At 74.6% G+C, this 53504-nt stretch carries 61 protein-coding genes (1 of these 61 only partly in view); 35 read left to right on the plus strand and 26 right to left on the minus strand.

Going from position 1 to position 53504, the window contains the following annotated elements; genetic code table 11:
• Window positions 1-675, plus strand: a 675-nt coding sequence (locus tag ASF82_RS01180) for a hypothetical protein (protein WP_369814240.1), incomplete at its 5' end; no start/stop codon positions are given.
• A gap of 97 nt (window positions 676-772) precedes the next feature.
• Here ASF82_RS01180 and ASF82_RS01185 read toward each other — a convergent pair.
• Window positions 773-2098 carry a glycosyltransferase gene (locus ASF82_RS01185; protein ID WP_056052325.1) on the minus strand — a complete coding sequence of 442 codons (1326 nt, stop codon included), beginning with the start codon at window positions 2096-2098 and terminating at the stop codon, window positions 773-775.
• Window positions 2095-4365 carry a glycosyltransferase gene (locus ASF82_RS01190; RefSeq protein ID WP_056052330.1) on the minus strand — a complete coding sequence of 757 codons (2271 nt, stop codon included), beginning with the start codon at window positions 4363-4365 and terminating at the stop codon, window positions 2095-2097. Before ASF82_RS01190 ends, ASF82_RS01185 begins: the two co-directional genes overlap by 4 nt.
• A 159-nt stretch (window positions 4366-4524) precedes the next feature.
• On the opposite strand from ASF82_RS01190, the gene ASF82_RS01195 reads away from it, so the two are divergent.
• Window positions 4525-5466 carry a serine hydrolase gene (locus ASF82_RS01195; RefSeq protein ID WP_082514191.1) on the plus strand — a complete coding sequence of 314 codons (942 nt, stop codon included), beginning with the start codon at window positions 4525-4527 and terminating at the stop codon, window positions 5464-5466.
• On the opposite strand, the gene ASF82_RS01200 is transcribed toward ASF82_RS01195, so the two are convergent.
• Together ASF82_RS01200 and ASF82_RS01205 are read right to left on the minus strand one after the other, a co-directional pair.
• Window positions 5463-6293 (minus strand): hypothetical protein, encoded by an 831-nt coding sequence (locus tag ASF82_RS01200; protein ID WP_056052333.1) that lies wholly within the window; start codon window positions 6291-6293, stop codon window positions 5463-5465. The two genes, ASF82_RS01195 and ASF82_RS01200, sit on opposite strands and share 4 nt — an antisense overlap.
• 4 nt (window positions 6294-6297) lie before the next feature.
• A complete protein-coding gene (locus tag ASF82_RS01205) occupies window positions 6298-6840 on the minus strand; it encodes a sigma-70 family RNA polymerase sigma factor (protein ID WP_235491124.1) in 543 nt (180 codons plus the stop codon).
• Window positions 6841-7087: 247 nt separating this feature from the next.
• Here ASF82_RS01205 and ASF82_RS01210 point away from each other — a divergent pair, with 247 nt between their 5' ends.
• The 7 genes from ASF82_RS01210 to ASF82_RS01240 all read left to right on the plus strand — a co-directional run bounded on the left by ASF82_RS01210 (window position 7088) and on the right by ASF82_RS01240 (window position 12959).
• Window positions 7088-7810 carry a CHRD domain-containing protein gene (locus ASF82_RS01210; protein ID WP_056052338.1) on the plus strand — a complete coding sequence of 241 codons (723 nt, stop codon included), beginning with the start codon at window positions 7088-7090 and terminating at the stop codon, window positions 7808-7810.
• A gap of 5 nt (window positions 7811-7815) precedes the next feature.
• Window positions 7816-8484 (plus strand): class F sortase, encoded by a 669-nt coding sequence (locus ASF82_RS01215; protein ID WP_082514193.1) that lies wholly within the window; start codon window positions 7816-7818, stop codon window positions 8482-8484.
• A gap of 160 nt (window positions 8485-8644) precedes the next feature.
• Window positions 8645-9928, plus strand: coding sequence for a polysaccharide pyruvyl transferase family protein (locus ASF82_RS01220; protein ID WP_056052341.1), 1284 nt, complete (start codon window positions 8645-8647; stop codon window positions 9926-9928).
• Window positions 9929-10128: 200 nt separating this feature from the next.
• Window positions 10129-10893, plus strand: coding sequence for an SDR family NAD(P)-dependent oxidoreductase (locus ASF82_RS01225; RefSeq protein WP_056052344.1), 765 nt, complete (start codon window positions 10129-10131; stop codon window positions 10891-10893).
• A 135-nt stretch (window positions 10894-11028) separates the two neighbouring features.
• The gene (locus tag ASF82_RS01230; RefSeq protein ID WP_235491125.1) at window positions 11029-11619 is read left to right on the plus strand and encodes a sigma-70 family RNA polymerase sigma factor; all 591 of its coding nucleotides are present in this window, start codon (window positions 11029-11031) and stop codon (window positions 11617-11619) included.
• A 226-nt stretch (window positions 11620-11845) separates the two neighbouring features.
• Window positions 11846-12415, plus strand: coding sequence for a recombinase family protein (locus ASF82_RS01235; RefSeq protein ID WP_056052347.1), 570 nt, complete (start codon window positions 11846-11848; stop codon window positions 12413-12415).
• A gap of 79 nt (window positions 12416-12494) precedes the next feature.
• On the plus strand, window positions 12495-12959 hold the full coding sequence (locus tag ASF82_RS01240; protein WP_056052350.1) for a hypothetical protein: 465 nt from the start codon (window positions 12495-12497) through the stop codon (window positions 12957-12959).
• Between the two features lie 275 nt (window positions 12960-13234).
• Here the strand turns inward: ASF82_RS01240 and ASF82_RS01245 are convergent, their stop codons facing one another.
• Window positions 13235-14107, minus strand: a complete 873-nt coding sequence (locus tag ASF82_RS01245; RefSeq protein ID WP_162240244.1) for a helix-turn-helix transcriptional regulator — start codon at window positions 14105-14107, stop codon at window positions 13235-13237.
• An 87-nt stretch (window positions 14108-14194) separates the two neighbouring features.
• Here ASF82_RS01245 and ASF82_RS01250 point away from each other — a divergent pair, with 87 nt between their 5' ends.
• Together ASF82_RS01250 and ASF82_RS01255 are read left to right on the plus strand one after the other, a co-directional pair.
• The gene (locus tag ASF82_RS01250) at window positions 14195-15001 is read left to right on the plus strand and encodes an MBL fold metallo-hydrolase (protein WP_056052358.1); all 807 of its coding nucleotides are present in this window, start codon (window positions 14195-14197) and stop codon (window positions 14999-15001) included.
• On the plus strand, window positions 14992-15399 hold the full coding sequence (locus ASF82_RS01255; RefSeq protein WP_056052360.1) for a nuclear transport factor 2 family protein: 408 nt from the start codon (window positions 14992-14994) through the stop codon (window positions 15397-15399). The genes ASF82_RS01250 and ASF82_RS01255 overlap by 10 nt, the downstream gene beginning before the upstream one ends.
• 110 nt (window positions 15400-15509) lie before the next feature.
• Here ASF82_RS01255 and ASF82_RS01260 read toward each other — a convergent pair whose 3' ends face one another.
• Complete coding sequence (locus ASF82_RS01260) at window positions 15510-16121, minus strand: hypothetical protein (RefSeq protein WP_056052363.1); 612 nt, start codon at window positions 16119-16121, stop codon at window positions 15510-15512.
• A gap of 308 nt (window positions 16122-16429) precedes the next feature.
• Between ASF82_RS01260 and ASF82_RS01265 the strand changes: the two genes are divergently transcribed.
• A complete protein-coding gene (locus ASF82_RS01265) occupies window positions 16430-17926 on the plus strand; it encodes an ABC transporter permease (RefSeq protein WP_056052366.1) in 1497 nt (498 codons plus the stop codon).
• Window positions 17927-18012: 86 nt separating this feature from the next.
• Window positions 18013-18693: an ABC transporter ATP-binding protein gene (locus ASF82_RS01270; RefSeq protein ID WP_056055539.1), complete on the plus strand. Its 681-nt coding sequence runs from the start codon at window positions 18013-18015 to the stop codon at window positions 18691-18693.
• 141 nt (window positions 18694-18834) lie between these two features.
• Here the strand turns inward: ASF82_RS01270 and ASF82_RS01275 are convergent, their stop codons facing one another.
• Window positions 18835-19992, minus strand: coding sequence for a cytochrome P450 (locus ASF82_RS01275; RefSeq protein WP_235491126.1), 1158 nt, complete (start codon window positions 19990-19992; stop codon window positions 18835-18837).
• Window positions 19993-20173: 181 nt separating this feature from the next.
• Window positions 20174-20950: a type I methionyl aminopeptidase gene (gene map / locus ASF82_RS01280; protein ID WP_056052368.1), complete on the minus strand. Its 777-nt coding sequence runs from the start codon at window positions 20948-20950 to the stop codon at window positions 20174-20176.
• Between the two features lie 111 nt (window positions 20951-21061).
• Between map and ASF82_RS01285 the strand changes: the two genes are divergently transcribed.
• On the plus strand, window positions 21062-21373 hold the full coding sequence (locus ASF82_RS01285) for a helix-turn-helix domain-containing protein (protein ID WP_056052370.1): 312 nt from the start codon (window positions 21062-21064) through the stop codon (window positions 21371-21373).
• An 85-nt stretch (window positions 21374-21458) separates the two neighbouring features.
• Here ASF82_RS01285 and ASF82_RS01290 read toward each other — a convergent pair whose 3' ends face one another.
• Window positions 21459-22004, minus strand: a complete 546-nt coding sequence (locus ASF82_RS01290; RefSeq protein WP_056052374.1) for a cysteine hydrolase family protein — start codon at window positions 22002-22004, stop codon at window positions 21459-21461.
• Between the two features lie 129 nt (window positions 22005-22133).
• Here ASF82_RS01290 and ASF82_RS01295 point away from each other — a divergent pair, with 129 nt between their 5' ends.
• Entirely contained in the window at window positions 22134-22757 is a 624-nt protein-coding gene (locus ASF82_RS01295) for a DUF6226 family protein (RefSeq protein ID WP_056052377.1), read from the plus strand.
• Window positions 22758-22793: 36 nt separating this feature from the next.
• Here ASF82_RS01295 and ASF82_RS01300 read toward each other — a convergent pair whose 3' ends face one another.
• Genes ASF82_RS01300 through ASF82_RS01310 form a run of 3 tightly spaced genes read right to left on the minus strand, consistent with a single transcriptional unit; the run spans window position 22794 to window position 24498 of the window.
• Window positions 22794-23186: a hypothetical protein gene (locus ASF82_RS01300; protein WP_056052380.1), complete on the minus strand. Its 393-nt coding sequence runs from the start codon at window positions 23184-23186 to the stop codon at window positions 22794-22796.
• Window positions 23183-23836 carry an Asp23/Gls24 family envelope stress response protein gene (locus ASF82_RS01305; protein WP_162240245.1) on the minus strand — a complete coding sequence of 218 codons (654 nt, stop codon included), beginning with the start codon at window positions 23834-23836 and terminating at the stop codon, window positions 23183-23185. Before ASF82_RS01305 ends, ASF82_RS01300 begins: the two co-directional genes overlap by 4 nt.
• Complete coding sequence (locus ASF82_RS01310) at window positions 23833-24498, minus strand: RNA polymerase sigma factor (protein WP_235491127.1); 666 nt, start codon at window positions 24496-24498, stop codon at window positions 23833-23835. Before ASF82_RS01310 ends, ASF82_RS01305 begins: the two co-directional genes overlap by 4 nt.
• Window positions 24499-24798: 300 nt before the next feature.
• Between ASF82_RS01310 and ASF82_RS01315 the strand changes: the two genes are divergently transcribed.
• From ASF82_RS01315 to ASF82_RS01350, 8 genes are all read left to right on the plus strand, one after another.
• Window positions 24799-25800 (plus strand): helix-turn-helix transcriptional regulator, encoded by a 1002-nt coding sequence (locus tag ASF82_RS01315; protein ID WP_056052386.1) that lies wholly within the window; start codon window positions 24799-24801, stop codon window positions 25798-25800.
• A gap of 173 nt (window positions 25801-25973) precedes the next feature.
• Window positions 25974-26411, plus strand: a complete 438-nt coding sequence (locus tag ASF82_RS01320; protein WP_056052389.1) for an Asp23/Gls24 family envelope stress response protein — start codon at window positions 25974-25976, stop codon at window positions 26409-26411.
• Window positions 26408-26596: a DUF2273 domain-containing protein gene (locus ASF82_RS01325; protein ID WP_056052392.1), complete on the plus strand. Its 189-nt coding sequence runs from the start codon at window positions 26408-26410 to the stop codon at window positions 26594-26596. The genes ASF82_RS01320 and ASF82_RS01325 overlap by 4 nt, the downstream gene beginning before the upstream one ends.
• The gene (locus ASF82_RS01330) at window positions 26593-26946 is read left to right on the plus strand and encodes a hypothetical protein (RefSeq protein ID WP_056052395.1); all 354 of its coding nucleotides are present in this window, start codon (window positions 26593-26595) and stop codon (window positions 26944-26946) included. Before ASF82_RS01325 ends, ASF82_RS01330 begins: the two co-directional genes overlap by 4 nt.
• Entirely contained in the window at window positions 26943-27524 is a 582-nt protein-coding gene (locus tag ASF82_RS01335) for a DUF6286 domain-containing protein (protein WP_056052398.1), read from the plus strand. The genes ASF82_RS01330 and ASF82_RS01335 overlap by 4 nt, the downstream gene beginning before the upstream one ends.
• The gene (locus tag ASF82_RS01340) at window positions 27521-28126 is read left to right on the plus strand and encodes a hypothetical protein (RefSeq protein ID WP_056052402.1); all 606 of its coding nucleotides are present in this window, start codon (window positions 27521-27523) and stop codon (window positions 28124-28126) included. The genes ASF82_RS01335 and ASF82_RS01340 overlap by 4 nt, the downstream gene beginning before the upstream one ends.
• A 147-nt stretch (window positions 28127-28273) precedes the next feature.
• Entirely contained in the window at window positions 28274-29176 is a 903-nt protein-coding gene (locus ASF82_RS01345; protein WP_056052405.1) for an Asp23/Gls24 family envelope stress response protein, read from the plus strand.
• A 71-nt stretch (window positions 29177-29247) separates the two neighbouring features.
• Window positions 29248-29661: a hypothetical protein gene (locus ASF82_RS01350; protein WP_056052408.1), complete on the plus strand. Its 414-nt coding sequence runs from the start codon at window positions 29248-29250 to the stop codon at window positions 29659-29661.
• Window positions 29662-29755: 94 nt separating this feature from the next.
• On the opposite strand, the gene ASF82_RS01355 is transcribed toward ASF82_RS01350, so the two are convergent.
• From ASF82_RS01355 to ASF82_RS01365, 3 genes are all read right to left on the minus strand, one after another.
• The gene (locus ASF82_RS01355) at window positions 29756-30328 is read right to left on the minus strand and encodes a hypothetical protein (RefSeq protein ID WP_056052411.1); all 573 of its coding nucleotides are present in this window, start codon (window positions 30326-30328) and stop codon (window positions 29756-29758) included.
• 174 nt (window positions 30329-30502) lie between these two features.
• A complete protein-coding gene (locus tag ASF82_RS01360) occupies window positions 30503-31447 on the minus strand; it encodes a hypothetical protein (protein ID WP_056052414.1) in 945 nt (314 codons plus the stop codon).
• Window positions 31448-31486: 39 nt separating this feature from the next.
• Window positions 31487-32125: a TetR/AcrR family transcriptional regulator gene (locus ASF82_RS01365; RefSeq protein WP_056052417.1), complete on the minus strand. Its 639-nt coding sequence runs from the start codon at window positions 32123-32125 to the stop codon at window positions 31487-31489.
• Window positions 32126-32262: 137 nt separating this feature from the next.
• Here ASF82_RS01365 and ASF82_RS01370 point away from each other — a divergent pair, with 137 nt between their 5' ends.
• The 3 genes from ASF82_RS01370 (at window position 32263) to ASF82_RS01380 (ending at window position 33903) form a co-directional block, all read left to right on the plus strand.
• Window positions 32263-32712: a hypothetical protein gene (locus ASF82_RS01370; RefSeq protein WP_056052420.1), complete on the plus strand. Its 450-nt coding sequence runs from the start codon at window positions 32263-32265 to the stop codon at window positions 32710-32712.
• Window positions 32709-33008, plus strand: a complete 300-nt coding sequence (locus ASF82_RS01375) for a transcriptional regulator (RefSeq protein WP_056052422.1) — start codon at window positions 32709-32711, stop codon at window positions 33006-33008. The genes ASF82_RS01370 and ASF82_RS01375 overlap by 4 nt, the downstream gene beginning before the upstream one ends.
• Before the next feature lie 100 nt (window positions 33009-33108).
• Entirely contained in the window at window positions 33109-33903 is a 795-nt protein-coding gene (locus tag ASF82_RS01380) for an SDR family NAD(P)-dependent oxidoreductase (RefSeq protein ID WP_056052424.1), read from the plus strand.
• A 101-nt stretch (window positions 33904-34004) separates the two neighbouring features.
• On the opposite strand, the gene aztA is transcribed toward ASF82_RS01380, so the two are convergent.
• Window positions 34005-34700 (minus strand): zinc ABC transporter ATP-binding protein AztA, encoded by a 696-nt coding sequence (gene aztA / locus ASF82_RS01385; protein WP_235491128.1) that lies wholly within the window; start codon window positions 34698-34700, stop codon window positions 34005-34007.
• A gap of 42 nt (window positions 34701-34742) precedes the next feature.
• Between aztA and aztB the strand changes: the two genes are divergently transcribed.
• Genes aztB through aztD form a run of 4 tightly spaced genes read left to right on the plus strand, consistent with a single transcriptional unit; the run spans window position 34743 to window position 39199 of the window.
• Window positions 34743-35642, plus strand: a complete 900-nt coding sequence (aztB, locus tag ASF82_RS01390; protein ID WP_156369881.1) for a zinc ABC transporter permease AztB — start codon at window positions 34743-34745, stop codon at window positions 35640-35642.
• Entirely contained in the window at window positions 35639-36970 is a 1332-nt protein-coding gene (locus tag ASF82_RS01395; protein ID WP_056052430.1) for a hypothetical protein, read from the plus strand. Before aztB ends, ASF82_RS01395 begins: the two co-directional genes overlap by 4 nt.
• A complete protein-coding gene (aztC, locus tag ASF82_RS01400) occupies window positions 36967-37905 on the plus strand; it encodes a zinc ABC transporter substrate-binding protein AztC (RefSeq protein WP_056052434.1) in 939 nt (312 codons plus the stop codon). Before ASF82_RS01395 ends, aztC begins: the two co-directional genes overlap by 4 nt.
• Before the next feature lie 28 nt (window positions 37906-37933).
• Window positions 37934-39199 carry a zinc metallochaperone AztD gene (aztD, locus tag ASF82_RS01405; RefSeq protein ID WP_056052437.1) on the plus strand — a complete coding sequence of 422 codons (1266 nt, stop codon included), beginning with the start codon at window positions 37934-37936 and terminating at the stop codon, window positions 39197-39199.
• A 96-nt stretch (window positions 39200-39295) separates the two neighbouring features.
• Here the strand turns inward: aztD and ASF82_RS01410 are convergent, their stop codons facing one another.
• From ASF82_RS01410 to ASF82_RS01425, 4 genes are read right to left on the minus strand one after another with little or no spacing between them, the layout of a single operon-like run.
• Window positions 39296-40111, minus strand: a complete 816-nt coding sequence (locus ASF82_RS01410) for an ABC transporter ATP-binding protein (RefSeq protein WP_056052440.1) — start codon at window positions 40109-40111, stop codon at window positions 39296-39298.
• Window positions 40108-41226: an iron chelate uptake ABC transporter family permease subunit gene (locus tag ASF82_RS01415; RefSeq protein WP_235491129.1), complete on the minus strand. Its 1119-nt coding sequence runs from the start codon at window positions 41224-41226 to the stop codon at window positions 40108-40110. The genes ASF82_RS01410 and ASF82_RS01415 overlap by 4 nt, the downstream gene beginning before the upstream one ends.
• The gene (locus tag ASF82_RS01420; RefSeq protein WP_200931959.1) at window positions 41223-42266 is read right to left on the minus strand and encodes an iron ABC transporter permease; all 1044 of its coding nucleotides are present in this window, start codon (window positions 42264-42266) and stop codon (window positions 41223-41225) included. The genes ASF82_RS01415 and ASF82_RS01420 overlap by 4 nt, the downstream gene beginning before the upstream one ends.
• Window positions 42266-43294, minus strand: coding sequence for an iron-siderophore ABC transporter substrate-binding protein (locus tag ASF82_RS01425; RefSeq protein ID WP_056052442.1), 1029 nt, complete (start codon window positions 43292-43294; stop codon window positions 42266-42268). The genes ASF82_RS01420 and ASF82_RS01425 overlap by 1 nt, the downstream gene beginning before the upstream one ends.
• Window positions 43295-43516: 222 nt before the next feature.
• Here ASF82_RS01425 and ASF82_RS01430 point away from each other — a divergent pair, with 222 nt between their 5' ends.
• From ASF82_RS01430 to ASF82_RS01440, 4 genes are all read left to right on the plus strand, one after another.
• On the plus strand, window positions 43517-44581 hold the full coding sequence (locus tag ASF82_RS01430; protein WP_056052445.1) for a spore photoproduct lyase family protein: 1065 nt from the start codon (window positions 43517-43519) through the stop codon (window positions 44579-44581).
• A 22-nt stretch (window positions 44582-44603) separates the two neighbouring features.
• On the plus strand, window positions 44604-44774 hold the full coding sequence (locus ASF82_RS15425) for a hypothetical protein (RefSeq protein WP_156369882.1): 171 nt from the start codon (window positions 44604-44606) through the stop codon (window positions 44772-44774).
• Window positions 44775-44845: 71 nt separating this feature from the next.
• Window positions 44846-46162: a Na+/H+ antiporter NhaA gene (gene nhaA / locus ASF82_RS01435; protein ID WP_056052447.1), complete on the plus strand. Its 1317-nt coding sequence runs from the start codon at window positions 44846-44848 to the stop codon at window positions 46160-46162.
• Window positions 46163-46171: 9 nt separating this feature from the next.
• Complete coding sequence (locus ASF82_RS01440; RefSeq protein ID WP_056052449.1) at window positions 46172-46792, plus strand: maltose acetyltransferase domain-containing protein; 621 nt, start codon at window positions 46172-46174, stop codon at window positions 46790-46792.
• A 49-nt stretch (window positions 46793-46841) separates the two neighbouring features.
• On the opposite strand, the gene ASF82_RS01445 is transcribed toward ASF82_RS01440, so the two are convergent.
• Complete coding sequence (locus ASF82_RS01445; protein WP_056052452.1) at window positions 46842-47273, minus strand: BLUF domain-containing protein; 432 nt, start codon at window positions 47271-47273, stop codon at window positions 46842-46844.
• Window positions 47274-47521: 248 nt separating this feature from the next.
• On the opposite strand from ASF82_RS01445, the gene ASF82_RS01450 reads away from it, so the two are divergent.
• The gene (locus ASF82_RS01450; RefSeq protein ID WP_056052455.1) at window positions 47522-48127 is read left to right on the plus strand and encodes a class I SAM-dependent methyltransferase; all 606 of its coding nucleotides are present in this window, start codon (window positions 47522-47524) and stop codon (window positions 48125-48127) included.
• A 4-nt stretch (window positions 48128-48131) separates the two neighbouring features.
• Here ASF82_RS01450 and ASF82_RS01455 read toward each other — a convergent pair whose 3' ends face one another.
• From ASF82_RS01455 to ASF82_RS01475, 5 genes are all read right to left on the minus strand, one after another.
• The gene (locus ASF82_RS01455; RefSeq protein ID WP_235491130.1) at window positions 48132-49151 is read right to left on the minus strand and encodes a hypothetical protein; all 1020 of its coding nucleotides are present in this window, start codon (window positions 49149-49151) and stop codon (window positions 48132-48134) included.
• Between the two features lie 41 nt (window positions 49152-49192).
• Window positions 49193-50119 carry an NAD-dependent epimerase/dehydratase family protein gene (locus ASF82_RS01460; RefSeq protein WP_056052458.1) on the minus strand — a complete coding sequence of 309 codons (927 nt, stop codon included), beginning with the start codon at window positions 50117-50119 and terminating at the stop codon, window positions 49193-49195.
• A complete protein-coding gene (locus ASF82_RS01465; protein ID WP_056052461.1) occupies window positions 50116-50763 on the minus strand; it encodes a MerR family transcriptional regulator in 648 nt (215 codons plus the stop codon). Before ASF82_RS01465 ends, ASF82_RS01460 begins: the two co-directional genes overlap by 4 nt.
• Window positions 50764-50877: 114 nt before the next feature.
• A complete protein-coding gene (locus ASF82_RS01470; RefSeq protein ID WP_056052464.1) occupies window positions 50878-52707 on the minus strand; it encodes an amidase family protein in 1830 nt (609 codons plus the stop codon).
• A 95-nt stretch (window positions 52708-52802) separates the two neighbouring features.
• Window positions 52803-53504 carry the 3' portion of a cohesin domain-containing protein gene (locus tag ASF82_RS01475; protein ID WP_056052467.1) on the minus strand. 51 nt of this gene lie beyond the right edge of the window, so the window shows 702 of its 753 coding nt (coding positions 52-753); its start codon lies off the right edge, out of view; its stop codon occupies window positions 52803-52805.

Raw genomic sequence — 53504 nt, forward strand, 5'->3', positions numbered from 1 at the left:
AAGCTCGCGCCCATGGTGACCGTCGTGATCCCGTGGCGTCCGCAGCCCAGTCGTGTGCCGGCCTTCGAGACCGTCGTCGCCTGGTGGCGGCGTGCCCTGCCCGACGCCGAGATCGTCCCCGTCGACACCGACGACGAGCTCTTCAACCTCGCGCGCTGCCGCAACGTCGGCGTCTCCCGCGTGGCCGCCGACGAGGTCGCCGTCATCGCCGACGCCGACACCCTGCCCCAGCTCGAGCCCCTGCTCGCCGCGGTCGCCGCGGCCCGCACCTCCGGCCGCGTGCACCTGCCCTACACGGCGTACCACTGGCTCGGGGCGACGGGCAGCGCCCAGTTCGCCGCCGGCACCCCGCTCGAGGAGTGCGACCACGAGCTCGTCCGCGGCGCCTGCTCCGGCGTCTACGTGACGACCCCCGCCACCTGGCGCAGCCACGGCGGGCAGGACGAGCGCTTCCGCGGCTGGGGCTTCGAGGACGCCGCCTGGTACCTCGCGCACGAGACCCTGCTCGGCGAGGCCCCCGTGCGCCACGAGGGCACCGTCTTCGCGCTGCACCATCAGGCGGAGTCGCGCGAGGGCCCCCAGTACGACGCCAACGCCGCGCTGATGCAGGCCTACCGCGAGGCCGCCGTCGACGAGGCCACGATGCGCGCCTTCCTGCAGGTCCCCGCCGTCTGAGCCGCGCCCGGCGCCCACCCCGCAGCGCACCGCGTCCAGCGCCCATCCCGCCGCGCTCAGCCCGCAGCACTCAGCCCGCGGCGCCCAGCCCCAGGGCTCAGCGCAGACGGCCCGCCGCCGCGGCGTCCACCGCCGCGAGGGCACGGAGCCGGCCCGGCTCCCGCCGCAGCGACCCCGAGAGCGCGACCAGCGCCTCCCGGGGGCCCTCCGGCAGGTCGAGCACGTGCGCGACCGCGCTCGCGAGCTCGTCGACCGACGCCGTGTTGGGCGGCAGCACGACGCCCACGCCGGTGCGCTCGAGCGCCGCGGCGCCCGCGAACTGGTCGGTCGAGAACGGCAGCACCACGAGGGGCACCCCGTGCGTCATCGACTCCGTGACGCTGTTGTTGCCCCCGTGCGTCACGCCCGCGGCAGCCCGCGAGAGCAGCCGCACCTGGGGCAGGAACCCCCGCACCAGCCACGACGCGGGCAGCTCGCCGAGGTCGGCGGGCACCGCGGAGCCCGTCGCGATCGCGGCCCGCACCCCGAGCCCGTCGAGCGCCGCGGCGACGCGGGCGAGCACGTCCGACCGCACCGACAGGAAGCTGCCGAAGCTCACGTAGACGAACGGCTCGTCGCTCGAGGCCAGCCACTCCTCCACCTCGGGGTCGAGCGGCTCCTCACGCACCGCGGAGCCCAGGTGGGCGTGCGGCGGCAGCAGCGGCGTGCGCTCGGGGTCGGCGAGCTCCGCCGGGTAGTTGTAGAGCAGCAGGTCGCCGTGCTCCGAGAACGCCGACGCCGAGGGGGCCGCGGCGGGGTCGAGCTCGGCCAGGGCGGTGTTCCACTCCCGGGTGAAGGAGGCGCTCACCCGGTCGCAGAGGGAGCGCAGGTCGGCCAGCGCGGCCGGGTCGAGCCCCGCCTCCCAGCCCGCGGGCCACTCCGGCGGCAGGCCGTAGACCTCGTCGCCGAAGGGCAGCGCTGAGGGGTGCCCGAGCACCACGTCGGTGTGCGGCACGTGCCCGGCGACGAGCGCCAGCCGGGCGCTGAAGGCCAGGTGGTCGACCATGACGGCGTCGGGCTGCACCTCCGCGACGACCGCCTGCACCGCGCGGGCGGTCTCGACGGGCTGCCACATGAGGTCGGTGAGCCGCTCGCGCGCCTGGTAGGCGAGGGTCTCGACGCCGCCGCGACGGGTCGCGTCGAAGAAGCCGCGCAGCGAGTCGTCCTCGCCCGCAGGCTGCTCCTCGGCGCGGATCACACCGGGGTTCGAGCCGCGCGCCAGCTGCAGGTGCGCCCGCTCGAACCCGAACGACGCCACGATCCCTGCCGTCGCCTCGCCGGTCGCGACGACGACGCGCTCGCCGCGGTCGCGCCAGGCCGTCGCGAGCGTCGCCAGCGGCAGCAGGTGCGACGCGTAGTCGGGCGAGATCACCAGGAGCGTCATCGGAGCCACGCCGTGTCGAGGGCCGCGACCTCGTCGAGGTGCACGCCGCCGTAGACCGACGCCAGGGCCGACGCCATCGCCTGGATCGTGAAGCTGTGCTCCACGGTGGCTCGCGACCGCGCCGCCCTCTGGTCGTCGGGCTCGCCCGCCGCCAGCCCGACCGCGCGGGCCATCGCGGCGGAGAGCGCGTCGACGTCCCAGGTGCTGGTCAGCACGCCGGTGACGTCGCGCTCGACGTAGGTCGACGGGCCGCCGCCGTCGGGGGCGACGACGAACAGGCCCGAGCCCATCGCCTCGAGCAGGGCGATGCCGAACTCCTCCTTGAGGCTGCCGCAGACGTAGACGCCGCGCGGGGCGGCGAGGCCGGGCACGCCGAAGCGGGCGGCGGCGACCCAGCGGGCGACGGTGTCGTTGGGGTGGTGCCCCGGCAGCAGCAGGCCGGAGGCGCGGTGCGTCTCCCGAGGGAGGGTCGCGTGGATGAGCTCGAGCTGCTCCCGCTCGTCCGGTGACGGGTTCGTCAGGTCACCGCCCACGAGCAGCAGGTTCGCCCGGTCGCGGAGCGGGCCGCGGGCCCAGGCGTCGACGATCGTCGCCATGCCCTTGACGCGGTGGAAGCGCCCCACGCTGACGACGAGCGGCAGGTCACGGCGCTCGGCGGGCAGCGTCTCGAGCAGCTCGCGCAGCTCCGCCAGGGGCGGGGTCGCCGGCTGTCCGGCGGCGTGGGCGGCGGCCTCGGCGACCGCCCGGTCGACCACCGCGAGGTCGATGCCCTCGGGCACGATCGTGTGGCGCTCGGGGTGCGACGTGATGTCGATGCCGACGAGGTCGCGCAGGTCGGCGGCGAGCTCGGGGCGGGGGAAGAGCACGGTGTGCGACGCGTTCGAGGCGAGCTGCTGCACGAGCCTCGCGCGGAACCAGAAGTGCTCCTTGACGTCGACGTCGCCGAAGTTCTCGCGGGTGAGGCCGCCCGCGAGATCCATCGACTGGATGACCGCGTGCGGGTCGGGCGCGACCGTGAAGACCACGGGCACGTCGAGCTCACGCGCCACGTCGGCGGCGGCGAGGCTGCCGACGTCGGCCATGCGCAGGTGCAGCACGTCGACGCCGCCGCTGGCGCGCAGCACGCGGCGGATGCCGCGGCGGGCCGCGACCCGCAGCGGCCAGGCGGCGGCGGAGGGCACCGGTCCGCTCAGCAGCGGCACCCGCCCGTAGACGTGGCCGCGGTCGTAGCCGGCGAGGTCGCTGACGCTCTCGAGCGCCCCGGCGGACGAGCCCCTCGAGAGGGTGACCACCCGGCTGACGGTGAGCGGCGGGCCGTCGTGCACCGCGCCTCCCGCCGACGTGGGCAGCCGCGAGGCCGTCGAGGAGTCGCGGGTCGAGACCGCCTCCGGCCGCACGTCGACCGGGTGCTCGGCCGTGTCGGCCACGAGCGCGTCGCCGAGCCGCACCAGCAGGGTCGCGATGCCCCCGTTGTCGCCGCTGCCCGCCGCGGTGAGGTCGGCGTCGATGTCGGCGTGCAGGAAGAGCTGGGCGACGGTGAGGCCGCGCTCGGCGGCGTCGTCGGCGCCGGCGGCGGAGCCGGGGCCCGCGGCCAGGTCGACGAGGGCGAGCCGGGCGACGTCGGCGAGGTAGCCCTCGCCGTCGGCCCAGCGCTCGAGCGCGACGGCCACTCCGGGGGCGCCGCGGCGCTGGCCGAGGGCCGAGACGGCGGCGACGCGCACGTGCTCGCACTCGCCCTCGTCGCCGGCGACGGTGAGCAGCGGGCGCGTCGCGATCCGGTCGCGCACGAGGCCGAGCGTCTCGACCAGCCGGTAGCGCGCCTCCGCGTCCCGGACGCCGATCAGGCTGCCCTCGACCGACACGGCCACGAGGTCGGGGGCGGCGTCGGACCACTGCTCGAGGGTGCGCTGCGCGAGCATGCCGACGAAGCCGCCCTCGACGACGAGCGCCAGCAGGCGGCCGACGGTCTCGGGGCGGGGGAGGCGCGACGACAGCGCCCAGGCGGCGTGCTCGCGGAGGAAGGCGCGCTCGCTCGAGAGCACGGCGCTGAGCGCGAGGTCGGCCTGCTCGTCGTGCACCTGCGCGAGCGCGTGCGTGGCGGCGATGGCGACGAGCTGGTCGCTGCTGCCGAGGGCGCCGGTGAGCAGGCGGATGGTGCGCGTCCCGCCCGTGCGCGCCGCCTCGAAGGCGAGGTCGTCGGCGAGGCGCATGGACTCGACGAGGCCGGTCGCCTGGTGGACGGCGTCGAGCGAAGTCTGGATGCCCACGGGAGCCCCTCTCGCGGCCGGGGGTCGTCCGGCTCGCCGGCTCCGGGTGCGGGGCCGATCCGACGATAGCGGGGAGCGGGCGGTGCGTGGCCTGGGAACGCCGTGCGGGGCGGCCCGCCCCACCTGGTGTCCCGGTGCCCGGCACGGCAGACTCGGGCGGTGACCCGCACCCCCGACCGTGCCCCGACCAGCGCCCCGACGCCGACCGAGACCCGGGCCGGGATCGTCCGGGACCGCCTCGTCGCCGAGGTCGAGCACGCGGGCTTCCGCGCGCACGGGCTGCACGTGCTCGTCGGCGACGACGTCGCCGAGCACCGCTGGTCGCCCGACGTCCGGCGCGAGGTGCACTCGGTCGCCAAGGCCGTCTGCGCGCTCGCGGCGGGGATCGCCGCCGACGAGGGCCGGCTCTCGCTCGACGAGCCCGTCGCGGCGTGGCTGCCCGGCGCCGAGCTCGGCGAGGGCGTCGACCGTGTCACGCTCCGCCACCTGCTCTCGATGACGAGCGGCGTCGACCTCCCGTGGTCGCCCACCCTGATGACCGACTGGCCCGACCTCGCGCTCGAGTTCGTCGGCCGACCGTCGCGGGGCCGCGTGTTCCAGTACTCGAACGCGAGCACGTACACCGCGATGCGGGTGCTGGCGACCCGGGTGGGCGACGTCGTCGACTTCCTCCGCCCGCGACTCCTCGGCCCCCTCGGCCTCGACGACGTGGCCTGGCAGCGCTGCCCGCTCGGCTTCGTCACCGCCGGCGACGGGCTCGCGCTCCGCACGGAGGAGGTGGCGCGGCTGGGCCGGCTGCTCCGCGACGGCGGGGCCTGGCGGGGGAGGCGCGTCGTGTCGGAGCAGACCGCCGCGGCCGTGCACTCGGGCTGGGTCGCGGCGGGCACGAGCCCGGGCTACGAGCGCTACGGCCTCGGCGCGTGGAGCGGCCCTGGCTCGGCCTGGCGCCTGCACGGCGCGCTCGGCCAGCTCGTGCTCGTCGTCGACGACGCGGTCGTCACGATCACCGCCGACGACCACGAGCGGGCCGACGCCGTCGCGGCCGCGGTCGTGCGCGAGCTCGAGGGGCTGCGGGAGGGGCCGTCCGCGGCGGAGCGCTAGGCCTCGACCGCGGGCACCGCGGCGACCGCGAGCTCGCCGTCGGCCCCGCGGATCTCCACCGACCGGACGTGGTCGCGCGTCACCGCCGCGTTGAGCTGGCAGTCGATCTCGACCTCCGTGCCGAGGAAGGCGCCCGAGGGGTGCTCCCCGCCCTCGTCGTCGATCACGACGACCGAGAACGCCGTGCCCACGGGCAGGCCCGTCACGGTCAGCAGCGTCTCGGTGCCCCAGGTGTGCGCGACGAGGTCGCCCTCGACCCTCACGCCGGTCGGCGCCCCCGCGAAGTCGATCGGCTCGACGGCCCCGAGCGTGCCGGCCGGCCCCTCGGGCGTCGAGTCGCGCGGGGCGGCCACGAGCGCGCCGACGCCCGCTCCCAGCGCGAGGCAGGCGGCGGCGCCGAGCACGGTGAGCAGCGGTCGGCGCCGCGGCCGCAGCGGCGTCACCGGGGCCGCGGGCGCCGTGGGCGCGGGTGCGGGGGCGTGGCCGGGTGCCCGGGGGGCCCAGGGTGCCGGAGGCTCGGTGCCGGCGACCGCGGCCGGCCCCGTCGTCGAGGCGGTCGCTCCGGGCGCCTCCGCCCCCGCGACTCCCTCGACCCGGCGGCGCAGCTCCGCGCTCGGCTCGACGTCCTGCCACGATCCGAGGCCGGCGAGGGCGCCGGGCAGCCCGCCCAGCTCGGCGAGCTCGCGGTCGATCGTGGGGTCGGCCGCCCGCAGCCGCGCGAACTCGTCGGCCTCGGCCGGGCTCAGGTCGTCACCGAGGGCCGCGGCGACGAGCTCGGCCCGTCGGTCGTCGTCGCGCCGGTCGTCGGAGCCGGGGGTCCCGGGCATCGGTTCAGGCATCGGTCTGGTCCCCTTTGTCGAGGTGCGAGCGGAGCGCGCGGAGCGCGTAGAAGACACGGGTGCGGAGCGTGGCGACCGGCACGCCGGTGGCGGCCGAGAACTCCTGGTAGCTGAGGCCGGTCAGGTGCACGGCGACCACCGCCTCCCGGTGCTCCGCGCTGAGGCGGGCGAGCCCCTCGACGATGCCGAGCCGGTCGAGCGGGTCCGCCCCGGTCTCGGCCGGCACGTCGAGCTGGTCGTCGTGCTCGACGAGCGCCGGCCGGCGGGCCCGGGCACGGAGGGCGTCGAGCACGACGCGTCGCTGGATGGTGAAGAGCCAGGTGCGCTCGCTGCCGAGGGCCGGGTCGAAGGAGTCGCGCGACCGCCAGGCGCGGAGGAACGTCTCCTGCACGCAGTCCTCCGCCGCGCTGCGGTCGCGGAGCGCGTTGACCGCGAAGCCGAGCAGGGCCGAGCCGTGCTCGGCGAACGCCGACGGCACGTCGAAGGTCGGCAGGTCGACGGGGTGCACGTCGACGCCGGGCTCGGGCGTGCTCATCGGGCTCCACTCGGGTGCGGGTGCGGGTGCGGGACGCGTCAGCGCGAGCGTCATCGGGTGCCTCCCACTGTAGGGGCGCGCCGGTCGTCGCCCTCGAGGGGGATACGACGGCCCGGGCGGCTCCGTTCACCGGCCCCCAGGACGGTTCCGAGAATTCTCGGGACTCGGGTGAACGCGGCCCCGCCCTCCGGCGTACCTCCCTGCAGAAGCGCGCCCGACCGGGCGGCTCCCGTCGAGAGGCAGACGAATGTCGAAGAAGCGATCCATCCGCATCCTGACCATCGGAGGAGCCGCCGCGGCCGCCTTCACCCTGCTCGCCGCCGCGCCCGCGTCGGCGGAGACCGAGGTGCAGGCCCCGTCCACGTTCACCAGCGCGTTCACCGTCATGGCGACGCCCGACCAGGTCATCTCGACCGCGGGCGCCCCGGCGCCGGGCGAGGCCGGCGCGACGGGCACGTTCGACTTCCGCATCAACAGCGACCAGGAGATCATCTGCTACGACATCACCCTCACGGGCGTGACGGGCGACTACATGAGCCCGGCGAAGACGGCGACGCACCTCCACCAGGCCGCGGTCGGCAAGTCGGGCCCGCCCCGCATCGCCTTCCCGAACCCCGTCGACCAGGGCGACGGCACCCGCACCAGCAGCGGCTGCCTGCAGGGCCCCTTCACCACCGGCGTCATGAACGACGCGGGGGCCGACACCGGCACCGGCTTCACGCTGGCCCAGATCGAGGCCGACCCGGCGTCGTTCACCGGTGACTCGCACACCGCCGCGTTCACCTCGGGCGTCGTCCGCGGCCAGCTGACGCAGGTGCCCGTCGGCGGCGTCGACACCGGCTTCGGAGGCGCGGCGCAGGCCGGCACCGGCTCCGGCCTCGCGCTCGGCGCGGGTGCACTCGGGCTGGTCGGCGTCCTCGGCACGGCGGCGTGGATCGCCGTCCGCCGCCGTCACGCCCAGGAAGGCTGACCCGCGTGCGACGGCCGCTGCCGGCGCTCGCCGCGGCGGTCGTCGTGCTGGGCGTGCTGACCGGGTGCTCGGGCACGGGGGCCGGGGTCGCCGCTGACGCGACCGGTGCCGGGGCCCGCACCGCGACTCCGTCGGCTCCCGCCCCGGCGCCCGACCCCGCCTCGTCACCGAGTGCGGCGACGGCGACGCCTCCGCCGGCCGAGGCGGAGGCCGTGGCCGTGCCGGCCGTCGGCGTCGCGCCGGCGCGCGTCGACGTCGCCGCGATCGGGCTCTCCGAGCCGCTGATCGACCTGGGGCTCGATGCCTCTGGCGCGATGGAGGTGCCCGTCGACGCCGACGACGTGGGCTGGTTCACCGGGGGAGGGCGGCCCGGCGGGCGTGGTCCGACCGTCGTGGCCGGCCACGTCGACTCGGCCTCGGGGCCCGCCGTGTTCGCGCGGCTCGACGAGCTCGTCGTCGGCGACGAGGTCGTGCTGACCGACGTCGACGGCGGCGTCGCGCGCTACGTCGTCTCGGAGGTGGTGGACGTGCCGAAGGCCGAGTTCCCCACCGCCCGGGTGTTCGGGGCGCAGCTGACCGACGAGCTGCGGCTCATCACCTGCGGCGGGGTCTTCGACCGCGGATCGGGCCACTACGACCAGAACCGCGTCGTCTTCGCCGACCGCGTGGGGTAGCCGACCGCGCGGGGTAGCCGACCGCGCGGGGTAGCCGGCCGCGCAGCGCCCGGGGCCCGTGCGGCGGGCCACCTGCGGTGCACTACCGTCGAGGAGGCGCGGGCCCGGTCCGCGCCTCCTTCCCCTTGTCCCTGGACGGCCCGCGGGCCCGGAGGTCAGCGTGCGCACACTCGCCATCGGAGACGTCGGCGTCGTCGACGACATGATCCACATCGGCGACGAGGCCATGACCGAGGAGCTCGTCGTCCAGCTGCGCCGGCGCCGCGTCGACGCCGTCACGCTGCTCTCGAGCGCGCCCGACGAGACCGCCGCGCGCTACGACGTGGACGCCGTCCGGCCGATCGGCTTCGCCCCCGGCCCGCTCGGCGGCCGCGACGGCCAGGTCGAGCGCCTCGAGCGCGTGCTCGCCGCGGCCGGGGGCAGCCGCACCGCGCTGCCCCACGACGACCCGGCGCTCGCCGTGATCGAGGCCGTCCGTGAGGCCGACGCGGTCGCCGTCGCCGGCGGCGGCAACATGGCCTCCCGCTGGTCGCTGCACGTCTTCGAGCGCGCCGCCCTCGGCGCCGTCGCCCGCGTGGTCGGGCGCCCGCTGGTCGTCACGGGCCAGACGATCGGGCCCGACCTCGTCGCCGACGACGAGCGGCTCGTGTCGGGGCTGCTCCGTGACGCGCGCCTCTTCGGGGTGCGCGAGAGCGCCTCGCACACGCTGATGCGGCGCGTCGCCGACGACACCGCGCCCGACCTCGCGCGCAAGGTGGTGCAGAACGTCGACGACGCGAGCTTCCTCGGGGCCGACGCCGCGCCTCCCGTGGTCACCGGCCTCGACGCGGGCGCCTCGGCCGGGCCCGGGTCGCTGCTCGTCGGAGCCGGCTCCTTCCCGTACTGCGCGGTCAGCCTCTCGACGCACGTCGGCGACGCCGACCGGCGTCAGGTCGTCTCCGCCCTCGCGCGACTGCTCGACCGGGTCGCCGACGAGACCGGGCTCGAGATCGCGTTCCTCGCGCACTGGGCCTCGCTGAACGAGGGCGAGGAGCGCGGCGACTCCGTGCTGCACCGCCGGGTCATCGACGCGATGACCACCTCGCGGGTGCGGATCGAGCCGACCACCGACTCCGTGGCCGCCGCACGGTTCGCGCGGGGCGCCTCCCTGCACCTGACGAGCCGCTACCACCCGGCCGTGTTCGCGGTCGCCGGCGGGGTGCCGACGGTCGGCATCTCGGTCGACGAGTACACGCGCGTGAAGCTCACGGGGGCGCTCGGCGCCTTCGGCCAGACGAGCGTCGCCTCGGTCGAGGCGCTGGTGCTCGGCTCGGCGGCGCGGCTCGCGCTGGCGACCTGGGACGACGCCGCGCAGGTGCGGGCCCGGTGGGAGTCGCGGGTCGGCTCGGTGCGCACCGCCTCCGCCGGCTGGTGGGACCGCGTCGCGGAGGAGCTCGGAGCGTAGGTCGCGCCGCGCGCTCGCGTCGCCCGGTCGACGAACCCCGTCTTCGCACCGGAACCCTGCCGCGGCGGGGTTCGGATGCGAGGACGGGGTTCGTCATCAGGGTCTGCCGCCCTCCCGGCCGACGCGCAGCCTCTTTCTGGCACCGCGTGTCACAATGCTCGGGACCGGCACCGAGGCCGGTCCCGACGAAAGAGGCAGCCATGGCCGACCTGACCACCACCCCCGACCGTTTCCGCGGCAAGACCGTCATCGTCACCGGGGCGGGCAGCGGCATCGGCCGTGCGTCCGCCCTCCGCTTCGCGCGGGAGGGTGCCCGGGTCGTGGCCGCCGACGTCGTGGCCGAGCGCCTCGACGCGCTCGTGGCCGAGAACGCCGAGCTCGACCTCGTGCCCGTGACCGGCGACATCACGACGGAGGAGGGCGTGCAGGCGGTCGTCGCCGCCGCCGAGGGACGGGTCGACGCGCTGGCGAACGTGGCCGGCATCATGGACGGCTTCCTGCCCGCCGCCGAGGTCGACGACCGCACGTGGGAGCTCGTCTTCGCGATCAACGTGACGGCCGTCGTGCGCCTCACGCGGGCCGTGCTGCCCCTCATGATCGAGGCCGGCTCGGGTGCGATCGTCAACGTCGCGTCGGAGGCGGCGCTCCGCGGCTCGGCGGCCGGCGTGGCCTACACGGCGTCGAAGCACGCCGTCGCGGGCATCACGAAGAACACGGCCGTCGTCTACGCGAAGCACGGCATCCGCACCAACGCCGTCGCGCCCGGGGCCACCATCACCAACATCGAGGCCCCGATGAAGTCCCAGGTCGCCGCGGCGGCCCTCGGGCCGATCATGCAGACGACCGTGCCGACGCCCGTCGAGGCCGACGTGCTCGCCGCGTCGATCACCTGGCTCGCGAGCAACGACGCCACGAACGTCAACGGGGTCGTGCTGCCCTCCGACGGCGGCTGGTCGGCGATCTGACCGGTCTGGCCGCCGCGGGCTCGGCGGCGGCCCGAAGTGGGGGTGCCGGGGAGGATGCAGGCGCATACAGTGGCCGCAGCGCCGGGGGGAGCATTGCTGTACTCCTCGCCCCCACGCCCAGACCGGACGGCCCCCGTGACCCTCACCTCAGAACTCCTGCTCCGGCAGGACCCGAGCGAGGACGACCTCGTCCTCGCGACGGCGCAGGGTGACCAGAGGGCTTTCGCCCAGCTCTACGACATGACGTCGTCACGGGTGCTGGGGCTCGTGCGGCGCATCCTCGTCGACCCGGCGCAGTCGGAGGAGGTCGCGCAGGAGGTGTTCCTCTCCGCCTGGCAGGAGGCGGCGCAGTTCGACCCCGCGAAGGGCAGGGCGGTGTCGTGGCTGCTCGTCCGTGCTCGTCGTCGTGCGATCGACCGGGTCCGCTCGGCGCAGGCGAGCCGGGTGCGTGACATGACCGTCGGCATCCGCGACCTCGACGACGTCCGCGACGACGTCGCCGAGACGGCTGCCGTGCACATCGAGCACGCGCGGGTGAGCCGGGCGATGAAGGGCCTCACCGCCGCCCAGAGGCAGGCGCTCGAGCTCACCTACTTCGGCGGCCTGAGCCACTCCGAGGCGGCCGGCGAGGCGGGGGTGCCGCTCGGGACGATGAAGACGCGCACGCGCGAGGCCCTGATCGCGCTGCGGAAGCTCCTCGGCCCGGACGCCGTCGCGCGCGGCTGAGTGCCGGGGTCCCTGTTTCCAGGCCACCAGTAGTCGTCTTCCGCCGATGCCGAACGAGGACTGCCCCGGGGCGGCTGTTGCCGTTTCAGTGAGCGGTCGTTCATCGGGACACTCTTCGCGTCGGCGTTTGGCCGGCTGGGGCCACGTGGGGCCTGGCCTGCGGATTCGCGTATGCCTGTCCCGCAAAAATGCCCGGTGACGGGGGTCTAAACGCTACAGGCGTCGGATGCTCATCGGATACGCCCGCGTCTCGACCTCGGGACAAGATCTCGCAGCACAACGTGACGGTCTTGCAGCGCTGGGCGTTGACGATCAACACGTGCATGTTGACCATGGTCTTTCGGGCACGACTCGAGCACGGCCGGGGCTCCGTGAAGCGCTGGCTGCGTGCCGTGCCGGCGACGTCCTCGTCGTCACGAAACTCAACCGTCTCGCCCGGTCGCTGCGTGACGCGACCGACATCGCGGACGAGCTGACGAAGAAGGGCGTGGCCCCGAATCTCGGGGGAGCGGTCTACGACCCCACCGATCCAGTCGGCCGGCTGCTGTTCAACGTCCTCGGCATGGTGGCCGAGTTCGAGGCAGACCTCATCCGAGCCCGGACCCGAGAGGGCATGGCCATCGCCAAGGCCGCCGGCAAGCTCCGCGGTCGCAAGCCCAAGCTCACCGCCTCGCAGGAGAAGCACCTCGTGCAGCTGCACCGCACCGGTGCACACACGACCAGCGAGATTGCAGAGCTTTTCGGTGTCGCACGCTCGACCGTCTACCGAGCGATTCAGCGCGGTGAACAGGCATAGTGATGCTCTAGTGACCGCGGAGATGGGGAACATGGAAGCTAGTTCGAGGGCCGCCGGTAGTCGCGGCCCTGGGTCGGCGGTGAGGTTCTTCATGCTCAGCGGAATAGCTGCTGGCGGGGTGCTGGGTGTGTTCCTGTGCGTAGGGATCGAGCTGGGCTCCATCGTGCTCTCCTACGGAGGAATCGATTTCAGTGAGGGAGAAATGGCAACCCTCGTCTGGCTGCTCTTTGTTGTGGACCTCGGCTTCCGAGGGTTTGTCTTCGGTCTGATGATTGGCCCTGTTGCTGCCGTGGCCGCGCTTCTTGTCCGCCAGAGACTTCGGAACGCCGGGCGCTCGGCTCGTGCAATAGGTATTGGCGTCGTGAGCGGTTTGACCTCGGGAGCCCTGGCCTGGGCTCTTGCGCACGCGGTAGCCAGGTTCATGACGACCGCTGACGAGATGACCTACGGCGTGGGTGCGGCCGTCGTCGGCGGGATCGTGGCCGCGGCCACGGAGTACCTTTTTGTCTCGTCGGCCCGAGACGAAAACGGTCCTGTCCGATAGCCGATCCCTGACGGGGAACCCGGGCGAACCCAGGAACCCCGCCATTCACAGCGGGGTCTGGGCTGCCCTCGCAACGTAGCCGTATGTCGGCCGAGCACCTAGTGCCCGGTGAAGGATCGCCTATCGAGAGAGTCTGCGTGGCTCGATCCGGGGTGGAGTGGTCGCGGTGAGTTCTGCGACCGCAGCCTCGAGATCGTCTCGAGTGGCTTAGACGTGCACAGCGTTTAAGCGAGGCTCAATGGTGTCGCGGTGTCCGTTCCTTCGCTGCTGACGAATCAGGCGTCGGCTCGAACGTTCCCGGGGCTCAACCCGGTGCGGATTTGGAAGAAGCTCGAGAAGTTCGAGGGGTCATCGAAGCCTAGATGCACACCAACCTGAGCGATCGGCTGGGTGGTGTGGACGAGCAGTCGTCTAGCTTCGAGCACGAGACGGTCATCGATGACCTGCTTGGGCGTCACGCCGTGCAGTGCGGTGGCGCGTCCGAGAGTCTTTGCCGACCAACCCAGACGGCGGGCATAGTCCGACACCCGGTGGAAGTCGCGGTGATGCGCCTCGACCTCGGCGACGAAGGCGGCGTAGATCCCTTCGCGGTCGTCCGTCGCACCGGAGGGCGTCTGGGAGTGATCGGATGACGAGGTCGCTAACCGCAGAAGGACCGCCGACAACGCGACCTCGCGCAGCAGTGACCGCACGGCGCGGTGGTCGCCGGGGGCATCGCCGGCGTGGAGGGCACGCCAGGCCGCCGTGACCCCCGCGCGCTCGAGCATCGGTGCCGTCCACGCGGTGAATCGCGAGGTCGAGCCGGCGTAGCCCAACTCGACCAGCGCCTCCTGCACGTCCGGTGGGATGGCGTGCGAGGGGAACAGTGCAATGCGGCCGGTCAGCGTCGAGATGTCGCCCCAACGGTGCACCTGACCGGGTCGCACCCAGAGTGCGTCGCCCGGGCCGAGCTGGTGCGAGACGAAGTCGACGTCGTGGACGGTGCTGCCCCCCTCGATCAGGTAGAGCAGCTCGAAGTCGAGGCGCTGCGTCGACAGGAATTCACGCCGACCGCCACGCCGGATGATGTCGCGCAGCCCGGTCAGCTCGATCGACGGCCCGGGTGCCGGCAGTGAGAAGCGCACGCCACGCGGTTCGTTCTGTCCCATATTCACCAGTGTGACACCCAGAAGTACCGTGACAGGCGAACTCGCCCGTCCGAGACTTGACCCATCAGCACAACCGAGAGGAACCGCATGACCACCCTCGATTACACCGTCCTCGACTCGGGCTCCACAGCCCTCGAGAAGACCCTCACGCTCGTCACGGGCGACGCCGAGGCCGTCCTCGTCGACGCTGGGTTCACCCATAGCGCCGGCCACCGTGCCGTCGCCGCGATCCTTGACTCGGGCAAGACCCTGACCACCGTGTTCATCGGTGCCGGCGACCCCGACTTCTACTTCGGCGCCGAGGTCGTGCAGGATGCGTTCCCGAACGCGCGCTTCGTCGCACCCGCCGCCGTGATCGAGCACATCGAGCACAGCTACGAGGGCAAGCTCAAGGCTTGGGCGAGCCTCGGCGACAACCTGCCGACCCGCAAGGTCGAGCTGACCGCGTTCGAGGGCGACCACATCGCCATCGACGACGCCACCCTCGAGGTCCGATTCGCCGACGTCGATCCCGGCGACCGCGGCTGGTATCTCTTCGACGCCGACAGCCGCACCCTGCTCGGCGGCATCCTCGTCTTCGGTGGCCTGCACGTCTGGACCGCCGACACCGCGACCGTCGAGCAGCGCGCTCTGTGGACGGCCGCACTGAACGAGTTCGAGGCCCTGGACCCGACAGTCGTCGTGGCAGGCCACCGTGACCCGGCGTTCCCCGCCGATGTCACTGCGATCCGCCACACCCGCGACTACCTGGCTGCCTTCGACGCGGCCATCGCCGACAACGACACCGCCGAGGAGGCCGAGAAAGCCCTGCAGGCGCAGTACCCCGGCGCCGGCCTGGGTGTCGCAGCGCACCTCGGTACGCGCGTCGCGAAGGGAGAGATGACATGGGGCTGAACGAACTCGACGACTCGCCTCGCGCCGTCGTCCGACGCCAGTACCTCGCCTCGGCCGCGGGAGATCTCGACGCCTTGCGGGCGACACTCGCGCCCGACGTCGAGTGGACCGAGATGGCTGGATTCCCGTTGGCCGGCACCTACCGCACCCCCGAGGGCGTCACAGCAGCCGTGATGGAGAAGCTGGGTGCCGATTGGGTCGACTGGACCGCTCACGACGACACCTACGTCGTCGACGGCGAGAACGTCGTCGTGCTCGCCCGTTATACCGCGACCCACGGCGCAACGGGCAAGGCACTCGATGCCCGCGTCGCCCACGCGTTCGTCGTCAGGGGCGGGCTCATCGTCCGATTCGAACAGTTCGTCGACACTGCCCTCGTCCGCGATGCCATGGCCTGACGCTGCCTCCCGTGGCTGACTCGTTGACTGGGTCCAGCAGGCTCCAGTCAGCGAGGCGGTCCCGATCGGCATTCACCTTGTGCCCGGTAGACGATCGTTTACTGGCCACCTCAGGCCTTGGCCTGTGCCGGTTCGGCGCTGGCGTCCCGACGTGGTCTCAGCGTCTGGCTGGTCACGAACAGGCACGCGCACAGAAGCGCCCACCCGAGAAACGCTGGTTCGAGGGCGACTGTCGCTAGCAGTCCAAGTCCCAGCAGGGCCGCACCGCCGACGTCGGGCAGCGGCCCACGCAACAGCGTGGCGATTAGTACCCCAAGAACAACTACGGCGACTCCGGGCACGAGGGGCAGAACTGTCGCGGCGATCAGGGACACTGCGGGGTACTCGGCGCCGCTCGCCGAGAGGGACCAGGTCGCAGCGAGGATCAGCGCGATGACGGGAGTCACCGCCGCGAGGCCGGCGACCTGGTGACTTCTCGTCCGCGTCATCCAGCTCTCGTTCCCGACGAACGACCTGTGCCAGCCAGCGAGCGAGACCAGGAGCGCCGCGACCGCAGACAAGAAGGCAGGCGCAACGACAGCGGACCCATCAACGCTGACACCGTGCTGCTCCACGGCCTCTCGTACGACCAACACCGGACCAGCGGAGAGGACGACGCCCGTCAGGGTGCCTACGACCAGGAGGGCTGCGGAAATGCGGGCCCTAGTGTGGTCACTAGTCATGAGGCAAGTGGATCAGACCACTACGCGAACCGCATCGTCCGCGAGCTCTAGACGCAGTGCCCGGTAGACGATCGTCCACCGGCCGCGGCATGACGTGAACGCACACGAGGCAGCCCGGTCCAGAGGCCGACGGGATCGTCCCCTCCTCGAGGGTGCGGCATGGCTGGTGGACCCGCGACAGGTCCGGCCATGACGGCGGGTGGGCTGGGGGTCTGGGTGCCATAGGGGTCTCTTGGTCGGGCCATCGGGTGCTGAGGGCGGTGTTTCCTACGGTGTTCCTCGTCCTGATCCCCGCACCGAGGAGAACCGTGTTCCTGACCTACCTGCTCAGAGAGCTGAGCAACAGACGCAAGCAGACCGTGATCATCGCGGCGGGCATGGCCCTGGCCATCGCCCTCGTGATGATCGTGAGCGGGGTGGCGGCCGGTGTGAAGAACGCCCAGTCGACCGTCCTCGAGTCGGTCTACGGCGTCGGCACCGACGTCACCATCACGCAGACCGCCGAGCCGGGCGCCGACGGGCCCGGCCAGCAGTTCGCCTTCGGCTCCGGCGACGGCACCACCACCGACGACGGCAGCACCGAGGTCGCCCAGAGCACCCTCTCCGCCGCGCGCGGCACCGCGACCTTCGACTCGTCGGCCCTGACCACGGTCGAGGGCGTCGACGGCGTCTCCGCCGCGACCGCGACCCTGAGCCTGCAGGCCTCCACCTTCTCGGGCACGGTGCCCGACTTCTCCCAGGGGGGTGCAGGAGGCGCGGGTGCCGACGGTGCGACCGGTGACGGTACAGACGCAGGCACGCAGGCCGCGCCTCCCACCGGCGGGGCCGACGGCGCGGGCGGCAGCGCGTTCGACGTCGACCAGTTCTCGGTCACCGGCCTCGACCCCGCGACGAACGCGGTCGGACCGCTCAGCAGCGCCTCGCTCGTCGACGGCCGCAGCTTCACCGCCGCCGACGCGGGGGCCGACGTCGTCGTGCTCGACCAGACGTACGCCACGAGCGCCGATCTCGCCGTCGGCGACACGCTCGCGATCGGCGGCACCGACTTCACGGTCGTCGGGATCGTGGCGTCCACGTCGTCGGACGCCGCCACCGCCTCCGACACGTACGTGCCCCTCGACACCGCTCAGGCACTCAGCGGCCTGACGGACCAGATCAGCGACGTGTACGTCACGGCGTCGAGCGCCAGCGGCGTCGACGCCCTGAAGTCCGACCTGCAGGCCGCATTGCCGGACGCCACGGTGAGCACCCAGTCCGACCTGGCGTCGAGCGTGTCCGGCTCGCTGTCGACCGCGTCCGACCTGATCGGGAGGCTCGGCACCTGGCTCTCCGTGGCGGTGCTCGCCGCCGCGTTCCTCATGGCGATCCTCTTCACCGTCTCGGGCGTCAGTCGACGCACCCGCGAGTTCGGCACGCTCAAGGCCATCGGCTGGAGCGGCTCCCGCATCACCCGGCAGGTCGCGGGGGAGTCCCTGGTGCAGGGCCTGATCGGCGGAGTCGTCGGAGTCGCGCTCGGCCTCCTCGGGATCCTGGTCGTGAACCTCGTGGCACCGACCCTGTCCGCCGCGGCCACCGCCCAGGCGGCAGGGCCCGGCGCCGGCGGCCCCGGATCAGCGGGCGGAGGCGGCGTCGGCCAGCAGGTGGCGCAGGCCACCACCGACGTCGCCCTGACCGTGCCCGTGACGGCGTCGATCGTCGTCCTCGCGGTGGGCCTGGCCGTCCTGGGCGGCCTGCTCGCGGGAGCCGCCGGGGGATGGCGCGCCTCGCGCCTGCGCCCCGCCGAGGCCCTGAGGAGCGTCGCGTGACCGACCGCCACGAAGCAACGGACCTGACCCCCCGGCCGGCTGCGGCCGGCGACACCACCACCATCGCCCCCGGAGGCACGCCGCCCATGTACAGGCTCACCGCCGTCACCAAGACATACCAGCAGAAGAAGCGCACGGTGACGGCCCTCGCCGGCGTCGACCTCGTCATCCCCGCAGGGCAGATGGTCGCGATCCAGGGGCCCACCGGCGGAGGCAAGTCCACCCTGCTCCAGATGCTCGGCGCGCTCGACCGGCCCACGAGCGGCACGGTCCGACTCGGTGACTCCGAGCTCTCGGCGGCGGGCGACCACGCCCTGGCGGCGGCGCGGGCCCGCGAGATCGGCTTCGTCTTCCAGGGCTTCAACCTCATCCCGACCCTGACGGCGGCGGAGAACGTCGAGACGGCCTTCGCGGACGGCTCGACGCCCCGGGCGGAGCGCCGGGAGAAGGCGAGGGCGGCGCTGGCGTCCGTGGGGCTCGCCGAACGAGCCGACCACCTCCCGAGCGAGCTCTCGGGCGGACAGCAGCAGCGGGTGGCCATCGCGCGGGCGCTCGTCAAGGAACCGAGCGTGCTGCTCGCGGACGAGCCGACGGGCTCGCTGGACGAGGCCACCCGCGACGAGATCATGGACCTGCTCGAGGGCGTCTGGCGTGACCGCGGGCTCACGGTGGTCATCGTCACGCACGACTCGGCCGTGGCCCGGCGCGCACAGCGTCGGCTGCGCATCGCGGGCGGAGAGCTCACGGAGCTGGGGCCGGCTGCCTGACCCCTCACGCCGTGACCGACGGTCAGATGAACAGGTTGCAGGTCGATCACGGAAAGGGCTCAACTCGGTGATCGCGGCTCAGACCCGGGGACGGTCGAGGGGGGGCTGAGAGGTGCATCCCCGTGGAGCGTCCTCGCGACGTCAGTGGAACGGGCAGCGGGACGGCGCTCCGGTGGCTCGGATCCGACCGCCTGACGACGGCTTCGTCGGCAGCCGCCGGCGGTCGACCGAGAGCCCCTCGTCGAGGATCGTCAGACGGGGGTCGCTGAGGGCCGTGACCGCTGGGGCGAGGCCCGCGATCGCGAGCTTCTCGCCCGGGCACCGGTGGCCGGCGGCCGGGTCTCCGCCACCGTGCGGGACGAACGTCGTGATCGCCTCGTAGTCGTCGACACCGGCGAAGCGCTCCGGATCGAACTCGGAGGCGCGGTGCCAGGACGCGTCGTCGGTGTCGGTGCCGAGGATGTCGAGCAGCACCCGGCCCCCAGCCGGCAGTCGCTGCCCGTCGAGCTCCACGTCGTCCCGCGCCCAGCCCGGCAGCATCGGCACGAACGGCGCGGTCCTCCGGACCTCCTGCGCGAAGGCGACGGCGAGCGGTCCACCGGTCAGGGTCCCGCGCTCCGCGCCCTCCGCGGCGATCCGCTCCCGCCACTCGGGGCGGTCGTGCAGTTCCCCCGCCGTGAAGGCGACGAAGCGGGCCACGGCGATCATCGGGCGGATGCTGTTCTGCAGCTCGATCCCCGCCAGCTTCGCGGGCAGCAGCGCACCCTCCGGGTCCCGGTGCCAGGCCCACTCGTGCAGAGCCGTCCCCGGGTCGGGCTCGAGAGCGCCGGCACGGACGGCCTCCGCGAGGCGTCGAGCGTGTCGGTCCGACCACGCGCGGTTCGCAGCCGCGAGCAGGTACTCGGGGGAGTACGGCACGCCGAAGCCGTCGACGATCTGCGCGAGGCGCGCGGACCATCGGGTCCGTGCCGCAGCCGTCCCGGGCAGGCCCGCCCAGGCCATGCTCGCTCGCCCGAACGCTCCGACGGCCGCGTCGTAGGCGGAGCGTCCACCGCCGGCCAGCCACTCGTCGACCTCACGGCGCCACTCGCGATCGAGCAGCGGCGTCCGCCGCGCGACCTCCTCGTCGTCGTAGGCGACGTCGAGGAAGGTCGCCTTCCGGTGCCGGTGCTCCGCCTCGTCGAGACTGTGGACCGACCCCCGGCCGAACAGCGTCTGCTGGACGAGCGCGGGCATGGCTCCGTGCCGTGCGATCCGCTGCTCGTCGTAGAACAGCTCGACGGCCTCAGCGCCGCGCACGAGCAACGCTGGCCGCCCGAGGAGCCGGAGAGGCACGGCACGCGCACCCGAGCCGGGTGCGCTCCCACAGCCGGGCGCCGAAGCCGTAGCCCCGGGTGAGCACGGAGAGGGAGTCGTCACGCAGCGGATTCGTCGTGGCAGTCGAGTCGGACATGCGGCCATCGTGCCCCCACTCCCGGATTCAGGACCGGCGAGGCGGCAGCGTGAGGATCTCGGCGCCGTCGTCGGTGACGAGCACCGTGTGCTCGCTGTGCGCCGTGGCGCACCCCGTGGCGCTGCGCAGCGTCCAGCCGTCGGGGTCGGTCACGAGCTGGTCGGTGTCGGCCATCACCCACGGCTCGAGGGCGAACAGCAGGCCTGGTCGGAGGCGGTAGCCGCGGCCGGGGCGGCCGTCGTTGGCGACGTGCGGGTCCTGGTGCATCGTCGATCCGATGCCGTGCCCGCCGAACTCGAGGTTGACGGCGTAGCCGGCGTCGGTCAGGACGGTGCCGATCGCGTGGGAGAGGTCGCCCACCCGGGCACCGGGGCGGACGGCCGCGATGCCGGCGGCGAGTGCCCGCTCGGTCGCCTCGATCAGCGCGGTGGCCTCGGGTGCGGCCTGGCCGACGACGAAGCTCACCGCGGAGTCGGCGGCGACGCCGTCGAGGGAGACCGCGAGGTCGAGGGTCACCAGGTCGCCGTCGACGAGCCGCTGCGCCCGGGGCCTGCCGTGCAGCACGGCGTCGCCGACGGAGGTGCAGAGGTGGTGCCCGAAGGGACCGCTGCCGAACGAGGGGGCGTAGTCGACGTAGCAGGAGTCGGCGCCGGCTCGGTCGATGAGCTCGCGAGCCCAGGCGTCGAGCTCGAGGAGGTCGGTGCCCACCTCGGCCCGGGAGCGGAGGGTGTCGAGGATGCTGCCGACCAGGGCCCCGCTCCGACGGGCTCGGTCGATCTCGGCCGGGGCGAGGATCTCGATCACGGAGGCTCCCAGGGGTCAGGCCGTCGAGGTGGGAAGGGCGCACCGTCCACGGCGGTATTGTTATCCCGGTAAGACTATCCCGTCCCGCAGCCCGTCGGCTACCATCGCCCCATGGTCCGCCTCCCGCTCACGCCCGCTGAGATCGAGCGTGGCCGCCGGCTCGGCGCCGTGCTGCGCCGCACGAGGGGCGAGCGCCCCCTCCTCGAGACCGCCCTGGCCGCGGGGATCTCGCCGGAGACCCTCCGCAAGATCGAGTCCGGTCGCGTCGCCACGCCGTCGTTCGCGACGATCGCCTCCGTCGCTCGGATCCTGGGGTTGTCACTCGACGCACTCTGGGCCGACGTCGAACTGCCGGACGCCGAGGCGCCAGGCAGCTTCTTCGGCAGCGAGACCCCCGGCAGTCACCCGGCCCTCGCCTCCTGACGTCGTCACGGCGCTGTGAGACGTGGCGACGGCTGCCATTGCTCACGTTCTTGAGGAGACGAGTTCTGTCTCCCGGTCGCCGCACCTACCGGCGGCTCGTCAGCTGCACCCGGTCGTGCGTCCCGACGGCGAAGTGCTGCCCCGGGTAGCGGAGGCCCGCGAAGTACATGTTCGTGTGGGCGACGATCTGCTCGCCGGTGATGACGACGCCGTCGTGCTCGGCGTCGGTGGTCGTGTGCGCGTCCGAGACGAGGGTCACGTCGAAGCCCCGCACGGCCGCCGCCTGCGTCGTCGTCCGGACGCAGTAGTCGGTCTGGGCGCCGGCGACGACGAGGTGCTCCGCGCCCAGGCGCTCGAGCACCGCGGTGAGGTCGGTGCCGACGAACGAGTCGCGGCGGTCCTTCCGGACGAGCGGCTCGTCGTCCGCCCGGGCGAGCGGCGGAGCCAGCTGCCAGTCGTCCGTGCCCTCGGGGAAGTCGTCGTGGTCCTGCACCCAGACCACGGGCACGCCCTCCGCCCTCGCCCGGTCGACGAGACGGGCGGTCCGCTCGAGGACGGCGTCGGCGTCGACGCACCCGACGACGACGCCGCGCTGGAGGTCGATGACGAGCAGGGCCGTGGCGGAGGTCATGCCGCGAGCATCCCAGCGCGGGCCGGTGCGCCGCAACGTCGCCGCGGGCGGCTCCGCAGGCCGACGGGCCTGCGAGACTGCACGCATGCACCCCGTCGTCGTCACCGAGACCCCCTCGGGTCCGCTGGCGTGACCGACTACGTGCGTCCGGCGTTCGCCAGGACCGTCTTCTCCCCGCGGGCGTCCGACCCCGACCTCGGCGACGACCCGTCGTACGCCGATCCGGAGACCTACCGCCCCGTCGCCGCCGTGGCCCAGGCGCTCGTCGAGCACGTCGCCCGCGAGTATGACGTCGTCGTCGACGCGCCGCTGGAGGTCCCCTCGGTGCACGCACGGTGGCTGCCCGAGCCCGTGTCGCGCATCGTCCGGATCTCTCCCGTGCACCCCGGGGAGGTCACGGTGTGCATCGTCATCGGCACCGAGCCCGGCGTCGTCGGCGTGGCCGCCGGCGCCTTCAGTTCGTTCGCCTTCCCGTTCTGCAGCTGCCAGTTCTGCGACGAGCCGTGGCAGCACGTGGCCGACGGTCTGGAGGAGGTCGTGCTGGCGCTCGCCCGCGACGGCGTCCGCGAGACGGTCGAGGCCGGGAGGCGAGGTCGGGCGGAGTGGGCGCTCTCGCGGTCGAGCCACGCCTGGTCGGGCAGGACCCCGACGCGCGGCGTCCGTCGGGCCGAGCTCCGACGCTGGGAGGACGCGCTCGCCGGGCTGCCCGACGGTCGCTGGGCGGGCTGGACGCCTCGCCGGCACGACGGCTGACCCGAGCCCTCGCGGGGTCGCACCAGAGCGCCCGACCTACTCCGCGGGCGGAGCCGCCTCGAGAGGCGCCTCGACCAGACGCGCCGTGACGCTGACGACGACCTCGTCGGCACCGGCGTCGAGCTCCGCCACGGTCTGACGGACCACGTCGGCGGCCCGGGCGAGGGTCTGCGGGGTGGGCACCGCCACGTCGGTGGCGACGTGCGCGGCGACGGAGAGCAGGCCGCCGGAGCGGTCGACGTCGACGAGGCCGGTGGGCTCGGCGAGCTCGAGGCCCTCGGCGACGAGGGTGACCGCCGCCTCGACGACGGGGTGGGCGTCGAAGACGTCGACGACGCCGGGCGTGCCGCGCAGGGCCCGGGTCAGGGCACGCGACAGGGCCTGGTCGGTCTCGGCCGTCTCGGGGGCGTCCACCATCTCGTCGGTCATCTCCGCGCCTCCTCTGTCCCTGTGCCGGTGTGGGGGCCGGCGCCGGGGCCGGTGCCGCGGTCGCCCGGCAGCCACACGTCGTCGACGGTCACGTCGATCGCGGTCACGGCGAGCTCGGTGTGCAGCCCGAGCGTCGCGGCCACGCGGTCGCGCAGCTGGTCGGCCACGGCGTTGAGGTCGAGCCCGTAGCGCACCGCCACGGTGACGCGCACCACGACGGGCGCTCCCGCGGTGTCGACGTCGCCGTCGAACGAGGTCGAGCTGAGCAGGACCCCGTCGAGGTCGTCGCCGGCGCGGCGCACGAGCCCGCGCGCCGCGGCCTCGGTGACGCTGAGCTTCGTCGCCGGGTCGGGGTGCCCGACCGGGATGTCGCGGCCGCCCACGACCTCGTGGCGGATGGTCTCGAGCAGGCCGGTGATCCAGGTGTCGTCGCGGTCGGGCTCACGCTCGGCCTCGCGCTCGAGGGAGGCGTGCGAGAGTCGCGTCACCCGGTCGAGCGCCTGCAGGTACAGACGGCACTCGGCGGACCCCTCGATGCGCGGGTCGCGCGGCGTCCGGCCGCGGTCGAGGTAGTCGGCGAGCTCGTCGACGGGCACGCCGTCCACCAGCTCTGCCGCGTCGAGGGGCGGGGAGTCGTCGATCGGTGTCATCGCCATGCCTCCATCTCGCCCATCAGGAAGATCCGTGCCCGGGCGATCTGCCCGCGCACGGTCGAGGTCGGCAGGTCGAGGGCCTGCGCGATCTCGGCGTACGAGTAGCCCGCGGTCTCGCGCAGCAACCAGCAGCGTCGCTGGTCGAGGGGGAGCTTGTCGAGGGCCGACCACATCGCGTCGAGCTGGAGGCGCGTCTCGACCTGTCGGTCGGGGGCCTCCGAGCGCGGCGCCGGGCGCTCGTACGCGTCGACGTCGTCGTGGTCGCGGCGCACCCGCAGCCGGTCGATGCTCCGGTTGCCGACGATGCGCATCAGCCAGGCCCGGAGGGTGCCCGGGTCGTCGAGGTCGCCGAGCCGCCGCCAGGCGACGAGGAAGGCCTCCTGCACGACGTCGTCGGTCTCGACGTCGGAGCCGAGCAGCCGGCCGGCGAGCACGCGCATCAGGGGGCCGTGACGCCGGGCGATCACCTCGAAGGCGTGCACGTCGCCGTCCCGGGCGCGCGTCGCGAGCGTGCCGTCCGAGGCGTCGAGGAGCGGGTCGTCGGCGATGGTGTCGACCTCCCGGGCGATCGGGCGGGGTGCGGCGCACCTCGCCGGGCGGGGCGTCGTGCCCGCGGCGGAGCGCGGGAGGGTGACCCACGCTGCTGTCGTTGCTACCACGGCGGGCTGGGCGGGCGGCGCGTCCTGGCCGCTGGTCGAGTCCGGGGGCCTCGTGATCCGCGCCTCCCGGCCCACGCTCCCCGGACCGCGCTCCCGCCCCGCGCCTCCTCACCGGGTGCGGGGAGCGTCGGGGCGGACGGCCCTGTCGGCCCGTCTTCTGGGGTGCCGACGCGACCCGTCGATCCCGTCCGCAGACACGAATCATCCTCACTGCACGACGGATCCGTGACGAACCTGCCACGTCGCACGTCCTGTCAGTGGTGCCCGCCCGAGGGCGTGCGCACCGGAGAGGAACCGAGCATGACCACGTACCAGACGCTCACCGTCGCCCCTGCACCCGCCGACGGCCCGGGCGCCTCCGACCGACCCCGCCGGGCCAGCGCGTCCGGCACCGACCCCGACGAGGCCTGCCTGCACTACGAGCAGGTCTGGGGCGGACGCGGGTTCCGGGCCCAGGCCGTCGACGAGCCGTTCACGTACCGCTGCTCGTCGGTCGACGACGGTCGCGTGACCCTCCTCACGTCGACCTTCGGCGGCCGGCTGCACGGCGAGGTGCCGTGGCCCGACCGCTACGCCGTCGGCTGGTTCCGCGAGGGGGCCGGGTCCGTCGACCACCGCCGGGGCGGTCACCGCAGCCGCGCCTCCGACCCCTTCCCGCTGCCCACCGAGCTGCCCTACGAGCTGCGGCTGTCGCCCCACGTGCAGCACGTCGTGCAGGTCGAGCCGGCCTTCCTCGAGGAGACCGCCCGCGAGCGCCACGGCGGCCCGGCCCAGCTCGTCGTGCTCGACGGCTCGGAGGCCCCGGCGCCCGAGGCCGTGCAGGGGTGGAGGCGCGCCCTGGCGGCCGTCACCGGCCCGCTCGTCGAGGTGGGCACGTCGCCGCTCCTCCGTGCCGAGGCGCAGCTCGTGCTCGTCCACGCGATCCTCGACCTCTTCCCCTGGAGCGTCTCGGACGTGCCCGCCACCGTCCGCTCGGTCGGCCCGGGCCGCCTCCGCGACGCCGTGGACTTCGTCCACGAGCACGCGCACGAGCCGATCACGCCGTCCGACGTCGCAGCGGCCGCGGGGCTGCACCCCCGCACCCTGCAGCAGTCGATGAGCCGCCAGCTCGGGGCCTCGCCCGCGGCCTACGTGCGGCAGGTCCGCCTCGACCGCGTCCACGCCGAGCTGCTCCGCGCCGCCCCGCGGGAGGTCCACGTCGCCGACGTCGCGACCCGGTGGGGCTTCGGCAACCTCGGCCGGTTCTCGGCCGCCTACGCCCGCCGGTTCGGCGAGCAGCCGCGGGAGACCCTGCGGAGATGACGGAAGCGCGGGCGAGATGTCCGGGAAGTGAGTGTCCTCACCACGCTTCCTGACAGCAGCCTGAACGACCGTGACACCTGACCACGTCGATGCGTCTGAATGATGAGTCCCACCGACGGGAACACCGCACCACCACCCGGTGGGGCGCCACCAGCACGAGAAGGAGACAGACCATGACCAACGTCACCCCCGCCACCAGCACCAGCACCGCTGCCGCCAAGCACACCGGCGACGCCGCCGGCAAGAACACCATCGCCGAGGGCGTCGTCTCGAAGGTCGCCGGCATCGCGGCCCGTGAGGTCCCCGGCGTGCACGACCTGGGCAACGGCGCCGCCCGTGCCATCGGCGCGATCCGCAACGCCATCAACCAGCAGGACCGCGGCCAGGGCGTCTCGGTCGAGGTCGGCGAGAAGCAGGTCGCGGCCGACATCGTCATCGTCGCCGAGTACCCCGTCGAGCTCCAGAAGGTCGCCGACGACGTCCGCAAGTCGGTCACCGACGCCATCTCGCAGGTCGTCGGCATGGAGGTCACCGAGGTCAACGTGACCGTCTCCGACGTCTACATCCCGTCGGACGACAACGACGACGCCGACGACAGCCGCGTCCAGTGACCGCCACCACCCGAGGCATGCTCGTCGGCGCGGTCCTCGCGCTGACGGCCCTGCAGTTCGGCTTCGGAGGCCTCCTCCTGGTCGCCCTCGCACTCGTGATCGGCTACTTCGTCGGTCGCTTCACCGAGGGCAAGCTGGACGTCCGCGGTGTCGCGGACGCCCTCCGCGGGCGGCGGTCCTCGTGACCGCGGCGGTGACGGCCGACCAGGCCCTCCACGGCCGCACCGTGATCACGTCGCGCGCCGTGCGCCGTGTGGTGTCGGCCGTCACCGCGGAGGCACTGGACGCGAAGGCGTCCGACGTGTCCGTGGAGCTGTCCGACCGTGACGGCGGGCTCACCCTCGTCGCCAAGGCCCCCGTGCGGCTCACCCCGCTCGGCGTGCCGAACCGCACGGCGGGCACCCTGCTGGACCGGCTCACGTCGGCCCAGTCCACCATCCGGCAGCGCGTCCTGCAGCTGACCGGCACCGAAGTCGAACGCGTCGACCTGCAGATCACCGGCGCCGAGCTCAGCCAGAGGAGGCGGGTCTCATGAGCACCAGCAGCACCTACCGCCGCGTCCTCCGGCGGGAGACGCACTCGTCGAGGTCGGGCGTCGCCGTGACCCTGGCCGTCCTGCTCGTCCTGGTCTTCGCCTGGATCGGCACGGAGTCCGTGCTCGCGGCCCTCGGCACCGCGCCCCTGCTCGTCGCCCCGGCGGACGCCGCCTCGGCCGTGCTCGGCGCGGCCGGCGCCCCGGTCGGAGCGCTCACCGCGATCGGTGCCGTCGTCGCGATCGTCGGCCTCGTGCTGATCGTCGTGTCGCTCGCCCCCGGCCGTCGCGGTCGCCGCGCCGCCACGGCGGACCGCACCGCCGCTGTGGTCGACGACCGGGTCATCGCCCGGTCGCTCGCCCGCACGGCGAGCTTCGCCGGCGACGTCCACCCCGACCGGGTGAGCGTCAGCGTGGGCAAGAAGGTCGCGCTCGTCGAGATCGACCCCGTGTCGGGCCGCACCGCCGACCTGCGCAGCATCGAGGAGGCCGTCCGCGGCGAGATCTCGAGCTACGACTACTCGCCGACGCTCCGCCCCCGCGTGAAGCTGTCCAAGAAGAAGGGGAAGGTCGGTCGATGAACGACACCAACCGCGCTCTGAACCGCATCGTCGTCTTCGTCGTCGGCCTCGTGCTCCTCCTCGCCGGCGCCGCCGTCGCGGTCGGCGCCCTGTGGCCCGACGTGCAGCAGACGGTCTCCGACGGCGCGTCCGACGCGACCGGCCCGGTCACGGACGCCCTCTCGGGCGGCCAGGTCTGGATCCTCTGGGTGACGGCCGCGGCCTGCCTCGTGCTGGCCCTCCTGCTCGTCGTGTTCATCGTCCGTCAGGGCGGCGGGCGCACCAGCACCCTGCTCGACCTCTCCGAGGCCGAGGGCAGCCACTCGCCGACCGGCGGCCACGTGGTCGTCGACGCCCGGGTCGCCGCCGACGTGCTGGAGGAGGCGCTGTCCAGCACGCCCGGCGTCCTCGCCGCCGACGTCGTCGCCTTCCGCGTCAAGGGCGAGAACGTGCTCCGCGTGACCGTCGACGCCCGCCGCGGTGCCTCGCCGGTCGACCTCCGTCGCGCCGTCGACGAGGCCGTGGCCCGCTGGGACGAGCTGCTCGGCACGGTCACCCCCGTCGTCGTGCAGATCAACGGCGGCCTCCGCACGCAGATGTCCGGAGCGACGCGGCTCGACTGAGCACCGCCCGGCACGACGCACCCGCACCACCGACGCGGCCCTCGACCTCGACCGAGGGCGAGGGCCGCTTCTCGGTCCCACGACCTCCCCACCCGCACTCCACTCCGAGCCGCCCGCGCGGCCGACCGCCCGAGAAGGGGCCGCACCATGAGCACCAGCACCAGCACCAGCACCAGCACCAGCACCAGCACCAGCGCCACCCACCACGTCACCCGGATCGACCTCGACTCCCTCGGGCCCGTCGACGCCTCGTCGCCCGAGGCCGCCCTCGAGCGCACCATCGCGCTCACCGTGCTCGGCACGACGGGCGTCCACGCGCTCGGCACCCCCTCGGCACGCCTCGTCGGCGTCGTCCGGTCGCGCCTCGGCGCGGGCGGCGTGACCGGCGTGACCGTGACGCAGGCGTCGACCGGCCTGCAGGTCGACGTCGCCCTCGTGGCCGAGTACCCGACCAACGTCACGGAGCTCGCCGACAAGGTGCGCACGCAGGTCGGCCACGCGGTCGGCCAGCTCGATGGCGAGCCGGTCTCGGTCGACGTGTCGGTGGTCGACGTGCACGGCCCGTTCGACGACGTCGCCCCTGCCGCCGACGACGCGTCGCCCGACGCTGACGACGCGGAGCCGCGCCGTGGGGCGGACAACGAGGAGTCGCGGGTCGAGGACGGCGCACCGGCCGACGACCCGAGGTCGCTCGGTGAGCGCGCCTCCGACCTCGCCGACTCGGCGCGGACCGCGATCGCGGACGCCATCGACGGCACGGCCGACGCGGTGGACGACGCGTCCGGCGAGGCCCGCGACGCCGCGGCCCGTGACGCTTCCGCCCGTGACCCGAAGGCGGAGCCGGTCACGCACGACGACGCCGCCGCCGTCGAGTGGGAGCGCGCGGCCGACGGTCACGGCGACGACGGCGACCGCACCGGCCCCGTCGACGCCGAGCGCGACGCCGCGGACGCGGCCGTCGACGCCGCCGAGGCGGCTGCCCGCGCCGCGGAGGCCGCGGCCGACGCCGCCCGCGCCGCCGCCGCCGACGACGACGCCCGCCGGGCCTGACCCGGCCCCGCCCCGACCCGGCACGCCCTGACCGACCCGCCCTGACCCGACCGCACGCAGGAGGAACGACGATGTTCGGACGACGCACCACGACCAGCCGCCGACCGCACCGCCCCCGGGCGGTCTGGTGGGCCCTCGCCACCGGCCTGGTGGTCTGCCTGCTCGTCGTCGGCGGGGTCTTCGTGCCCGTGCTCGCCCTGATCGGCGCGGCCGACGGCGGCACCGCCGGTGCGCTCGACGTGCCCGTCGGGTCGATCGCGGGCGCGGCGGCGGTGGGCTTCCTGCTCGCGCTGGCGTTGCTCGGCCTGGTGTTCCTCTCCCGGCACGGCGCCCTGGCGTGGGTGCTGGCGGTGGCGGCGGTCGTCTCGACGCTGCTCGTGTCGCTCTGGCCGCTCTTCGCCACCGCCCTCGCCGGGGTCGACCAGGCCCGTGACGTGTGGCCCTTCATCCAGGACCTCGTGGCGCGGGCGGGCGTCGGCGGCTGACCCGCGCCTCCCGCACCGGCCTCGAGTGGTCGCCATCTGCTCCTGCCCGCCCCGGGGGAGAGCAGATCGCGACCACTCGGACGTGGGGCGGGGGTCAGGTCGTGAGGCGGAGGAGGACGACCGCGACGACGACGAGCGCACCGGCGCCCGCGACCGCGGCGACGACCCGAGCCCGCACGACGCCGGCGGCGGCCGCCGGCACCGTCCACAGCATCGGGACGAGCACCCAGTCGAGCAGGCGGAGATCGGCGGCCGGCCCGGTGAGCAGCCCCGACCCCGCCCCGGCGATCAGGGCCACCTGGGCGACGAGGAGCACCGCGAGGGCGGCGGAGAAGACGCCCGAGAAGCGGCTGCCCCGCTGGCGCGTCCGGACGAACGCCCTGACGACGAGGGCGGCGACCAAACAGGCGACGAGGATGCCGCCGGCGAGGGCCAGCAGCACGGCGCCCAGCCCCTCCCAGCCGCTCGGCGCCGCGACGACGGCCACGAGGAGCACGACGACGACGGTCGCGAGGCCGGCGAGGACGCCCGAGGCCACGGCGGCGAGCGACCGCCCGACGGTCAGCGGCACGGCGCCGACGGTGCCGCGCCAGCCGCCGCCGCGGAGCGCGGGCGGGAGGGTCGAGAGGTCGGGGAGGCCCTCCGGCCCCCGGTCGTCGTCGGTCATCTGCTGCTCCCCGCTGTCGGGCCCCCGGCCCGTCGCCCCGACGCTAGCGCAGCGGCGCCGAGTGGTCACGATCTGCTCCGCCCCGATCCGGATCGGAGCAGATCGTGACCGCTCGATCGTGGGCGGGTCAGGAGCCGCGGGGCGGCTGGGCGAGGTCGGCCAGCGCCGTCACCGTCAGCGTGCCGCCCGGCGGTCTGCCCACCAGCCAGCGGCGACGACTCCTTCGTGGTGCTGGAACGCCCTCAGGGTCGGCATCCCCTCGGGTGCCGGTCGCCGGGCCTTGTCGAAGAACGACCCCGCGACGGCGGCGAGCACGGCGTCGACGTCGTCAGCGGGCACGTCGGCCAGCAGGCGGTGCGAGCGGAGGACGGCCTCGACGTCGACGCGCTCGCCGCGCACGAGCACGTCGAGGAGGTAGAGGACGCCGTCGATCCAGCGGGCGCCGATCGCGGCCCACGGCCAGTCGACGAGCCACGCGGTGCCGTCGGCGTCGACGAGCACGTTGTCGGCGCGGCCGTCCAGGTGCAGCAGGTGGTCGCCCGCGGCGGCCTCGGCGGCCCGCGCGGCCGCCGCACGGAGCTCCGGGAGGTCGCGGCGCACCTCGTCCGGGAGCGCGTCGAGCGCACCGTCCGCCTCGAGCCGGTCCCAGCCGGCCGCCTCGCCGCCGAGTTCGTCGGCGGCCTCGGGCAGGCCCTCGAACGCGATCGACCCCCGGGCCACGGGCAGCGTCGCGAACGCGTCCAGGACGGCGTCGACGTCGGAGCCGTCGCGCGCCTCCCCGGGGTGCCGCCCCTCGACGTCGTCGAGGACGAGCGCGACCCAGTCGTCGGAGACCCACGACCCCAGCAGGGCGGGGGCCCGCACGCTGGCGGGCAGCGCCTCGGCGACGGCCAGCTCTCGTCGGTGCAGGTCGGCCGTCTCGGGGCTGCGGCGCCGGTCGGCCGTCTTGACGAAAGCTCGGCGGCCGTCCGCGGCGACGACGCGGTCGGCGCTGCCCGGTGAGAACCCGGCGACCTGGCTGACGGCGGTCACGACGGGGCTGCCGAGCACCCCGGCGACCGCCTCTCGCAGCTCGACGGGCAGGTCGTCCCAGCGGGCACGTGAGGGCGTGGAGTCCATCGGCCCACGCTAGCGCGCAGCGAGCGGCGGGCCGGCGGGTCAGGAGTCGCGGGGCGGCCGGGCGAGGTCGGCCAGCGCCTCGAGCGCCTCGCGGATCGCGGCGTCGGGTCGTTCGTCGTCGCTCTCGACGGCCCACCACCGGAGGGCCGCGTACGTGGCGGCGCTCAGCGCGTCGGCGAGGACGACGATCCGGACCGTCCCGACGAGGTCGGGCCGGCGCTCGGCGATGAACGCCGCGAGCGTCGTGGAGCGGCTGCCCATCCGCGAGCCCACCTGCGTCAGCAGCTCGGGGTGCGCCGCGATGATGCGCAGCCGGGCCCGCGTCGCGGCGAGGTCGAGCGCCGGCACCGCGAGGCCCGCGACGAACGCGTCGCCGTAGGCCCGGAGGAGGTCGCCGCCGGGCGGGCTCGACCGGAGCCTGCGCTGCATCTCGTCGCCGACTGGCTCGGCGCCGTCCCAGACGAGGTCGGCCTTCGTGGGGAAGTAGCGGAACAGGCTGCGGCGCCCGATGCCGGCCGCCTCGGCGACGTCGGCCATGCTGACCGCGTCGTAGCCGCGCTCCTCGAAGAGGGCGACGGCGGTGCGGGCGAGCGCCGCAGGGTCGATCTCGGCGGGGCGGCCCCGGGTCGGCCGGTCGCCCGCGGAGGCGGGGGCGTCGGCGTCGGCGGTCGGGGGCACGGTCCGAGGGTACCGGCGGTGCGGACGGTCCCGGTGATCAGCTCGCGGAAAGTACTTGCTAAAGTGGAAAGTACTTGCCTAGTGTGGAGGCAGACGGACGGGCACCGAGGCCCGGCCACCACCGAAGGAGCCCCGTCATGAACACCGAGACCCCCGCCTCCGCCCCCAGCCCCGACGAGGCCCGCCGCCTGCTCGCCGAGGCCCGCGCCACCGGCCGGCTCACGACCGCCGCGGCCGGCTGGCCCGCCGTCGCCGTGATGCTCTCGCTCGGCACCGCCGTCTCGATGGGCACCCTCGCGATGGGCCTGACGGCCGGCGCGAACTACCTCGTCGCCCTCGTCGGCCTCCTCGCGTGGGTGCTCGTCGTCGTCGTCTTCCAGCTCGCGGTGATGCGCTCGACCGCCGCCGGCGCCTCCCGCCGCTGGATCGGCTTCATCGTCGCCCTCTTCGTCGTCTACGTGCCGGCGATGATCGTCGTCGCGGGCTCCCAGGGGGAGGCGGTCGTCGCGACGTGCCTGCTGGCCGCGGCCCTCATGGCGATCACCGTGGGCTTCGCGGCCGTCGAGGCCCGGGAGGCCCGGCGATGAGCGATCCGCACCCGCGACTCCGCCTCTCCGAGGTGCTGCACCAGCCGGTGCGCTTCTCGATCACCGCCGCGCTGGCGGCCGCCGACCAGCTCGACTTCGGCGACCTCCGCGACGCCGTGCAGGTGACCGACTCCGCCCTCAGCAAGCAGATCAGCACGCTCGAGACGGCCGGCTTCGTCAGGGTCAAGAAGGGCTTCGTCGGCAAGCGGCCGCGCACGACGCTGTCGCTCACCGCGGCGGGGCGGACGGCGTGGGCCGAGCACCTGGCGACCCTCCGCGAGATCGCCGCCGGCTGAGCCGACCGCCCGAGTCTCGACCGACCGCCCGCGCCTCGACCGCCCGCGGGTGCACGATGGGGCGGCGGCGCCCTCGCCGCCCCGACGGAAGGACCACCCCGTGCAGATCGACCTCACCGGCAAGGCCGCCCTCGTGACGGGCTCGACCCAGGGCATCGGCCGCGCGATCGCGCTCGGCCTCGCCCGCTCGGGCGCGACGGTCGCGGTGAACGGGCGCACCGCCTCCCGCGTGGACGACGCGATCGCGGGGCTCCTCGACGACGCACCGGGCGCCTCCTTCACGGCCGCCCCCGGCGACGTCTCGACGGCGGAGGGCGCGCTCGCGGTGCAGGGCCTCGTGCCCGAGGTCGACGTGCTCGTCAACAACCTCGGCGTCTTCGGCTCGGCCGACCCGCTCTCGATCGACGACGACGAGTGGCGGCGCTACTTCGAGGTGAACGTGCTGTCGGCCGTGCGCCTGACCCGCCTCTACCTGCCCGGCATGACCGGCGCCGGCTGGGGCCGCGTGCTGAACATCGCGAGCGACTCGGCGATCGTGACGCCGGCCGAGATGATCCACTACGGCATGTCGAAGACGTCGCTGCTCGCCGTGTCGCGCGGCTTGGCGAAGGCCGCGGCGGGCACGGGCGTCACCGTCAACTCGGTCATCGCCGGGCCGACCCACACGGACGGCGTCGAGGACTTCGTCTACGAGCTCGTGCCCCGCGACCTGCCGTGGGAGGAGGCGCAGCACCGCTTCATGGTCGAGCACCGGCCGCAGTCGCTGCTGCAGCGGCTGATCGAGCCGGAGGAGATCGCGAACATGGTGGTGTACCTCGCGTCGCCGCTCGCCTCGGCCACGACGGGCGGGGCGCTGCGGGTCGACGGCGGGTACGTCGACTCGATCCTGCCCTGAGGCGGGGCGCGCGGGCGCGGCGTCGAGGTGACGCGTCCCGGGGCCTCGACGAGCGCGAGGGCCCAGGACGAGTCACCTCGACGTCGGGGCGCCGCCGCGGCTCAGTGCACGCGCCGCCCGTCGACCAGGTGCACCACGGCCACATCGCGCCCGCGCAGCGACGCGTCGTGCGTCGCCTCGACGACCGTCGCCCCGCGCGCCAGCTCCACGGCGACCGCCCGCCGGATCGCCGCCGTCGCCGCCGCGTCGACCCCGGCGGTCGGCTCGTCGAGCAGCAGCAGCTCGGCTCGCCGGGCCAGCCCCTGCGCGACCAGCGCGCGCTGGCGCTGACCGCCCGAGAGGCTCGCGAGCGGACGCCCGGCGAGCCCGACTATGTCGAGCGCCTCGAGGCTCTCGTCGACGATCGCGCGGTCGCTCCGGCGCAGCGGGCGCCACGCGCCGCGGTCGGCCCAGCGCCCCATCGACACGGTCTCGCGCACCGTGATCGGCAGCCGGTCGGTGACGGCGCTCCGCTGCACGACGACCGCCGTCGTCCGCCCGCGGGGCCGTACGACGGTGCCCGAGAGGTCGTCGTGCGTCCCGGCCAGCACGCTCAGCAGCGTCGATTTGCCCGAGCCGTTCGGCCCGACGAGCACGGTGAGCCGCCCCCGTGGCACGTCGACCGACACGTCGTCGAGCGCCACCGCCCCGTCGTGGCGGGCCGTCACGCCGACCAGACGAGCCAGGGGAGGGGCGTAGGGGCCTAGGGAGGCGCGGGTCGGGTCGAGGAGGGCGTCGGCGAGATCTGAGGCAGTCACATGAGAATCATAACGAGAATCGTTTTCATGTAGGGTCGCCGGGTGATGTTCCTCCTCGAGCCCTTCTCCACGGCCTTCCTGCTGCGCGCCCTCGTCGGCGGCGTGCTGGTCGCCGCGCTGTGCGGAGTCGTGGGCACCTGGGTCGTCGTCCGCGGCGCGGCCTTCCTCGGCGAGGCCATGGCCCACGGGGTGCTGCCCGGCGTCGCGACCGCCGCCCTGCTCGGCCTGCCGCCGGTGCTCGGCGCCGCCGTCAGCGCGAGCGTCATGACCGCCGGGGTGAGCATCGCCTCCCGCCGCTCGCGGGTCTCGCCCGACACGGCCATCGGCCTGCTCTACGTCGCCCTGCTCAGCCTCGGCGTCGTGATCGTCTCGCGCTCCCGGTCGTTCGCCACCGACCTCACCGCCGTGCTCTTCGGCGACGTGCTCGCGATCGACGCCGGCGACCTGGGCTTCCTGGCCGTCGCCCTCGTCGTCGCGGTCGCGGTCGTCGTCGCCTTCCACCGACCGTTCGTCGCCCTCGCCTTCGACCCCCGGGTGGCGCGCACCTCGGGCCTCCGGCCGCAGCTCGCCCAGGTGGTGCTGATCGGGCTGGTCACGCTCGTCGTGGTGGCGTCGTACCAGGCCGTCGGCAGCCTGCTCGTCGTCGGCCTGCTGCTCGGCCCCGCGGTCGCGGCCGGCCACTGGATGCGCCGCATCCCGACCACGATGCTGCTCGCCGCCGCCCTCGGCGCCGTCGCCGTCGTCGTGGGGCTCCTCGTCTCGTGGCACGCCTCCACGGCGGCCGGCGCGAGCATCGCGTTCGTCGCGGTGGCCCTCACGGCCGTGTCGGCGGCGGTCCGCGCGACGGCCACGCGCCTCCGGCGCCCCTCCTCCACCTCCGACGCGCACGGCGCGTCGACCGCCCTGCCCGCCCCGACCCCGAAGGAGACGGTCCACCCGTGACCTCGCGCCCCGCCCGCACCTCCCGCCGCCCCGCCCGCTCGTCGACCGTCGGTCGCCGTGCCCTCCTCCTGCCCGTGGCCGTCGCGTCCGCGCTCGCGCTCGCCGCGTGCGGCAGCGGCCCGGCGGCCGACACCGCCGACGCCGCCGCCGACCCCGACGCCGCCGCGACCGCCACCTCGGGGGCCGGCCACGGCTTCGTGGAGGGCGCCGACGAGCTCCAGGAGCCGCAGCTCCGCCTCGTGGCCCTCGCCGACGGCGCCCTGACCGCCTTCGACCCGGCCACCGAGCAGAGCGTCACCCTCGCCGAGGGGGTCGACGCGACCCGGCTCGGCACCGACGGCCGGTACGTCCTGGCGTCGACCGACGACGGCGCCGTGACCCTCGTCGACGGCGGGGCGTGGACGGTGCCGCACGGCGACCACTCCCACTACTACCTGGCCGACCCGCGCGTCGTCGCGGAGCCCGGCGAGATCGACGGCGGCGACGGAGCGGGGGAGGCGCGCATCGCCTCGAGCGCCTCGCTCACGGCCGTCGCCTTCGACGGCTCGGGGACGGGCGTCGTGCTCGACGGCGAGGCGCTGGCCGACGGCGAGCTCGACGAGCGGGCGCGGGTCGAGGGACTCGGTGCCGAGGGCGTGCTCGTGCCGCTCGGCGGCCTGCTGGTCGCGAGCACTGCGACGGGCGCCGCCGGCGAGGACGTGGCCGACGCCGTCCGTGTCCGCACGGCCGAGGGCGACGAGGTCGACGGTAGCGTCGCCTCCTGCCCCGACCTCCGTGGCGCCGCCGCGACCCGGGTCGGCGTCGTCGTGGGCTGCTCCGACGGCGCCCTGCTGGTCACCGAGGGCGACGACGGCTCGTCCGCCGTGGTCGAGCGCATCCCGTACCCCGCGGGCACCGCGCCCGCCGACGTCGCGACCGCGTTCGAGCAGCGCCCCGGCCGACCCGCCCTCGCGGCCGTCGCCGGCACCCGCGGTGCCTGGCTGCTCGACGCGCGGGCCCGCGCCTGGACCCTGATCGAGACCCCCGAACCGCTGCTGCGTGCGACCGCGGTCGGCGACCCCGACGACACGGTCGTCGGGGTCGACGCCTCCGGGCGCGTGGTCGTCCTGTCGCCCGACGGGCTCGTGGCGCAGACCGAGCCGCTGCTCGCCGGCGACCTCGTCGACGGTGCCCTGCCCGAGGGCGTCCGGCTCGAGGTCGACGCCTCGCGCAGCTACGTGGCCTCGCCGTCGACCGGCCAGGTGCACGAGATCGACCACGCCGACGCGGCCCGCGTCGCGCGCAGCTTCGCCCTGCCGGCGAGCCTCCTGGTGGAGACGGGCCGATGAGCGCCGCGCGCACCGCCCTCGCCGCCGCCGTCGCGGCGGGTGCCCTGCTCGCCGCCGCCGGCTGCACGGCCGCCGGCCCGGGCACCGCCGGCACCGGCGACCGGCCGCGCGTCGTCGTGACGACGAACATCCTCGGCGACGTCGTCGGCGAGCTCGTCGGCGACCAGGTCGACGTCGTCACCCTGATGCCCCCGGGCGCCGACCCGCACTCCGTCGAGATCTCCGCCCGCGAGGCGGCCGAGATTCTCGACGCCGACCTCGTCGTCTCGAACGGCCTGGGCCTCGAGGAGGGGCTGCAGCAGCACGTCGACGCGGCCGGGGCGGCGGGCGTGCCGGTCGTCGAGGCGGGCGACCTGATCGAGCCGCTCGCCTACGTCGACGGCGACGCGGAGGGCGAGCCCGACCCGCACCTCTGGACCGACACGGGGCGCGTGCTCGACGTCGTCGACGGGCTCGAGCCCGTGCTGGCGACCGAGGTCGACGGGATCGACGTCGACCGCCTGACCGCCGCCACCGCCTCCTACCGGTCCGAGCTCGAGACGCTCGACGCCGAGCTGACCGCGACGTTCGCGGCGATCCCGGCCGAGCGCCGCGCGCTCGTGACGAACCACCACGTCTTCGGCTACCTCGCCGAGCGCTGGGGCTTCCGGGTCGTCGGGGCGGTGCTGCCGAGCGGCACGACCCTGGCGGCGCCGAGCGCCTCTGACCTCGACGACCTCACCGACGCGATCGAGGAGGCGGGGGTCGCCACGATCTTCGCCGACTCGTCCCAGCCCGACCGGCTGGTGCAGGTGCTCGCCGACGAGGCCGACGTCGACGTCGAGGTCGTCGCCCTGCACACCGAGTCGCTCAGCGCCCCCGGCGGGGGCGCCGCCACGTACCTCGAGATGATGCGCTCGAACGAGCAGCTCATCTCGCACGGCCTGTCTCCCTGACCGGCCGCCACCCCGAAGGAAGGACCCCATGACCCAGCGACACCAGCGACACCCGCGACGCCGTCGAGGCCTGGCCGGGCTCGCGCTCACGGCCGGCGCGGCCCTCGCCCTCACCGCCTGCTCGGGAGGCGCGGGCACCGACGCCGAGGCCGGCGCGGGCTCCGAGGCCGGCGGCACCACCGCCTCCGCCGCGCAGCCCCGCGTGGCCCTCACCTACGACGGCGGGCTGCTCGTGCTCGACGCCGACACCCTCGAGCAGCGGGCCGACATCGAGCTGGCCGGCTTCAACCGCGTCAACTCGTCCGGCGACGGGCGCCACGTGCTCGTCTCCACCACCGACGGCTTCCAGGTGCTCGACACGGGCGCCTGGACCACGGCCGACGGCGAGCACCGCGTCGCCGAGCCCGAGCTGACCGACCTCGTCTTCGACGCTCCGACCCCCGGCCACGTCGTGCGCCACGGCGACAAGACGATCCTCTTCTCCGACGGCACGGGCGAGACGACGGTCTTCGACACCGCCGACCTGCTCGACGCCTCGTCGACCGGCGAGCTGCCCGAGACCGAGCAGATCCCGGCGCCCGAGGCCCACCACGGCGTCTCGATCGAACTCGAGGACGGCACCCTTCTGACGACCATCGGCGACAGCGAGGGCCGAACCGGCGTGCGGGCGCTCGACGCCGACCGCGACGAGGTCGCGCGCAGCGAGGAGTGCCCGTCGGTGCACGGCGAGGGCACGACGGCTGACGAGGTGGCCGTGTTCGGCTGCAGCGACGGCGTGCTGGTCTACGACGACGGCACGTTCACCAAGCTGCCCGCCGCGGACGCCTACGGCCGCACGGGCAACGCGTACGTCACCGACTCGTCGCCGGTGATGTTCGGCGACTACAACTCGGACCCCGACTCCGAGGGCTACGAGCTCACGCAGCTGACGATGGTCGACACCGCGGCGAAGTCGTCGAGCGTGGTCGACCTGCCCGAGGGCGTCGCCTACACCTGGAAGGGCGTCGCCCGCACCGCCGACGACGACGTGCTCGTGCTCGGCACCGACGGGGCGCTGCACCGCCTCGACGGCCAGACCGGCGAGGCCACCGACTCGTGGCCGGTCATCGACCCGTGGACGGGCCCGGCCGAGTGGCAGGACTCGCACCCGAGCCTGACCGTGGTCGGCGACTCGGCGTACGTGACCGACGCGTCGACGCGCTCGATCCACCGCGTCGACGCGGCGACCGGCGAGGTGCTGGCCTCGGCCGAGCTGCCGGCCGCGCCGAACGAGATCGCCGTCGTCACGGGCTGACGCCCGAGCGACGAGCCGACGCCCCGGGGAGGCGCGGTGCCGGTGCGACCGGCAGCGCGCCTCCCCGGGGTCCGTCCGTCGTGGAGCGCCCGCGCCTCAGGCCGTCGGCTCGGCGACGACGTGGTGCCGCCCGAGCGGGAGCATCATCGGCGCGCCCGTCGTGGGGTCGGCGACCACACGGCTGTCGAGGCCGAACACGGCTCGGACGCAGTCCTCCGTCAGCACCTCGGCGGGGGCGCCCGCGGCGTGCACCCGGCCCGCCGCGAGGGCGACGAGGTGGTCGGCGTAGCGCGCCGCGAGGTTGAGGTCGTGCAGCACCATGACGATCGTCGTGCCGCGACGGCGGTTGAGGTCGGTCAGCAGGTCGAGCACCTCGACCTGGTGGCTGACGTCGAGGAAGGTCGTCGGCTCGTCGAGCAGCAGCACGTCGGTCTGCTGGGCGAGGGCCATGGCGATCCAGACGCGCTGGCGCTGGCCGCCCGAGAGCTCGTCGACCGACCGGTCGGCGAGGGCGGTCGTCTCGGTGGCCTCGAGCGCCTCGGCGACGGCGCGGTCGTCGTCGCTGCTCCAGCGCGAGAGCAGGCCCTGGTGCGGGTGGCGGCCGCGGCCGACGAGGTCGGCGACCGTGATGCCCTCCGGCGCGACGGGCGACTGCGGCAGCAGGCCGAGGGTGCGGGCGAGCTGGCGCGCCGGGGTGCGGTGCACCTCGCGCCCGTCGAGCACGACCTGGCCCGACCGGGGCTTGAGGAGGCGCGACATCGACCGCAGGAGCGTCGACTTGCCGCAGGCGTTGGCCCCCACGATGGCGGTGATCCGCCCGGGCGGCACGACGAGGCTGAGGTCGTCGACGACGGTGAGCTCGCCGTAGCCGAGGGTGAGGTGCTCGGCGTCGAGCGTGTGGTCGGCGGTCACAGGGAGCCTCCCGATCGGTTGGTGCGGACGATGAGCCAGATCAGGTACGGAGCGCCGAGCACGCCCGTGACGACCCCGACCGGGAAGCGCGTGCCGAGCGCGTACTGCCCGACGACGTCGGCGACGAGCACGAGCAGGGCGCCCACCAGGGCCGACGGCACGAGCAGCGAGCCGCTCGGCCCGACCAGGCGGGCCGCGATCGGCCCGGAGAGGAAGGCCACGAACGCGATCGGCCCGCAGGCGGCCGTCGCGAACGAGATGAGCCCGACCGCGGCGACGATGACCACGAGGCGCGTGCGGTCGACCCGCACGCCGAGCGCCGACGCAGCGTCGTCGCCGAGCTGCGTCGCCGCGAGGTCGCGCGACCGGCTGAGCAGCAGCGGCGTCAGCACGACCAGGGCCACGAGCACGGGCACGACCTGGGGCCAGCTGCTGCCGTTGAGGCTGCCGGTGAGCCAGCGGGTCGCCTCCTGCAGGTCCCACTGCGCCGCGTTCGACAGCACGTACGCCGTCAGGCTGTCGAGCATCGCGGCGACGCCGATGCCGACGAGCACGAGCCGAGTGCCGGCGACCCCGCCGCGCTTCGACAGCAGGTAGACGAGCACCGCGACCGCGAGGCCGGCGGCGATGGCGAAGGCCGAGACCTGGCCGTCGTCGAGCGACAGCGTCACGATGGCGAAGGCGGCGGCGGCGCTGGCCCCCGAGCTGATGCCGATGATGTCGGGGCTCGCGAGCGGGTTGCGGAGCATCGTCTGGAAGGTCACGCCGCCGAGGCCGAAGCAGAGGCCCGCGGCCACGGCGAGCACCGCGCGGGGGAGGCGGAGGCGACCGACCGTGAACGTCGCGCCGGGCACGTCCTGCCCGAGCACCACGCCCAGCACCTCGCCGGGCCCGTAGAAGGTGCGGCCGACCATGAGGCTCAGCACGAAGACGACGACGAGGGCGGCGACGAGCACGCCGACCACGGCGCGGCGTCGGCGGCCCCGCCGGGCACGGCCCGCGGCGACCGAGGCGGCGACGGCGTCGAGGCGGCTCGAGCCGGGGCGGGCGGGCTCGCCGCCGGCGCCGCGGGGCGGCACGGGCGTCGACGCCCGGAGGTCGGTCGGCGCGCTCACAGGGCCTTCACCTTCGAGCGTCGGACGATCCAGATGAACACGGGCGCTCCGATCAGGGCGGTGACGATCCCGACGTCGATCTCGGCCGGGCGGGCCACGACGCGGCCGACGACGTCGGCGCCCGTGAGCAGCACGGCGCCGGCGACGGCCGAGAAGGGCAGCAGCCAGCGGTGGTCGACGCCGGTGAGCAGCCGGCAGGCGTGCGGCACGACGAGGCCGACGAAGCCGATCGGGCCGGTGACGGCGGTGGCCGCCCCGCAGAGCACGACGGCGCCGAGCGCGGCGGCCCCGCGGGCGACGGCGACGCGCTCGCCGAGGCCGGCTGCGAGGTCGTCGCCGAGGGCGAGGGAGTTGAGGGCCTTGGCCGAGAGCAGGCAGACGACGACGCCCACGACGAGGAAGGGCGCGACCTGCTCGAGGCTCGCCCAGGTGCCGCCGCCGACCCCGCCGATCTGCCACGAGCGGATGCTCGACGCGATGTCGCCCCGGGGCAGCGCGATCGCGGTGATGAACGAGGCCAGGGCCGCCGAGGTGGCCGCGCCGGCGAGCGCGAGCTTGAGCGGCGTCGCCCCGCCCCGGCCGAGCGAGCCGATCGCGTAGACGACCAGCGCCGTGGCGCCGGCGCCCGCGACGGCGACCCAGATCGTCGTGGTCGAGGCGCTGAGGCCGAAGAACGCGATGCCCGCGACGACGGCGAGGGAGGCGCCGGTGTTGACCCCGAGGATCCCCGGGTCGGCCAGGGGGTTGCGCGTCACGCCCTGCATCACGGCGCCGGAGACGGCGAGGGCCGCGCCCGCCGCGACGGCGAGGACGGTGCGCGGCACCCGCTTCGCGACCGACGCGCGGTCGAAGCCGTCGGTCGCGCCGCCGAGGGCCGCCCACACGTCGGCGAGCGACACGTCGCGCGAGCCGACCGTCACGCTGAGCAGCACCACGCCGACCAGCACGGCCACCAGCACGAGCAGCCAGACGGCGCGCAGACGCCGCGGGCGTCGCACGACGGCGACGCCCGCGGCGGGCAGCGGGGGGGCTGTGGTCACTACGACTTCGCGGCGGCCTGCGAGAGGAGGTCGACGTAGTCGTCGAGGATCCACGAGATCGACAGCGGCGTCGGGTTGGCGGCCGTGCCGAGCGGGGTGGTGCCGGGCAGGGCGACGATGGCGCCGTTCTTCACCGCGGGCATCTGCGAGAGCACGGGGTCGGCCTCGAGGGCGTCGACGAGGGTCTCGTCGCCGTAGGTGACGATCACGTCGACGTCGTCGAACGCGTCGGCCTGCTCGGCGCTCTGCGTCAGCGAGAACAGCTCGGTCGCGTCGCTGGCCTCGGTGATGCTGCCGGGCTGCTCGAGGCCGAGGTCGTCGAAGAACTGCACGCGGGTGTCGTGCGTCGTGTAGAAGCTGACCTCGCTGAGGTCGCCGGTGTCGACGTGGGTGAGGAACATCGCCGAGGTGCCGGCGAGCTCGGGGTGGGCGTCGGCGGTGTCGCTGATCTCGGACTCGAGGTCGCTGACCAGCTGCTCGCCCTCGTCGGCCATGCCCATGGCCTCGCTGTTGAGCTCGATCATGTCGCGCCAGGCGGTGCCCCACGCGGTCTCGGGGTAGGCGACGACGGGCGCGATCTCGCTGAGGGTGTCGTAGTCCTCCTGCGTCAGGCCCGAGTACGCGGCGAGGATGACGTCGGGGTCGGTGTCGGCCACGGCCTCGAAGTCGATGCCGTCGGTCTCGTCGAAGAGCACGGGGGTCTCGGCGTCGAGCTCGGTGAGCTTCTCCTCGACCCAGGGCAGCAGGCCGTCGCCGTCGTCGTCGCCGAAGTTCGCGGCGGCCATCCCGACGGGCACGACGCCGAGGGCCAGCGGCACCTCGTGGTTCGCCCAGGCGACCGTGGCGACGCGCTCGGGCTTCGTCTCGATCGTCGTCGTGCCGAGGGCGTGCTCGATCGTGATCGGCGTGAACCCGGACGACCCCGAGGAGGCGTCGGTCGAGTCGCCGGCGTCGGCGGAGCACCCGGCGAGGCCGAGGGCGAGGGCGGATGCTGCGCTGATCGCGAGCAGGCGCGTGGTGCGGGGCATGGGTGTCCTTCCGGGACGGGTGCAGGGGCCCGGCTCGACGCTCCGGGAGGGCGTGCTCGGGAGCACGCCGCGTCGGAGGGGCGCTCGTGATCGGAGCGACCCGTGGTCGGCCTTAGGTGAGCCTTACCTTAGCAGTGGCCCCGCCGCGATCGGCAAGCCGGTCGTTCGGCGTCGAGTGATCGTCACCCTCTGCTGTCGGGGGTGCCGGGTAGACAAGGGGCGATGACTCCCTCGCCGCTGCTCGACGTCCGTCGCATCTACGCCGAGCCCGAGGCTGCGGCCTCGCCCCGAGGGCAGGAGATCATCGGGCGCTGGCCCGAGGCCACGGTCGTGCCGGTCGAGTCGCACTGGCGCATCCCCGAGGTGCACGGCGACGAGGCGAACGTGCGCCGGTGGGTGCGCATCAAGACCGAGGCCCTCGTGCTCGGCGTCAAGAAGAGCGTCGTCACCCGGCCGAACGGGCGCTCGGCCGACTTCATCGCCCCGTCGCTGGCGAACGGCTGCGCGATGGCCTGCGTCTACTGCTACGTGCCGCGGCGCAAGGGCTACAGCAACCCCGTCACGCTCTTCACGAACGTCGAGCAGATCTCGCGGCACCTCGCGCGTCACGTGCAGAAGCAGGGCCCGAAGACCGAGCCGAACCAGTGCGACCCCGAGGCGTGGGTCTACGACATCGGCGAGAACAGCGACTGCTCGGTCGACGCGCTGCTCGCCGAGAACGTGCGCGACGTCTGCGAGCTCTTCCGCATGACGCCGACGGCCAAGGCCTCGTTCGCCACGAAGTACGTCAACCGCGACCTGCTCGACTGGGACCCCCAGGGCCGCTCGCGCATCCGTTTCTCGCTGATGCCGGCGGAGGTCGCCAAGGTCACCGACCTCCGCACGAGCCCGATGAGCGAGCGGATCGCCGCGGTGAACGACTTCGTCGCGGCGGGGTGGGAGGTGCACCTCAACTTCTCGCCGGTGATCATGACGCCGGGGTGGCTCGACGACTGGCGCGAGCTGCTGCGGGAGGTCGACGACGTGCTGTCGCCGGCGGCCAAGGAGCAGGCGGCGGCGGAGATGATCTTCCTGACGCACAACGCCGCCCTGCACGAGGTGAACGAGCGCTGGCACCCGAGGGGCGAGGAGCTGATCTGGCGCCCTGACCTCCAGGAGGCCAAGACCTCCGAGAACGGGGCGGAGAACCTGCGCTACCGGTACGACCTCAAGGCACAGGGGGTCGCCGCCCTCACGGCGCTCGTCGCCGAGGTCGCGCCGTGGTGCCGCATCCGGTACGCCTTCTGACCGGGGAGGTACCCTTGTCGTCGTGTCCGCCTCCCTCAGTTCGTCGTCGTGCCGTCGTGCGCGCGTGCGGGCTCAGGCGTTCCCCAACCGCCTGGTGCTGACGAAGCGCACCTGCGGCACGAACGGCTGGATGAGCCTCTGGGGCAGCAACGCCCACGGCGAGATCGCCGGCTGCCCGCCGCCAGCGGCGTAGACCTGCGGGCCCCGAGCCCGGCAGGTCGCCCCCCGACCCGTCACCGCTCGACTCGACCCCTCTAGGACACCGTGCCCGACTCCGCCACGCCCGCCCCCGCCCCCGCCTCCTCGACGCCGCCCTCGCCCTCGGCCGCGCCCGCCTCCCGGGCCCAGCGCCTCTCGCGCTTCGTCAGCCGTGACACCACGGGCGGCCTGCTGCTGCTCGGGGCGACCGTGCTCGCCCTGGTCATCGCGAACAGCCCGGCCGGCTCGTTCTACGCGCAGGTCCGTGACACCACCTTCGGCCCGGAGGCGCTGCACCTCCACCTCAGCGTCGGCACCTGGGCCGCCGACGGCCTGCTCGCGATCTTCTTCTTCGTCGTCGGCCTCGAGCTCAAGCAGGAGTTCGTCGCCGGCTCGCTGCGCGACCCCCGGGTGGCCACCCTGCCGATCGCCGCGGCCGTGGGCGGCGTCGCCCTGCCGGCGCTGATCTTCACCGCGATCAACATCGGTGCCGGGCCCGACGCGCTGCAGGGCTGGGCCATCCCCGCCGCCACCGACATCGCCTTCGCGGTGGCCGTCGTCGCGGTCGTGGGCAAGAAGCTGCCGCCGGCGCTCCGCACCTTCCTGCTCACCCTGGCCGTGGTGGACGACCTCATCGCCATCACCATCATCGCGATCTTCTACACGGCGGGCATCGCGGTCGTGCCGCTCCTGCTCGCCCTGCTGCCGCTCGCCGCGTTCGCCGTGCTCGTGCGCCGCGGGGTCCGCTCGTGGTGGCTGCTCATCCCGCTCGGCGTCGTCGCGTGGGCCCTGGTGCACGCGTCGGGCATCCACGCCACGATCGCGGGCGTCGCCCTCGGCCTCCTGGTGCCGGCGATCGCCACTCGGCGGGCCAGCGTGACGCACGTCGACGCGGACGGCCACGAGGAGCGCCACGCGCTGACGCACCACTTCGCCGAGCGCTGGAGCCCGATCTCGTCGGGCGTCGCCGTGCCGATCTTCGCGTTCTTCTCGGCGGGCGTCTCGGTGGGCGGCTTCTCGGGCCTCACCGAGTCGCTCCGCGACAGCGTCGCGATCGGCATCGTCGTCGCCCTCGTGGTGGGCAAGTCGGTCGGCATCACCGGGGCCTCGCTGCTGGTGACGCGCCTCCCCGGCATCAAGCTCGACCCGAGCCTCCGCTGGCCCGACGTCGTCGGCCTCTCGCTCGTCGCGGGCATCGGGTTCACCGTCTCGTTGCTCGTCGGCGAGCTCGCCTACGGCACCGGCAGCGAGCAGGACGACGTGGTCAAGGTCGGCGTGCTCGTCGGGTCGCTCATCTCAGCCGTGCTCGGCGGCGTCGTGCTGTCGGCGCGCGGCCGCTGGCACGAGCGCCACCGGACCGAGCAGGGCGTCACCGCCCCGTAGCCTGGCCCGATGAACGAGCGCGACGACGACGTCCGCCGCCGGATGGCGGCCCACGAGCTGTACACCGACGGGGGCCCGGGCCTGGAGGACCTCGCCGAGCGGCGCGTGCGCGGCAAGGAGCTCGCGTACGACTACAACGCGACGCGGCCGCGGGAGACCGAGCGCCGCCGCGAGATCCTCGACGAGATGCTCGGCTCGGTCGGCACCGGGGTCTGGGTCGAGCCCCCGCTGCACGTGGCCTACGGCGACAACGTCGTGCTCGGCGACGAGGTCTACGTGAACTTCGGCCTGACCGTGGTCGACGACGTGGCCGTCGTGGTCGGCGACCGGGTGATGATCGCGCCGAACGTGACCATCAGCACCACCGGGCACCCGGTGCACCCCGAGGTGCGGCGCGACGGCAGCCAGTTCTCGGCGCCGGTCCACCTCGGCGACGACGTCTGGGTCGGCGCGGGCGCGGTCATCCTGCCCGGCGTGACGGTCGGCGCCGGCTCGGTCGTCGCGGCCGGGGCCGTCGTGACGGCCCACGTGCCGCCGATGGTCGTCGTCGGGGGAGTGCCGGCGCGGGTCCTCCGTGAGGTCACCGACGCCGACCGCGACCACCGCTGGCGCGAGCCGCGCTCGCTCTGAGGCCGGCAGCCCGGGGGAGCAGGGCTCCCGAGGAGTCGCGGGTCGGGCCTCAGGCGCCGGCCGGCAGCGGGGCGCGGAACCAGTCGAGCAGCGACCGGACCGACGGCTCGAGGTCCGGGCGCGAGCGCGCGACGTCGAGCGAGGCGCCCGACACGTCGGCGTAGCCCGGGATCTCGTCGACGAGGGTGTCGGTCGTGGCGCGGTAGCCCATCGTCCACGCGCCGAAGCGGCGCTCGTCGATGGTCTCGCGGAGCAGGACGTCGAGGTCGGTGTGGCGGGGGTCGGCGGCGATGAGCGCGTAGCGCTGCTGGACGGCCTCCTCGGGCCCCTCGAGCACCTGGACGAACCGGCCCTGCTTGTGCATGAGGAAGCCGGAGAGACCCAGGCGACGGTTGTTGGCGCGGCTGTTCATCAGCAGGGTGGCGAGGTCGCCGTCCGAGAACGGGGTGCGGGCGGCACTGGTGTAGACGAGCGAGAGCACGGGGTCCTTCCGAGAGAGGTGCTCACCGAGCCTGCCCCATCCCGGCACCCGGTGCCACACCCCGATCTGGGGCGTGCCGGGAGCGCGCCGGAGGCGTGGCGGGGTGCGACCACGTGCGACGAGCGGGAGTCGTGGTCCGGATCCGCTGATCCACTCCGGAGTGGATCAGCCTTCCTGGACCGTCCTGCCCGGGGGCCCAGCCGTCTCGCTCCGCTGCGCCGCGCCGCGCCTCCTCGTAGGCTCCCCGCATGACCTCAGACGTCGAGCACGCGTACTCGCGCCGGGCCGCCGAGTACGCCGAGCACCTCGGGTCGATGTCGTCCGTGCACCCGTCCGACCGCCAGCTGGTGGAGGCGTGGGCCGCCGACGTCGACGGGCCCCTGCTCGACGCCGGGTGCGGGCCCGGGCACTGGACCGCCCACCTCGCCGGGCTCGGCGCCGACGCCCGGGGCGTCGACCAGGTGCCGGCCTTCGTCGAGCACGCCCGCGCCGTCCACCCCTCCGTGCCCTTCACGGTCGCGAGCGTCGACGCCCTGCCCGACGGGGCGGGGACGCTCGGGGGAGTCCTGGCCTGGTACTCGCTGATCCACCACGAGCCCGCGGCGGTCGGTCGCGCGCTCGCCGAGTCCGCCCGGGCCCTCCGCCCCGGCGGGCGGCTGCTCGTCGGCTTCTTCGTCGGCGACCGGCTGGAGCAGTTCGACCACGCCGTCGTGACCGCCTGGCGCTGGCCGGTCGGCTGGCTCGCCGACGAGCTCGGCGCGGCGGGCTTCGAGGTCGCCGAGACGCACACCCGGACGGGCTCGCCGGAGGGTCCGCGCCCCCACGGTGCGGTGCTGGCCCGCTCGCGGGGCTGAGGCGTCAGGCGGGCCCTCGCCGCGCCTTCCTCACGCTCCGACGGCGGCGGCGACGAACTCGATCTCCACCCGTGCTCCGCGGGGCAGGGCTGCGACCCGGTAGAGAGCGCATCCTGGCTGACGGGCCGCCGGGTGCGCCGCGCGCGCCGCGACCGCCCCGCGCCGCGACGACCGCGGCGACCGCCACGGCGGCGCCCGCGATCGTCCACGCCGCGACCGCGACCGCGCCCGCCGGGTGGACCACCGACTGCCCCAGCGACGCCTGCACGGCGAGCAGGACGGTCGCCGCCCCGTAGGCGACCGCCGCCACCAGCACCAGCCGGAGCTGGACGACCGGCGACGCCAGCAGCGGCACACGCCGCCCGAGCGCGCCGAGCAGCAGCGCCGCGAGCGGCAGGGCCTGGAGGGCGTGCATGCCGACGAAGTGGGCGACGCGGTAGTCGCCGCCGACCGTGCTCCACCCGAGCAGGGCCAGCCCCGGCCCGCCGTCGACGACGCCCACGGCGTGGGCCCCGACGATGCCCGTCGGGCTCGCGATCTGGGCCCCGGTCGGCCCGGTCATGAGGAAGGCCACGCCGATCCCTCCGAGGGCGATCAGCGCACCTGCCCGGACGGCGATAGTGAGGGCCGGCGTGGGGAAGCGCAGGCCGACGAGCATCAGCGACGTCATGAAGGTGCAGAGGTACATGACCGTGATCGCGACGGCCATCGTGCCCCAGACGACGACGTGCAGGCCGTCGGAGACGTTGAAGTGGCTCGTCGTGCCGGTGGCGACCGCCCAGACGATGAGCACCTGCTCGACGAGCAGCGTCGCGGCGATGACCGTGCCGAGGCGCCCGGCGAGCACCCGGCGACGCGGCAGGTGCGCGATCAGCCACGCCCAGGTCACCGCGTAGAGGCCGATCGAGAGCGAGAACTTGAGCGGCTTGGCCCACGCGGGCGCGCCGAGGATCGTCCGGGGGTCGACCACGAGGCCGACGACGCAGGCCACGGCGCACACGGCCATCACCGCGGCCAGCGCCATGAGCGGAGGGTGCCAGGCGACGGCCCGGCGCAGCCCGGCGCTCACCGGGCCACCGCTCGGGCGTGCTCGAGCGTGGCGGCGACGCCGACCGACGCCGGGGTCGCGGTGAGGCCGAGCTCGCGGGAGGCGCGGCTCGAGTCGAAGACGTACGGGGCCGTGCTCTGGTACGTGAGCTCGAGCGTCTCGCGCGCGGCCGGCGCGAAGAGCGCGCCCAGGCGGAGCGTCGCCAGGCTCATCACCGACATCCGGTCGGGCGCGACGCCCGCGAGCTCGCCCCACTCCCGCCCGGTCAGGGGCGGTGCCGTCGGCACGTGCCAGGTCCGGCCCCGGGCGCGCTCGTCGGTGCCGAGCACGGCCAGCGCGTCGCCGACGTCGGGCGTGTAGGTCAGCGAGTGCGGCTGGTCGGCGTCGAGCAGCCAGGTGGGCCGCTTCCCCGCCACCACGCGGTCGACCACGAATCCCTGGAACGCGCTGGTGGCGGCGCCGGGGCCGTAGAAGTCCGCGCTGCGGGCGGTCGTCACGGTCAGCCCGCGGCTGCGGAGGGCGTCGAGCTGCCCGAGCGCCTCCGCCCGCACCGCCCCCTTGCGGCTGGTCGGGCGGAGCGGCGTCTCCTCCGTCATCGGGCCGTCGACCGGCCCGTACGCGTAGACGTTGTCGAGGTGGACGAGGTGGACGCCCTCGTCGAGGGCGGCCCGGGCGGCGTGGCGGACGACGGTCGGCCACTGCTCGCGCCAGGTGCGGGTCGAGTACGGCAGGCCCGCGACGAGGTAGGCGACGTCCGCGCCGCGCAGCGCGCGGCGCACGTCGTCGCCGTCGAGGAGGTCGGCGACGACCGAGCTGCCGTCCCCCTCCGTGACGGGGCGTCGGCCGACCGTGACCGGGTCGTGGCCGCGGGCGCGGAGCGCGCGGGCGGTCTCCCGCCCGACGACGCCGTGGCCGCCGAGGAGCACGTGCCGCGACGCGCTCACGAGCGTCGGCCGTCCTGGTCGGCGACCGGGAAGAGGTCGTGCGTGACGTCCTCGTGCGCGAGGCGGCGCAGGCCGGCGAAGAGCGGGTCGCCGAGCACGGTGCCCACGACCATCAGCTCCGCGACGTCGTCGCGGTCGTGCCGGCCGCCCAGCGCCTCCACGTCCGCCCGGGCGGCCGTCGCCGCCGCGGTCAGGTACGCCTGCAGGTAGTCGTCGGTGGGCTCGAAGTCGATCGTGGCCAGCCCGTCGAGGGCGCGGGCGGCGGCGTCGAGCCCGGGGTTCTCGTCGGTCGTCGCCCAGCCGGCGGCGCTCGTCAGCGCGGCCACGCGCTCGCGGGCCGCGGGGCTCGGCGCGGCGTCGTGCGCCCGGGGCGAGCTCATCGCGTGCTGAGCCGCGGCGAACGCCTCGGCCAGCGGGGCGTCGTCGGCGTCGAGGGCGGCGAGGACGTCCTTCGTGGCCGCGACCGAGAGGCCCCCGACCTCGAGCAGGGCCCGGACGAGGCGCACCCGCCGCACGTGCCGGTCGTCGTACGAGGTCTGGTTCGGGGCCGTCTTCTCGCCCGGGGGCAGCAGCCCCTCGCGTTGGTAGTACTTGACCGCCGTGAGCGGTGTGGTCGCCTCCTGGGCGAGTTCGGATATGCGCACTATCGGAGAGTAGCGCTATCCATTCGTGCGGCACAAGGGGTGGCGACCCCCGTCGACGACGAGGAGGCGCGGTGCAGGTCTCCCCGCACCGCGCCTCCCGCAGGCTGCTCGCGCCTACTTCGTCAGCGGACCGTAGAGCGCCGGCGACGTGCGGGCGTGGGTCGCCTGCTCGAACGCGTAGCCGAGGCCGATCAGGGTCGACTCGTCGTAGTCGCGGCCGAGGAACTCGAGGTTGACGCCCGCGCCCGTGACGGTCGCGTCGGCCGCGATCGCCTGGCCCATCGGCACCGTCACGGCCGGCATGCCCGTGTTGGGGCTGAGGCGCATGTTGGTGCTGAACGAGTTGTACGCGACCGCGGAGGGGTAGATCAGCGCGTCGAGGTCGCCCCCGTCGAGCATGGCGGTGACGAGCTGCTGGCCCGCGGCGATCTGCGTCGTGTGCGACCCGGTCGGGCCGGCCCAGGCCTGGTACTGCGCCTCGGTCACCGCGGCGCGCGCCGTGTAGATGCTGGCCCGCGACTGGACGTACCGACCCGACGCCTGGATCTCGGGGATCGTCCGCGCCGTGACCTCGGGGGCGAGGTGGTCGCGCGTGTAGGCGGCGAGGTCGTGCGCGAACTCGTTCGTGCTGCCGCTCGACTCGGAGAGCACCCGGGCGAACCCGGCGGGCGGCGTGACCGCGACGACCGTGGCGCCCTGGGCCCGGAGGGTCGCGAGCGACGCGGCGAAGAGCCGCTGCGTCGTCGCGTCGGTGCTGACCATCGAGGCGACGTAGCCGATCCGGGTGCCCTCGAGCGCCGTCGGGTCGAGCGCGGCCGTGTACGAGGTCGGCACGCGGCCCTGCTGCTCGGCGGTGACGGGGTCGCTCGCGTCGACGCCCGTGACCGCGTCGAGCGCGATCGCGGCGTCGGTGACGCTGCGGGCGAGGGGGCCGCCGGTGTCCTGGCTGAGGGCCAGCGGCACGATGCCGGTGCGGCTGGTGAGCCCCACCGTGGGCCGGACGCCGACGAGCTGGTTGTACGACGACGGGATGCGGATCGAGCCGCCCGTGTCGGTGCCGAAGCCGATGCCCGCGAGGTTCGCGGCGATCGCCGCGCCCGTGCCGCCGCTCGAGCCGCCGGCGGTGCGGCTCGTCACGTACGGGCTGGCGACGATGGTCGTCTGCCCGGCGGGCTGGCCCGCGGTGTACTCCGAGGCGAAGCCGTAGGCGAACTCGTCGAGGCTGGCCTTGGCGAGGATCACGGCGCCGGCGTCGCGGAGCCCCGCGACCATGGTCGCGTCGTCGTCGGTCTGGTTCGCGTCCCAGCAGCCGCAACCGGCCGTGGTCGGCATGTCGAGGGTGTCGTAGTTGTCCTTCACGGCGATCGGCACGCCGAGCAGCATGCTCGTCATGCCCTGTGAGGCGCGCGTGGCGTCCGCCGCGGCGGCCGCGGCGAGGGCCTCGTCGTTCGTCGTGATGATCGAGTGCAGCGGGCGCCCGTCGGCGGCCGGGTCGACCTTCGCGGTGTCGTACGCAGCGATGCGGGCGAGGTAGTCGGTGGTGAGGTCGACCGAGCTGACGACGCCCGCGTTCATCGCGGCCTGCATGTCGACGGCGCTGGCCTCGACGAGCTGGAACTCGCCGTCGTCGTAGATCGCGCGCTGCGACACCGCGGCGACGTCGGCCACGGTGATCACGCCGTCGGCGTCGACGTCGGCCGGGGCGACCGCCTCGAACTCGGCGGAGGGCGACGTGGCCCCGAGGGCGGCGGAGACCAGCTCGAGGTCGGCCGCGGTGACCTGGTCGTCGCCCGTGAGGTCGAGCTCCGTGTAGTACGGCGCGAGGAACGCCGCGACGGGCGCGTCGTCGGCGGCGGCGCCGGGCGCGACGACCAGCCCGCCGACGGCGAGGGCCGAGATGATCGAGGTCGCGGCGACCGTGGCGGTGCGTCGGCGAGGGGTCATGGCGGGCAGTCTCCGGGGTGACGGCGACGAGGGCGTCGCGGGGGCGAGGGGAGCGTGGGAGTCGCGGGCCGGCAGCCCGGCCCGGTCGCGGGCGCTCATCGGGTCGCCGCCGCACGGCGACGGAGGGCGACCGCGGCCACGACGAGCAGGCCCAGCACGAGGAGCCCTGCTCCGCCGGCCACGAGGAGCCAGCTGTCGGAGCCGGTGAACGCGAGGTCGTCGCGGGAGCCGGTGGCGGTCGGGCGGCCGGCGGCCGCGCCCGTGACGGGCGTCGCGGCGGTGGGGCTGGCCGAGGGCGCGGGCGCGCCGGCCGTCGGGCTGGCGGACGGCTGCGGGGCCACCGGCGCGGCCGCGACCGCGACGACGGCGGAGGCCGTCGGCGTGACCACGAGGCTGCTGCCGTCGGCGCCGATCAGCTCGACGGAGTCGAGGGACACCGCGGCGCCGCCCGCGGCGACCGCGGTGAACTGCAGGTCGACGGTGAGGTCGCCGGTCAGGGCCGGGGAGCTGCCGAGCCGCGTGTGCAGGATCGAGAGCGACCCGTCGGCCACCTGGACGTCGTCGAAGCCGCCGCTCGGCGAGGTGGCGCTGTCGGCGACGTAGTCGAGGGCGACGTCGTCGAAGCCGAGCTCGAGGTCGTACGCGTAGACGTCGGCGGTGCCGGTGAGCACGACCGAGACGTCGACGACGTCGCCGACCGTGGCGGTCGCGGGGGCCGTCACGGTGGCCGAGGCCAGGACGGGGGCGGCGGAGGCGGGGGAGGCGCCGAGCGCGACCGCGGCGAGGGCCAGGGCGAC

It is taken from the genome of Frigoribacterium sp. Leaf164 (assembly GCF_001423665.1).
GTDB classification, from domain to species: Bacteria; Actinomycetota; Actinomycetes; order Actinomycetales; family Microbacteriaceae; genus Frigoribacterium; species Frigoribacterium endophyticum.

What these genes read in the sequence shown, in the direction of transcription:
- ASF82_RS01250 (WP_056052358.1), top strand. Translation starts at nt 14,195, where the DNA reads ATGACCACCCTCGATTACACCGTCCTCGACTCGGGCTCCACAGCCCTC.
- ASF82_RS01360 (WP_056052414.1), bottom strand. Translation starts at nt 31,447, where the DNA reads ATGGACTCCACGCCCTCACGTGCCCGCTGGGACGACCTGCCCGTCGAG.
- ASF82_RS01340 (WP_056052402.1), top strand. Translation starts at nt 27,521, where the DNA reads ATGAACGACACCAACCGCGCTCTGAACCGCATCGTCGTCTTCGTCGTC.
- aztD (WP_056052437.1), top strand. Translation starts at nt 37,934, where the DNA reads ATGACCCAGCGACACCAGCGACACCCGCGACGCCGTCGAGGCCTGGCC.
- ASF82_RS01345 (WP_056052405.1), top strand. Translation starts at nt 28,274, where the DNA reads ATGAGCACCAGCACCAGCACCAGCACCAGCACCAGCACCAGCACCAGC.
- ASF82_RS01440 (WP_056052449.1), top strand. Translation starts at nt 46,172, where the DNA reads ATGAACGAGCGCGACGACGACGTCCGCCGCCGGATGGCGGCCCACGAG.
- ASF82_RS01225 (WP_056052344.1), top strand. Translation starts at nt 10,129, where the DNA reads ATGGCCGACCTGACCACCACCCCCGACCGTTTCCGCGGCAAGACCGTC.
- ASF82_RS01335 (WP_056052398.1), top strand. Translation starts at nt 26,943, where the DNA reads ATGAGCACCAGCAGCACCTACCGCCGCGTCCTCCGGCGGGAGACGCAC.
- ASF82_RS01370 (WP_056052420.1), top strand. Translation starts at nt 32,263, where the DNA reads ATGAACACCGAGACCCCCGCCTCCGCCCCCAGCCCCGACGAGGCCCGC.
- ASF82_RS01425 (WP_056052442.1), bottom strand. Translation starts at nt 43,294, where the DNA reads ATGCCCCGCACCACGCGCCTGCTCGCGATCAGCGCAGCATCCGCCCTC.
- ASF82_RS01185 (WP_056052325.1), bottom strand. Translation starts at nt 2,098, where the DNA reads ATGACGCTCCTGGTGATCTCGCCCGACTACGCGTCGCACCTGCTGCCG.
- ASF82_RS01270 (WP_056055539.1), top strand. Translation starts at nt 18,013, where the DNA reads ATGTACAGGCTCACCGCCGTCACCAAGACATACCAGCAGAAGAAGCGC.
- ASF82_RS01455 (WP_235491130.1), bottom strand. Translation starts at nt 49,151, where the DNA reads ATGGCGCTGGCCGCGGTGATGGCCGTGTGCGCCGTGGCCTGCGTCGTC.
- ASF82_RS01450 (WP_056052455.1), top strand. Translation starts at nt 47,522, where the DNA reads ATGACCTCAGACGTCGAGCACGCGTACTCGCGCCGGGCCGCCGAGTAC.
- ASF82_RS01235 (WP_056052347.1), top strand. Translation starts at nt 11,846, where the DNA reads ATGCTCATCGGATACGCCCGCGTCTCGACCTCGGGACAAGATCTCGCA.
- ASF82_RS01260 (WP_056052363.1), bottom strand. Translation starts at nt 16,121, where the DNA reads ATGACTAGTGACCACACTAGGGCCCGCATTTCCGCAGCCCTCCTGGTC.
- ASF82_RS01350 (WP_056052408.1), top strand. Translation starts at nt 29,248, where the DNA reads ATGTTCGGACGACGCACCACGACCAGCCGCCGACCGCACCGCCCCCGG.
- ASF82_RS01320 (WP_056052389.1), top strand. Translation starts at nt 25,974, where the DNA reads ATGACCAACGTCACCCCCGCCACCAGCACCAGCACCGCTGCCGCCAAG.
- ASF82_RS01315 (WP_056052386.1), top strand. Translation starts at nt 24,799, where the DNA reads ATGACCACGTACCAGACGCTCACCGTCGCCCCTGCACCCGCCGACGGC.
- ASF82_RS01210 (WP_056052338.1), top strand. Translation starts at nt 7,088, where the DNA reads ATGTCGAAGAAGCGATCCATCCGCATCCTGACCATCGGAGGAGCCGCC.
- ASF82_RS01470 (WP_056052464.1), bottom strand. Translation starts at nt 52,707, where the DNA reads ATGACCCCTCGCCGACGCACCGCCACGGTCGCCGCGACCTCGATCATC.
- ASF82_RS01375 (WP_056052422.1), top strand. Translation starts at nt 32,709, where the DNA reads ATGAGCGATCCGCACCCGCGACTCCGCCTCTCCGAGGTGCTGCACCAG.
- ASF82_RS01255 (WP_056052360.1), top strand. Translation starts at nt 14,992, where the DNA reads ATGGGGCTGAACGAACTCGACGACTCGCCTCGCGCCGTCGTCCGACGC.
- ASF82_RS01200 (WP_056052333.1), bottom strand. Translation starts at nt 6,293, where the DNA reads ATGCCCGGGACCCCCGGCTCCGACGACCGGCGCGACGACGACCGACGG.
- ASF82_RS01355 (WP_056052411.1), bottom strand. Translation starts at nt 30,328, where the DNA reads ATGACCGACGACGACCGGGGGCCGGAGGGCCTCCCCGACCTCTCGACC.
- aztC (WP_056052434.1), top strand. Translation starts at nt 36,967, where the DNA reads ATGAGCGCCGCGCGCACCGCCCTCGCCGCCGCCGTCGCGGCGGGTGCC.
- ASF82_RS01285 (WP_056052370.1), top strand. Translation starts at nt 21,062, where the DNA reads ATGGTCCGCCTCCCGCTCACGCCCGCTGAGATCGAGCGTGGCCGCCGG.
- ASF82_RS01305 (WP_162240245.1), bottom strand. Translation starts at nt 23,836, where the DNA reads ATGACACCGATCGACGACTCCCCGCCCCTCGACGCGGCAGAGCTGGTG.
- ASF82_RS01205 (WP_235491124.1), bottom strand. Translation starts at nt 6,840, where the DNA reads ATGAGCACGCCCGAGCCCGGCGTCGACGTGCACCCCGTCGACCTGCCG.
- ASF82_RS01300 (WP_056052380.1), bottom strand. Translation starts at nt 23,186, where the DNA reads ATGACCGACGAGATGGTGGACGCCCCCGAGACGGCCGAGACCGACCAG.
- ASF82_RS01430 (WP_056052445.1), top strand. Translation starts at nt 43,517, where the DNA reads ATGACTCCCTCGCCGCTGCTCGACGTCCGTCGCATCTACGCCGAGCCC.
- ASF82_RS01245 (WP_162240244.1), bottom strand. Translation starts at nt 14,107, where the DNA reads ATGGGACAGAACGAACCGCGTGGCGTGCGCTTCTCACTGCCGGCACCC.
- ASF82_RS01290 (WP_056052374.1), bottom strand. Translation starts at nt 22,004, where the DNA reads ATGACCTCCGCCACGGCCCTGCTCGTCATCGACCTCCAGCGCGGCGTC.